We start from the raw sequence: 54,437 nt of genomic DNA on the forward strand, positions 1-54,437 counted from the left end.
GGAACCGGCCCACGTCGGCGTCCAGCGTGTTCCGCCAGAACTGCCAGAACTCGTAGGGGCTCAGCATGTCGGGGTTCAGCCAGACGGCGCCGCCCTGGCTCTTGCCCATCTTGCGGCCGTCGGCGGTGGTCAGCAGCGGCGTCGTCAGGCCGAACACCTCGCCCCCGTCGACGCGCCGGGTCAGGTCGATCCCGCCCACGATGTTCCCCCACTGGTCGGACCCGCCCATCTGGACGCGGCAGCCGTGGCGGCGGTGCAGCTCCAGGAAGTCGTAGGCCTGCAGGATCATGTAGTTGAACTCGAGGAAGCTCAGCGACTGCTCGCGGTCGAGGCGGGACTTCACCGATTCGAAGGACAGCATCCGGTTGACCGAGAAGTGCCGCCCGACATCCCGCAGGAAGCCCAGGTAGTTCAGCCCGTCCAGCCATTCGGCGTTGTTCAGCATCAGCGCGCCCGCGGGCCCGTCCCCGTAGTCGAGGTAGCGGTCGAACACCCGCTGCATCGAGGCGATGTTCGCGTCGATCGCACCCGCGTCCAGCAGGGGCCGCTCGTCCGAGCGGAAGGAGGGGTCGCCCACCTTCGTCGTGCCGCCGCCCATCAGGGTGATGGGGCGGTTCCCCGTCCTCTGCCACCAGCGAAGCAGCATCACGTTCAGCAGGTGCCCCACATGCAGCGAGCGCGCCGTCGCGTCGTAGCCGATGTAGGCGGTGACGGGGCCGGCCAGCAGCGCCTGGTCCAGCGCCTCCATGTCGGTGCAGTCCTGCAGGAAGCCGCGCTGCGACATCACCTGCAGGAATTCGGAGCGGGGCTGGTAGGGGGTCATCGCTTCCGTCCATCCTGGGCGTGTGGAGGCCGCATAGCGGGGGCGCATGGGAAGGAAAAGCGTGGAGGCTGCGGGATGCATGTCCGGCACCTCGCTGGACGGGGTGGACGCGGCCGTCCTGGTCACGGACGGCACGCGGATCGAGGGGTTCGGCCCATCCGCCTACCGGGCCTATTCGGGGGCCGAGCGCGCGATGATACGTGCCGCCCTTGGGCGCTGGCCGGGCGAGGACGGGGTGACCGAGGCCGCCGCGGCGGTCGAGGGTGCCCATGCGGGGGTGCTCGCGGATTTGCCGGGCGATCCCGTGGGCTTCCACGGCCAGACCCTCGCGCACGAGCCGGGCGGGCGCGGCACCCATCAGTGCGGCAGCGGCGCGCGCCTCGCCGCCGCGACGGGCCGGACGGTGGTCTGGGACTTCCGCTCCGGCGACGTGGAGGCCGGCGGGGAGGGGGCACCCCTGGCGCCGGTCTTCCACCACGCCTGCGCCCGGTGGGCGGGCCTCGGGACCTGCGCGTTCCTGAACCTCGGGGGGGTCGGCAACCTGACCTTCGTCGGGCCGGGCCCGCCGGAGGAGGCGCTGCTCGCGTTCGACACGGGGCCCGCCAACGCCCCCCTCGACGACCTGATGGCGGCGCGCGGCCTCGGGGCCTTCGACGAGGGCGGCCGGCTCGCCGCCTCCGGCGCGGTGGCCGAGAGGGTGATCGAGCGCCTCCTCGCCCGGGGCTACTTCGCGCGGATGCCGCCGAAGTCGCTCGACCGGGACGATTTCCCGGGCCTCGCCGGCGAGGTCGCGGCGCTGTCGGACGCAGACGCCGCTGCCACGCTGACCGCCGCCGCCGCCGCCTGCGTCGCGAAGGGGCTTGGGCATCTTCCCAGCCCCCCGGACCGCATCCTCGTGACGGGCGGCGGGCGCCTCAACCCGGCCATGATGGCCATGATCGCCGACCTCTGCGCGATCCCGGCCGTCCCGGTGGAGGAGGTCGGCCTGGACGGCGACATGCTGGAGGCGCAGGCCTTCGCGTTCCTCTCCGTGCGGGTGCTGAACGGCATGCCGATCAGCTTTCCCCGCACCACCGGCGTGCCGGCCGCGATGGCGGGCGGACGGGTCAGCCGACCCAGCCGCTGACCTTCTCCGCCAGGAGGGACCACGGCACCACGGTCGCCAGCCCCCACGCCGCCACCGCGGAGGCCGCGAACGCGCCCAGCATCAGCAGCCCGTCGCGGAAGAGGAAGGCCAGCCCGAACACAAGGATCGCCCCCATCGGGATGGTCGAGGCGAACGGCACCAGCTCGAGCGGGGGCACGGTGAGGCACAGCGCCAGCACCACCGCCGCGGCGGCCTGCCGCGCGGGCTTGCCGGTCAGGGGCGACAGGCGGCCCCGGAACCATCCGTCGAGGCGGTCGGCGAGGGGCCGCAGCTTGTCGGTCGCGCCCTGCAGCCTCCTCCCCTCGACGCCGCGGCGGGCCAGCTTGCCCGGAACGTGCGGCTCCTCCCGGCCGAACGCGATCTGCCCGGCGAAGACCGCGATCACCAGGGCCAGGAATGTGGGCACGCCGGGGATGCCGCCGATGGGGCTGATCTCGATGAGGGGCGGGACGATGAGGAAAGGCGCCGTGCCGCGGTGGCCCATCGCCTCCGCCATCTCGCCCACGGTTACCTTGCCGTCATGCGCCGCGTCCCGAAGGTCGTCCAAGATCTCGTTCACGCTGCTCATGGCGGGCAAACCGCCGGTGCCGCGCCCCGTTCCGGCCCGCCGCGAGGAATGTCGAACCCTTCGGGGGCGAGCTCGAACCCATCGAAGCGGAAGCCCGGGGAGACCGTGCAGGAGACGAGGGTGAACGCCCCCTCGCTGCGCGCCGCCTGCCAGAATCCGGCGGGAACGACGAGCTGCGGCGACTGCCCCCCGAGGACGTCCGGGCCCAGGGCCCGGTCCTCGGCCCGCGCCGCCGTCTCCGCCATCGAGAGCGTGAGCGGCGCGCCCGCGTGGAAGAGCCAGATCTCGTCCGCGTCCACCCTGTGCCAGCGCGAGACCTCGCCCGCGCGCAGGAGGAACAGGATCGCCGTTCCGGACGGCCGGCCGTCCCGATCCGGCCCCGCCCAGGTCTGGCGGTAATGCCCGCCCTCCGGGTGGGGGGCGAGTCGGAGCGATTCGATCAGGCGGTCCGCAAGGGGCATGGAACATTCTCCTGGGGCGGCGGCTTGGACAGACCAATGAAACAACCGGAAGAACGCAACATGCTCCGCACGATTTCCGCCATTGCCCTCGCCGCCGCGACCGCCGCGCCGCTGGCCGCGCAGGCCGACATCCTCGACACCGCGGACCTGATCCGCACCCGCGACATCACGGGCGGGCCGGTCTACTCGGTCGCCGATCGCTACGACGAGGACGCGTGGCTCGACCTCGACGACGACGCCTACTACGGCTACGAGAACTACGGCTACGGCACCGATTTCGACCAGATCGGCGAGATCGAGGACATCGTCCTCGACCGTTCGGGCCAGATGATCGGCATCGTCGCCGAGGTGGGCGGCTTCCTCGACATCGGCGACAAGCACGTGATGGTGCCGGTGGACGACATCCGCCTGACGGCCGTGGACGATGCGAACTACAGCTTCGTCACGCGCCTCTCGGAGGAGCAGCTGGAGGAGCTGCCGTCGGTGGACGAGGGCTTCTTCGACTGATCCCGAAGACAGGCACGACGGATGGAAGGGGGCCGCTCGGCCCCCTTCTTTCGTTGGGCGAACGGGGTAGGGCAGGGCACCGTGCGCCGGATCAACCTTTTCGCAACCCCCATCCCCTAACCTCCTTCCCACGTGGCGGGGGAGGCGTGCGGAATGCGGTGGCGAAGCGGCGACATGCCGGGGGCGGCGGGCCCCCGGAGGTGCGGGAGGGCCGCACGGTCGCCGGAGCGGGTTCCGGCGGACGGACGGGGTGCGCCTGCCGCCCGGTGGACGACGGCGCGAACGGCACGCGCCCGGGGCCGCCGCGGCCCCTCCGGCGGGCGGCCGGGCGGCAGGGTCGCGGGCGTATGGCCCGCCGTCCGGGCGACCCTCGGGGCGATCGTCCGATCAGGAGGGCGCGGGGCGGCCGGCGACCAGCACGATCTCGGGGCTCTGCGGGGTCCAGGGGCTGCCGTGCCAGTCGCCGTGCACCGCCCGAACGGCGAGGCCGGCGCGGCGGGCGGCTTCCTCGACCTCCTCGCGCGGGGGGAAGGCGAGGCGGGCGGTCGCGCGCCGTTCGGCGCCGCGCTCGACGAGGACGGTGTCGTAGCGGACGAGGTCGCCCTCCTCCCGGGTCTCGACCCAGGCCCGCACGCCGGGAAGGGGGCGGTGGCCCGTGTTCGCGGGGGTCCACCCCTCCCACGCCCGGCGAAGGGGGTTGCGCGTGTCGAGGACGAGCCTGCCGCCCCGCGCGAGGTGCCGGGCCGCCCCTTCGAGCATTGCGGCCCGGTCCTTCGGCGCCAGCAGGCACTGGAAGGCGTGGCCGGTCATGCAGATCAGGTCGAAGCGGCGGGGGAGGGCGAGCGCGGCGGCGTCGCCCCGGACCCAGCGCACGCGGTCCCCGCCGGGCCGCGCCCGGGCGACGGCGAGCATGGCCTCCGCCGGGTCGAGGCCCCACACCTCGCGCGCGCCGGCATCGCCGGCCGCCGCGAGGGAGGCGGCCAGCTCGCCCGTGCCGCAGCCGAGGTCGAGGACGGAATCCGCGTCCCCGGCGAAGCGGCGGACGAAGGCGAAATCCGCCCGGTCCCGGACCCCCTCGCCGTTCCGCGCGTCGTAGAGGGAGGCGAAGGCGGGGTCGTGGTAGAGCGGCTCGGGCATCGGCGGGACTTTCAGACGGGTCGCGTGACGGCGGCATCCGGCCGGGCAGAGAGGCGGAGCGGGTTCCGTCCGGTGGTGCGGCGGGGCGGCCCGGCGGACGCCCCGCGTGCCCCTTCAGCGCAGGACCGCCCGGCCCATGTAGCGGGCGACGGGGCCGAGCTGCTCCTCGATGCGGATGAGCTGGTTGTACTTGGCCAGCCGGTCCGACCGGGCGAGCGAGCCGGTCTTGATCTGCCCGCAATTCGTCGCGACGGCGAGGTCGGCGATGGTCGCGTCCTCCGTCTCGCCGGAGCGGTGGGACATGACGCAGGTCATGCGGCTCCGGTGGGCGAGGTCCACGGCCTGGAGCGTCTCGGTCAGGGTGCCGATCTGGTTGACCTTCACGAGGAGCGAGTTGGCCGTGCCGCGCGCGATCCCGTCGGCGAGGCGCGCGGGGTTGGTCACGAAGAGGTCGTCGCCGACGAGCTGGACCTCGTCGCCCAGCGCTTCCGTCAAGGCGGCCCAGCCGTCCCAGTCGTCCTCGGCCATGCCGTCCTCGATCGAGAGGATCGGATAGTCGCGGGCGAGGGCGGCGAGGTAGTCGACGTTCTGATCTGGCGTCAGGGCCTTCCCCTCCCCGCTGAGCACGTACTTCCCGTCCTCGAAGTACTCGGTCGCGGCGCAGTCGAGGGCGAGCATGACGTCGTCGCCGGGCCGGAAGCCGGCCGTCTCGACGGCCTTGAGGACGAAGTCGAGGGCCTCGCGCGTGGAGGGAAGGTCGGGGGCGAACCCGCCCTCGTCCCCGAGGCCCGTCGAGAGGCCGGCCTTCGCGAGGCCCTTCTTCAGGGTGTGGAAGATCTCGGACCCCCAACGGACCGCTTCGGTGAGCGAGGCCGCGCCGACCGGCATGACCATGAACTCCTGGATGTCGATGGGGTTGTCGGCGTGCTCGCCCCCGTTGACGATGTTCATCATGGGCACTGGCAGGACATGGGCGGAGGTGCCGCCCACGTAACGGTAGAGCGGCTGGCCCGCGTAGTCCGCGGCGGCCTTGGCCACGGCGAGCGAGACGCCGAGGATGGCGTTCGCGCCCAGGCGGGACTTGTTGTCGGTGCCGTCCATCTCGATCATGGCGTGGTCGATCGCGGCCTGCTCGAGCGCGTCGAACCCCTCCAGCGCCTCGGCGATCTCGCCGTTGACGGCGGCGACCGCGTTCAGGACGCCCTTGCCGCCGTAGCGGGCCTCGTCGCCGTCGCGCAGCTCGACCGCCTCGTAGGCGCCGGTGGAGGCGCCGGAGGGGACGGCGGCGCGGCCCATCGTGCCGTCCTCGAGGGTGACGTCGACCTCGACGGTGGGGTTGCCGCGGCTGTCGAGTATCTCGCGGGCGTGGATGTCGATGATCTCGGACATGGGGACTCCTTCGGGTTGGGGCGCGGCTTAGCCCGCTTCGACGCCCCGGGGAACCGCCACCCGCCCCTCGCGCAGGAGCGCGTAGAGGCCCGAGGCGATGACGATGCCGGCCCCGATGAGGGTCGCCGCCTCGGGCCGCTCGCCGAAGATCAGCGCGGCGAGGGCGAGGGCGAAGACGAGGCGCGCGTAGCGGAAGGGCGCGACGGCGGACGCCTCGCCGACGCGCATGGCCTGGGTGACGGCGAAGTAGCCCCCCGCGCCGAGCGCGATCAGGAGGGCGATGGGAAGGGCCAGGTCCGCAGTATAGGGCTGCGCGCCGCCCGTCGCGCCGAGGAGGAGCGCGCCGCCGGGAAGGATCGCGAGATAGGCCCAGAACGAGACCTGGAGCGTGCCCAGGTGCGGCGGGATGCGCCGCGTCGCGAGGTCCCGCGCCGTCAGGAGGACCGTCGCCGCGAGCGCGAGGAGGTCGGAGGGGCGGACCCCGTCCTCCCACGGGCGGATGATGAGGAGGACGCCGGAGAGGCCGACCGCGACGGCCGTCCAGCGCCGCCAGCCCACCCGCTCGCCGAGGAAGAGCGCGGCGCCCGCCGTGATGAGGAGGGGGGTCGCCTGGAGGATCGCCACCGCCGCGGAGAGCGAGCCGAGCGTGAGCGCGGAGATGAAGCAGACCGTCGCCACCCCTTCGGCGAGGTTGCGCAGCAGGAGCGCGCCCCGCAGCGGCGCCATGCACCAGAGGCGCTGCCCCGCCGCCGCCGCCGCGACGCCGAAGAGGAGGGTGCCGCCGACCCCCAGGGTCAGCATGACCTGCCCGGCGGGCATCCGCTCGCCCGTCCACTTGATTGCGGCGTCCTCGGCCGCGAAGGCCGCCATGGCGAGGAGCATCCAGAGGATGCCGGCGCGGTTGTCCATGACCCGCCGCTTGCCCGCACGCGGTGGGCCGCGCAAGGCGCCGCGGCGGATCCGGGGCGGCTGCCTTACCGGCGGCGGCGGCCGAAGAGCTCGAGGCGGTGATCGACGAGCTCGTAGCCAAGGCTTTCGGCGATGCGGCGCTGCAGCTCCTCGATCTCGGGGGAGGTGAACTCGATCACCTCGCCGGTGGCGACGTCGATCAGGTGGTCGTGATGATCCTGCGCGGCGTCCTCCCAGCGGGCGCGGCCGTCCCCGAACTCGCGCTTCTCGACGAGGCCGGCCTCCTCGAAGAGGTTGAGGGCGCGGTACACGGTGGCGATCGAGATGCCCGGATCGCGGCGCGCGGCCGCCTCGTGGACGGTCTCGACGTCGGGGTGGCCGCCGCCCTCCAGCACCTCGGCGACGAGGCGGCGGTGGCCGGTCATCCGCAGGCCCGCGGCCTCGGCGCGCTGGAGGAGGGTGGTCATGCCGGCCCGATAACGCGCCGGGACCTCTAGAACCAGCGGCGGACGTAGAAGAACGCGGCGAGCGCGAGGCCGAGGGCGACGCACGCGCCCGAGAGGACCCAGAACGCCCCGCCCCAGTCGAGGCCGGGCATGCCGCCGACGTTCACCCCGAAGAGGCCGGTGAGGAAGCCGAGCGGCAGGAAGATCGCCGCGACGATCGTCAGCATGTTCGCGTGGCGGGCCAGCCGCGCCGCCTCGCGCCCGTCGAGATGGTCGTCGAGCGCGGCCAGCCGGTCGCGGCTCGCCTCCAGCTCCTCGAAGGTGCGGGCGGCGCGGTCGGCGGTCTCCCGCAGGGAGGCGCGGGCGGGGCGGCCGAGGATCGCCCGCTCCTCGGCGAGGAGGGCGAGGGCGGCGGCCTGCGGGGCGGCGTAGCGGCGCAGCCGGATCGCCTGCGCCCGCAGCGCGCCGACGCCCGACCCTTCGGCGCCTTCGGTCAGGATCGCCTCCTCCAGCGCGTCGACCCTGTCGTCCAGCGCGAGCGACACCTCCTCGACCCGGCCGGTGATGGCGCGGGCGAGGAAGGCGACGACGTCGCCCGCCTCGGCCGGTCCCGCGCCGGCCCGCAGCGCCTGGCGCAGCGCCTCGATGGAGGCGAGCGGTCGGTGCCGGGCGCTGACGACGAGGCCCGGCGCCGCGTGGACCCGAAGGGAGATCATGTCCTCGGGGGCGGCGCCCTCGTTCAGGTTGGCGCCGCGCATGTTCACGACGAAGCCCGATTCGTAGGACGCGAAGCGCGGCCGCGTCTCGGGCGCGAGGAGGGCGCGCGCGATGGGGTCGGGCAGCGCGCCGCGGACCCAGGCGGCGAAGGCGGGGTCGGCGAAGTCGCCATGCACCCAGCGGGTCGCGCCCTGGGGGCGGGGGGCGCGGAGGTCGGCCCGGGCCGCGCCGCCGCCCGAGAGGTCGCGGCATTCGAGCGGAAGGAACGCGGCCATCCTCAGCGGACGAGGCGGGCGGCGGCCAGGAGGTCGCCCATCAGCGCCTCGCCCTCGGGCCATTCGCGGTAGCCGTCCGCCGCGCCGAGATGGCCGGCCGCGCCCATGTCCGCCAGCGGCGCGTCCCATGCCCGGGCGAGGGCGGCGGCGCGGGCGTAGTCGCACCACGGGTCGGATTGCGAGGCGGCGACCACGGCCGGGAACGGAAGGGCGCCCCAGGGGCCGCCGCCCTCGGGACCGGTGCCGAAGCGGGCGACCGCAGGCCGGGCCAGCCCCTGCGCCGCGTCGGGCGGCGCGGCCAGGAGCGCGCCGACGACCGGCGCCACCGCGGCCGGCGCGCCCTCCGCCAAGCCGGCGAGGACGAGGCAGCCCAGCCCGTGCGCGATCACGGCCACGGGGCCGCCGGCGTCCGAGATCGCCGTGGAGAGGGCGGCGCGCCATTCGCCCGGGTCGGGGTCGCCGGGGTCGGGCGGCGCCACCATGCGCCAGTCGCCCGGCCCCTCGGACCACGCGGTCAGCCAATGCGCCGGCTCGGGCCCGCCGAGGTCGGGCAGCGCGACGAAGGCCGGGTCAGACATGGAGTGTCCCCGACATCACCCGCACCGCCGGGCCGGCGACGCGAACCTCCGTCACGGCGCCACCCTCGACCACGGCGCGGGTCAGGATTCGCGAGGGGCGGCCCATCTCACCGCCCTGGCGGACGGTCAGGCGGTCGGGCCCGCCCCCTTCCGCGATCAGGGCGGCGAGCGCGGCGGCGGCGCTGCCGGTGGCGGGATCCTCCGGTATCTCGTCGAGGGGGGCGAACATGCGGGCCCGCACCTCGCCCCCGGTCCGCGTCCAGAGGTAGATCGCGAAGTCGAGCGGCGAGGGGAAGTCCTCGGCCGCCTGGCGGAACGCGTCCACGTGCGGCGCGGCCTGCGACAGGACGGTGGCGTCCGGCACCTCGGCGATCACGAAGGGCAGGCCGACGGACGCCCGCTCGCACGGGCCGAGGTCCGCCTCGGCGAGGCCGGTGCAGCCGGCGACGACATGGGCGGGGATCGCCTCGATCCGGCGGAGGGGGCCGGGGACGGTGAAAGCGGCGCCGCCGCTCTCGGCCAGGACGCGGATCGGGCCGACGGCGAGGTCGAGGACCATCCCGGGGCCGTGCCCGTCGGCGGCGAGCGCGCAGGCGGCTCCGATCGCGGGGTGGCCGGCGAAGGGCACCTCCTGGGTGGGGGTGAAGATGCGGGCGCGGGCGCCCCCGGGGGAGGCGTCGGCGAGGAACACCGTCTCGGAGAAGCCGAACTCGGACGCGATGGCCTGCATCTCGGGGGTGTCGAGCCCCTCGTCCCAGACGACGGCGAGAGGGTTCCCGCCGAAGGCCGCTTCGGTGAACACGTCCCAGACCTCGTAGCGCATCCATTTCCCCCGTCTCGCCCGGTGCCTAGCACGGGGGGCGCCGCCCGGCGCAAGTGTTTCGCGCTGGACGCCGCCCGCGGCCGCGCGCAGGAGCGGGGCATGGCGACTCGCACGCGCATCGACGGGATCGGGGCGGCGGCCCTGGCGGGCTTCTCGCTGCTGCTGGCGTTCAACCAGGTCGTCATCAAGCTGGTGAACGAGGGGCTTCAGCCGATCTTCCTCGCGGGGGTGCGGTCGCTCCTCGCCGCGGGGGTGCTGGTCGCGGTCATGGCGCTGCGGGGCGCGCCGGCGCGGTTCCGGCGCGAGATGTGGGGGCCGGGGATCGCGATCGGCCTCGTCTTCGCGTTCGAGTTCGTGTGCCTCTTCCTCGCGCTCGACCTGACCACCGTGACGCGCACGAGCGTGATCTTCTACTCGATGCCGGTGTGGATGGCGCTGGCGGCGCACTTCCTCCTGCCGGGGGAGCGGCTGACCCGGACGCGCGCGGCCGGGCTGGCGCTGGCCTTCGCGGGCGTGGTGGTGGCGATCCTCTGGCGCGGCGGGGGCGGGGAGGCGTCGCTGGTCGGCGACCTCTTGGCGCTGGGGGCGGCCTTCGGCTGGGCGGGGATCGCCCTCATCGCCCGCGGGACCCGGCTGCGCGAGGTCCGGCCTGACATGCAGCTGGTCTGGCAGCTCGCCGTGTCGGCGCCGGTGCTGCTGGCCGCGTCGCCCTTCTTCGGGCCGTTCCTGCGGGAGTGGGAGCCGGTCCTCTGGTGGGGGGTGGGCTTCCAGGTCGCGCTGGCCTCGGGGGGGTTCCTGTTCTGGCTGTGGCTCCTGACGGTCTATCCCGCGTCGGGGGTCGCCGCCTTCGCCTTCCTCGCGCCCTGCTTCGGCGTCCTGCTGGGATGGGGGATGCTGGGCGAGCCGATCGGCTGGCCCATCGCGGGCGCGCTGGCGCTGGTGGCGGGGGGGCTCTTGCTGATGAACCTGCCCGTGCCGCCCCCTCAGGTGCCGCAGAAGGTCGCCTCGACCACCTCCTCGGGGCGGGGCGGGGCGTCGTAGCCTTCGGGGGCGGGCCCGTAGGGGTCCGCCAGCGCGGCGTGAAGGGCGCGGAAGGGGCTGAGATCGCCGCCCGCGGCCGCCTCGATCGCCTGCTCGATCCGGTGGTTGCGGGGGATCACGGAAGGGGAACGGGCGCGCATCAGCGCCGCCGCCTCGTCCGGGCCGAGGGGGTCGCGGCGGCGCCGCTCCTTCCAGTCCCCGGCCCAGGCGTCGAACGGGGCGGGGTCGTCGAAGGCGTCCCGCGCGGCGCCGCCCGCGAGGCCGCGGAAGGCGTTCGTGAAGTCCGCCCGCCCCTCGGCCATCGCCGTCAGGAGGCCCTCGGTCAGGGCGAGGTCGCCCTCCTCCTCCGCGCCGAGGCCCAGCTTGGCGCGGAAGAGGCGCAGCCATTCGGCCTGATAGAGCGGGGCGAACCCGTCCACCGCGGCCTGGTAGGCGGGGATCGCGCCCTCGCGGTCCTCCTCCAGCGGGAGGAGGGCGGTCGCGAGCTGGGCGCAGTTCCACGCGGCGATGCCGGGCTGGTTCGCGTAGGCGTAGCGCCCCCCCCGGTCGATGGAGCTGAAGACCCGCGCGGGGTGGTAGGCGTCCATGAAGGCGCAGGGGCCGTAGTCGATGGTCAGTCCCCCGACATGGGCGTTGTCCGTGTTCATCACCCCGTGGATGAAGCCGAGCGACATCCAGCGCGCGACCAGCCGCGCCTGCGCCGCGACCACCGCCCGGAGGAAGCCCGAGGGGCCGTCAGCGTCCGGGTGGTGCCGCTCGGTCCCCACGCGGAGGAGGAGGCGCAGCGCCTCGGCGTCGCCGCGCACGGCGAAGTACTGGAACGTGCCCACCCGCAGGAAGGAGGGCGCCGCCCGCGCCAGCACCGCGCCGGGCAGGGGGCCGGCCTCGCGCAGGACCTCGGCCCCCGTGGCCGAGGCCGCGAGCGCGCGGGTCGTCGGCACCCGGAGGGCGTGCATCGCCTCGGAGACGAGGTACTCCCGCAGCACCGGCCCGAGCCAGGCCCGCCCGTCGCCCCCGCGCGAGAAGGGCGTCCGGCCCGATCCCTTGAGCTGCACCTCCCAATGGTCGGGGCCCTCGCCCCCCTCCCAGATCAGGTGGGCGCGGCCGTCGCCGAGCTGCGGCACGAACCCCCCGAACTGGTGCCCCGCATAGGCCGCCGCGACGGGAGAGGCGCCGGGAACGGGGGCGGCGCCCGTCAGCACCTCGACGGTCCGAAGGTCGGCCGGGAAGCCCATCGCGTCCGCCAGCCCCCCGTTCAGGACGAGGAGGTCCGGGGCGGGCGCGGGCTCGGGCGGGGTGGGGACGGCCATGCGCGGCGGCAGGGCCATGGTGCGGAGGGTCATGGACCGCACCTAGGTCCGGGGCGGCGGTCCGCAAAGGCCCGTCGCGGCGCCCCCCGCTGCCCCCGGCGGCCCCCGGCGGCCCCCGGCGCGGGAAGCCGGCGCGGGCCGGCCTAGCCGGCCAGCGGGGGCGGCCCGGATGCTCGGCCGCCGACGCCGGGCGGAAGGGCCTGCGGAAGGGCCTCTCGCCGCGGGGTCACGGCAGCCGTCCGATCCGTTCCGCCAGGAGGTCGTAGAAGGCGTCGGCGTCGACGTCCCCCAGGAAGAGGGCGTTGGGGGGGCGGTCCGTGACGCCCCACCAGTCGGCGACGGTCATGCCGCGGGTCAGGTCGCTCTCGGTCTCGATCTCGACGTTGATCTCGCGGCCCGTGAAGAGGTCCGGCCGGAGGAGCCAGGCGATCGTGAGCGGGTCGTGGAGGGGGCCGCCGTCGGTGCCGTACTTGTCGCGGTCGAACCGCTCGAAGAAGTCGAGCCAGCCGGCGACCACCGGCCCGGCGCGGTTGGGCATGGCGCGGAACCGCTCGATCCGGTGGCGCAGGGTCAGCGCCTTGTGGGTGCAGTCGAGTGGCACGACCGTCAGGGGCACGCCTGAGCGGAACACGATGGCGGCCGCCTCCGGGTCGGCCCAGATGTTGAACTCGGCCGCGGGGGTGATGTTGCCCACCTCGAAATAGGCGCCGCCCATCAGGACGATGCGCCCGAGGCGGCCGGCGATGTCTGGGGCGCGCCGCAGGGCGGTGGCGACGTTGGTGAGGGGGCCGAGGGGCACGAGCGTCAGGCCGTCCGCGGCGCGCGCCGTCTCGACGATCACATCGACGCCGTGGCGGGGGTCGAGGGGGATCGTCGGCTCGGGCAGGTCGGCGCCGTCGAGGCCGGTGTCGCCGTGGACGTGCGCGGCATGGGCGGGTGCGCGCCGCATGGGGCGGTCGCAACCCATCGCGACGGGGACGGCCCTGCCGGACAGCTCGACGGCCTGCAGCGCGTTGCGGGCGGTCCGCGCGACCGGCACGTTGCCGGAGACGGCGGTGATGGCGCGGACGTCCAGCTCGGGCGAGGCGAGGGCGAGGAGGATCGCCACCGCGTCGTCCTGGCCGGGATCCGTGTCGATCAGGATCGGGCGCGGGGTCATCCCTTGGCCTCCTGCCATGCCCTTTCCATCCGGGCGCGATGCTCGGGCGCGGGGCGCAGGCCGTCCCTCGCCAGGGCGTCCTCGACGGCGGCGAAGCGTTCGACGACCTTCGCGTTCGTGCGGCGCAGCGCGGCCTCCGGGTCGACCCCGAGGAGGCGGGCGAGGTTGGCGGCCGTGAAGAGGAGGTCGCCCATCTCGGCCTCCGTGGCGTCCCCGTCGCGCGCGGCGCATGCCTCGGCCAGCTCGGCGGCCTCCTCGGCGATCTTGTCCACGGCGCCATCCGCGTCGTCCCAGTCGAAGCCCACGCGGGCGAGGCGCCTGGAGAGCTTCTGCGCCCGCATCAGGGCGGGCAGGCCCAGCGCCACGCCGTCGAGCGTGCCGCCCTCGCCGCGCTCCGCGCGCTCGGCGGCCTTGGCGGCTTCCCAATCGGCGGATTGCTGGTCCGGGCTCTTGTCGCGCGAGGCGTCCCCGAAGACGTGCGGGTGGCGGGCGATCATCTTGGCCGAGATGCCGGAGACGACGTCGCCCAGCGTGAAATGCCCTGCCTCCTCGGCCATTTGCGAGTGGTAGATCACCTGGAGGAGGAGGTCGCCCAGCTCGCCGCGGAGGTCGTCCCAGGCGCGGCGCCGGATGGCGTCGGCGACCTCGTGGGCTTCCTCGATCGTGTAGGGGGCGATGGAGTCGAAGTCCTGCTGGACGTCCCAGGGGCAGCCGGTGCCCGGGTCGCGCAGGCGGCGCATGACCTCGCGCAGGCGCGAGAGGTCGTCGGGCGTCCGGTGGATCGGGTCCGTCACGAGGCGGCGAGGGCCTGCATGATCGGGGCAAAATCCCCTGGCTTCAGCGAGGCGCCGCCCACGAGGGCCCCGTGGACGTGGGGGACGGCGAAGATCTCGGCCGCGTTCGAGCCCTTCACGCTGCCGCCGTAGAGGAGGCGGGTGCCCGCCGGGACGCGGCCGGCCAGGAAGGCGTGAACCTCGGCGATCTGGTCCGGGGTCGGCACGCGGCCGGTGCCGATGGCCCAGACGGGCTCGTAGGCGACGACGAGGCCGGGGGCGCGGTCCGGCACCGATCCGGCGAGCTGCGCGCCGACCACGTCGAGGGCCCGGCCGCCCTCGCGCTGGTCCAGCGTCTCGCCCACGCAGATCACGGGGGCGAGGCCGGCGGCGACGGCGGCCTCGGCCTTGGCGCGGATGGCATCGTCGGTCTCGCCATGGTCGGCGCGACGCTCGGAATGGCCGAGGATCACGGCCGTGGCGCCCGCGTCGGCGAGCATCGCGGCGGCGAGGTCGCCGGTGTGAGCGCCCTTCGCGGCGGCGTGGCAGTCCTGCCCGGCGAGGGCGACCCCGGCGTCCCGCGCCCGGTCGAGGAGCGTGGCGGGCAGGGCGAGAAGGACGTCGATCCCCCCCGGCGCGGCCTCGGCGACGGCGCGGACGGCCGCGAGGTCGGCCGAGGTGCCGTTCATCTTCCAGTTGCCGGCGGCGAGCTTTCGCATGGGATCACTCCAGTTCCGAGAGGGCCTGCCGCGCCCAGTCGCAGGCCGCTTCCGCGTCGTCAACGGCGGCGGGCGGCAGGGTGAGCCAGGGCAGCGCGGGGTCCGGCCAGCGCCGCGCGCCCGCGGCCTCGAGCCGGGCGGCGAGGGGGCCGGGCGCGCGCAGCCAGAGCGTGCCGGTCCGGTCCAGGCGGGCGAAGAGGATGCGGCGGCCAAGAGCCGGGCGGCGGTAGAGGAGGACGGTGCCCTCCAGCGTCGCGGACCCCGCGCGGAGCCGGCCCAGAGGGGCGAGGAGGCGCAGGGCGGCGGCGACGTGATCGGGATGAACCTCGCCCCGCAATACGTTCATCCGAGGCGGGAAAGCGCTTCTCCCGCGAGGGCGGACGCGGCGTCGGGATCGTCCGCGGCGTCCGGCGGCAGGGACCAGTAGCCCATCGTGGCGACCGAGCCGTCCTTGCGGACAATGGAGAACCGCCCGGACCCCCGGGCGGCGAGGCGTTCGGCGAAGGGACCGTCCGCCTTCGGGCGCGTCACGCCGTCCCTGCCGATCATCGCGAAGATCGTGCCGGAGCGGCAGAAGGAGGCCCCGCCCATCATGCGGCGGTGGGTGAGCGGGCCGAGATCGGCGAAGAGGTCGTGGACCGCCTCGATCTGCTCGGCGGAGACGGCCACTAGAGCGTGGGGGGCGCGCCGGGGGCGGCCGTCAGGGCCTCGTCGAACTTGATCGACTCGCCGCAGCCGCAGGCCTCGGTCACGTTGGGGTTGCGGAAGACGAAGCCCGACTCGAGCAGCTTCGTCTCGTGGTCGATCACCGTGCCGAAGAGGAACATCTGCGCCATGGGGGCGATGACGACGCGGGCCTCCGTGCCGTCGGGGGCGCGGGTGGCGACGACCTCGTCGTGCGGCTCGGCCGCATCGACGTAGTCCATCGTGTACTCCATCCCCGCGCAGCCGCCCTTCTTCACGCCGAGCTTGAGGCCGAACTTGCCGTCCCGGCCGGCGAGGCGCGCGATATGGGCCGCGGCGGCGGGCGTGATCTCGACGGGGGACTTTCCGGGGATGCCGAACATGGGTGCGCCTCCTCGCCCGAGAGGTAGTCGCGCGGGCGGCGTGGATCAAGCGGCGCCCCCCCGGGAAAGGGGCGGGAGAGGAGCGCGGGAGGGGCGCGCGGTGCGTTAACGCCCCCGAAAGGCGTGCAGGGCAGGATGGGGGCATGAGGCGGCGAATCCCATCCGCGCGAAAGCGAACCGGCCCCATCGCGGGCGCGGCGTTCCCGGTCCGGCGCCGGATGCCGGGCGGGGTGCGCCCGCCGCACGCGTGGCTGCGGGGGATCCGGCCGCGGAGGATCCGGACGGGGGCGGGCGGCCCCTCCTCAGGTGGCGCCGCCCCGCGCCGAGAGCCATGCGCCGAGCGCGTCGAGGGCGGCGCGGATCGGGGGATCGTGGCGCGCCTCGTGGTGCGAGACGAGCCATTCCTCGGACCGCAGCTCCGGGATCGGATCGCCGAGGCGCAGGAGGGCGGAGGCATCCCCCACGCCCGTCGGCAGCACGACGCGCCCCAGCCCCGCCTCCGCGAGCGACAGGGCGAGGCGGGGGTCGTTTGCTGCCGTCGTCACCGCGTCCCCGTGCCGGGCGGCGACCCAGGCGGCCGATGGCGTGCGCGCGGCGTCGTCGCCGGCGCCGATCCAGCCATGCACCCCGGGGTCCGCGCCGTAGACGGCGAACTCGGTCGTGCCGGTCCGCCGCCCGGCGAGCCAGGGCTGCGCGGGGCGGCGGTTGCGCAGGCCGACGTCCACCTCGCGCCGGGCGACGTCCATGTCGAGGTCGCAATGCACGAACTCGGGGATCCAGGGGGCGTCCGGCGACCACCATTCGCCCACGTGCCGCGCGAGCGAGAGGGCCGACCACGTCCCCGCGGTGACGCGAACCCGGGGCCGCGCCGCCGCGCCGGCCCATGCCGCGACGGAGGCGGCGGCCGCCTCCATCCGCCCGGCCCGCGCGAGGAGGGCGCGGCCGTCCGCGGTGGTGGCGTAGCCCTGCGGCCCGTGGAGGAAGAGGCGCCGGCCCAGCCGCGCCTCGAGCGCCTTCATCCGCCGGGAGAGGGTGGGCACGGATGCGCCCGTCTCCTTCGCGGCGGGGGCGAGGGCGCCGTGCCGGGCGACGGCGGCGAAGAGGGCGATGTCGTTCCAGTCCACGCGGGCCGGCATAGCGCGGCAGGGGCCCGGGCGCGACTTTCACGGACGGAACCGCCGTCTCGGACATGGGGGCTGACGGGCGGCGCGGCGGGCGGTCAGGCCGGGGGCATCCCGAGAGGAGACGCGCCATGGCACGACACGACTGCGGACACGACTGCGGAAACCCGCTGGAGACCCTCTACACCATCCCCGAGCGCGCGCCCCGAACGGAGGCCGAGCGCCGCGCCCGGGCCGAGATCGCCCTGCGGCGGGCCGAGCGCCGGAAGGCCCGGTGGTGGCGCCGCGCCCTCGCCGCCCTGCGGCGCGCCCAGGGGGAGCGGGCGAGCGCCCGGATCGGACAGGGCGCGCCGCATTCGTGCAGGCGAGGGGCCGCGAGGATCGGGGAAGGCGCCGCGCCGCGTGGCGGCGGGCGTGGCGAACGGGTCGGCCCGGATGCCGGCCGGCGGTCCGGGGAGGGGTGCCGGGGCGCGCGAGGGGCTACATGAACCCCAGCTCGAGCCGGGCCTCGTCGGACATCATGTCCATGCCCCAGGGCGGCTCCCAGGTCAGCTCGACGTCGACCTGGCGGACGCCCGGCAGGGGCTCGATCGCCTCGGCGACCCAGCCGGGCATCTCGCCCGCGACGGGGCAGCCGGGCGCGGTCAGGGTCATGATGACCTTCACCGCGTTCTCGTCGTCGATGAGGATCGTGTAGACGAGGCCGAGGTCGAAGATGTTGACCGGGATCTCGGGGTCGTAGACCGAGCGGCACGCCTCGACCACCTGCTCGTGCAGGGGGTGGTCGGTGGAGGAGGGCCGGATCAGCGGCGCGCCCTCCATCGGGGCGCCCTCGGCGGCGTCGGCTTGGTCCTCGGGCATGGTGCACCTCCCGCAAATCCTGATGGGGGACGTAAGGATTGCCGCGCCCGGGGTCCAGCCCCGGCGGCGGGACGCGGGTCACGAGGTGTGGGCCGCGCCCCTGCAGAGGGCGGCGGCGGAGGGGCTGGCGCGAAGGGCGAGGCCGGCGCCCGGCGGGTCGGTCCGGACCGCGCGGAACCCCGCCGCGTCCCTGGAGGGCCGCCAGCACTGGTCGTCGATCGGGCCCTTCAGGGCGACGTAGCAGAAGCCGTCGTCCCCGGGCGCGGGCGCCAGGATCCGCAAGGTGGCGCAGGACCCGTCCGGAAGCTCGACCGTGGAGGTGCGGGCGTCCGCGGCGAAGCGCTGGCGCACCACGAGGGCGCCGCGGTCGTCCCGCCAGTCGAACGTCCGTCCCGCCACGGCGGCGAGGTAGCGGGCCGGGTCCATCGGTTCGGCGGCCGCGGGATGCGCCCCGCCCGCGAGCGCGAGGACCAGCGGCGCGAGCAGCCGCCCGGACGCGGCGCCGGCGGTCACACGGAGGGCGCCGTGCTGCACTGCAGGGGCTGGTCGCCGAGGAGCGCCACGATGCCCACCGTGCCGTCCGCCGCGCCGACGAGCGCGAGGTCGCCGTCGCGGATCACCGTACGCCAGCAGGAGGGGGCGCCCTCGATCGTCTCGTAGGCGAAGCAGAGCTGGCCTTCCTTCACGAAGACTTCGCCCTCGTGGCAGGTGCCGTCGTACCAGATGTAGCGCACCCGGCCCTGGCCGAGGAACCGCTCGAAGTCGACGCGCCCGGGGTTCTCGGGGTCGTCGTAGCGGACGGTCTGGCCCTCGACCGCGGCGAGGAAGTCGGCGGGATCGACGGGCTCGTCGGCCTGCTGGGCGGCGGCGGGCAGGGCGAGGCCCGCCAGGAGGATGGTCGTGCGAAGCATGTCGGGGTCCCCGTGCGTGGCGGCGGTCGGCATGCCTCTAGCATCCCGCCGCCGCGCGCGGAACGGGGCGTCCGGCCGCCGCGGGGGGGCGTGGAACGGCGGCGCCGGGGCCGGGCCCCGTGGGGCCGGCCGTGGGGCGGGCTGGGTGAGGGGTGCACGCGTTCGGGCGAAGCGCGTCCCATGCAGGGTCGTGGGCGCGGGGCCGCGCCGGCGCGGGCATCGCGACCCGTTACGCTGGCATCGCGGCCCGTTCCGAGGTCGATGGGACGTGGCGCGTCCGGCCGAGCCGGAGCGCGTCCCGTGAGCCGGTGGCGGAGCATGGGGCGGGGGCCGCGGCCGGGTCAGGGAGCGGCGGGAAATCGGGCGTCGGCGCGTTCGGCCGAGCCGGAGCGCCTCTCAGGTGGCGGTCGTGGGGCCGGGGCCTTGGCCGGGTCATGGGGGCAGCTGGGCGTGGGGCGGCGGCGCGTTCCGCCGGGCGAAGCGTGCCTCCGGCGCCTGCGGAGTAGGCCCTCGCCAAGCCGTGCCGGGCGGTGCCGGGCGTGGGTCGGCGGTGCGGCCTGGTGCGGCCTGCCGGGGTGACGCCCGTCTCGCGCGGCCGGTCTGCCGCGCCCGGCGGGTGATGCGCCGGTCGCGGCAGACCGGCCGCCGCCGGGCGGGCGGATCACACGGAGGGGCGGCCCTCGCACTGGACGGTGGCATCGACGGGGGTGGCCCGCTGGACGTCGGCCGCGCCGGGGCGGGCGAGGCGGACGTGAAGGTCGCCCTCCGCCTCGAAGGGCCACCAGCACCACCGTTCGTCCCCGTACTCGTCCGGGTAGCGAAAGCAGATGGTCGGCCCCTCGACGGTGACGAAGCCCACGACGCAGGTGCCGTCTGCCTCGGCCCAGACGGTGCGGGTGCGGGATAGGAACTCCTCCGTGCCGACGGGGGCGCCGGAGAAGGTGTCCGTGAAGCGGATGGTCCGCCCCTCGACGCGGTCGAGGAACTCGTCCGGGGTGAGCGACTGCTGCGCCGCGGCGGGCAGGGCGGCGAGAAGGGCGAGGAGGAGGGCGCGCCTCATGCCGTGGGCCGCCCCTCGCAGGCGACGGGAACGTCCGAGGGCGTCACCTCCTGCACATGGGACGGGTCGTCCACGGAACGAACGAAGAGCGCGCCTCCGTCCTCGAACGGCCACCAGCAGTGCCGGGTCTGGCCGGGGGCGAGGTCCGGGTAGTCGAAGCAGAGCTGCGGGCCCTCGACGGAGAGGAAGCCGACCGCGCAGGTCCCGTCGTGATGGGCGTAGATGGACCGCTCGCGGGAGAGGAACTCCTCCGCGCCGATGAAGTCGCCATCGCCGGGATAGGCGAAGATGGCGCTGCCGGGGGCGAGGCGGTCGAGGAACTCGTCCGGGGTGAGCGACTGCTGCGCCGCGGCGGGCAGGGCGGCGAGGAGGACGAGGAGGAGGGCGGGCGCGCGGGTCACGATATCGGCTCGCCCTCGCAGCCGACCATGTCGTCGGAGATGCGGGCGATCCGCTGGACCTCGAGGGTGGAGGTGGAGCGGACCTTCAGCGTGCCGTCCTGGCGGAAGGGCCACCAGCAGTGGAGGCGGCCGGCGTCGTCCTCGTACTCGAAGCAGAGCTCGGGGCCCTGGGCGAAGACGCGGCCGTAGGAGCAGGACCCGTCGGCGCGCGCCCAGACCGTGCGTTCCCGCGAGAGGAAGCGTTCGGTGCCGACGAGGGCGCCGGTGTCGTCGCCCACGAAGGTCATCGTGCGCCCCTCGGCCGCATCGAGGAACTCGGACGGCGAGGCGATCTGCTGGGCGGAGGCGTGCGCCGCGGCGAGAAGGGCGGCGACGAGAAGGAGGGCACGGGTCATGGGGGGATGATCGCGGCGGCGCCCGCCGGGATCAAGGCGGGTTCTCGATGCCCCTCGAGGCGGCCTAATCCAAGGTCCCCGTCGAGGCCTCGTGTTCGTCGGCCGGCCCGATCGCCCACAGGAAGACCTTCGCGATGTGGGCGCCGCGCACGGCGTTGCCCGCGTTCATGACCGAGCAGATGTCGGCGTTATTGGGATGGTCTGCGGCGTACTCGTCCTCCCGGCCGGTGCGGGTGTTCATCAGCATGTGCCCGTATTCGTGGGCGGCGGTGGACTGGTACCCGCATTCGGTGGGGCGCATCGCGTTGGCGTGCTGGGTCAGGATGACGGTGTTGCGGGCCATCGGGCCCGTGCCCAGGCCGAAGCGCCCGCCCTGGTAGACGAAGCCGCGGACCGTCACGCCGGTCGGATCCTCGAACAGGCCGTCCGCGTCCTTGCGGACGATCACCTCCCAGTGGTCGAGCGGGTAGACCCCGCCGATCCGGGACTTGAATCTCGTCCGCATCTCGATCCGCGCGCCCCCGCGCGTCGCGCCGATCGAGCGCCGGTTCCAGACGCGGCCGACGACGCGCTCGAACTCGCTCGCGAAGTTGGATTTCTCGGTCTGCGTCCAGGTGCCGCCGTCGCCGTCCTCGAAGAGGAAGTGGAGGTCCATGAACACGTCGACGCGGTAGTGCGGGTCGCCCAGGTCGATGGCGCGAAGCTCCAGCCGGTAGTTGCCGAAGCGCTGGACCTTGACGATGTCGTCGGGCTGGCGGGCGGCGCGGGCGCGGCGAGCCATCGTGGCTGCGGCCTGGGGGGTCGCGTGGATCACTGCGGCATCCTCGGTCCTGCTGCGATGCCCCAGCGTAAGCCCGCCCGCGCCGATCGGGAAGCGCGGGCGGGGCGGGCCGTCGGCCTGGGCGGCGGATCGGCGGCGATCCGCCCGCGCCGTCAGGCGGCGGCGTCCATCGCGGCGCCCTCGGGCAGCATGGCGATCCCCCGCTCGTCCTCGATGCGGGCGGCGGCGGCGAGCAGCTTCTCGCGCAGCTCGCACTCGACGTCCCAGCCGGTGGAGGGGTCGGGCACGGGGAACTGGAAGCGCGCCGTGAGGCCGAGCGCGTCATGGTCGGTGACCCGAAGCTGGCATTCGTCCTCGTCGGTGATGCGGTCGTCCTCGGCGACGAGCTTCTCGAACTCCTCCCGGAGGGGGTCGAGCTGCGCGCCGTGCGCCAGGGTCAGCCGGATCGTGCGCGTCATCTCGGTGTTCTCGAGCGTGTAGTTGACGAAGCCGGAGGACACGAATTCCTCCACCGGAACGATGAGGCGGTTGTCCGTCCAGATCTTGAGCTGGACGAAGGTGAAGTGGATCCGCTCGACCGTGCACCACTTGTCCTCGTAGAGGATCTGGTCGCCGATCCGGGCCGAGCGGTTCAGCGCGATCTGGATCGAGGCCATGATGTTGCCGAGGACGCGGCGGGCCGCGAAGCCCAGCACGATGGTCAGCGCCGTGGACGAGGCCAGGAGCGACAGGCCGAGGCCCTGGAAGACGTTGGACACGGTGAGCACGATGCCGATGCCCGCGACCGCGAGGATCACGAGGACGATGCGGCGGATCGCGGAGAGGCCCGTCGCCCAGGAGCGGCGCTGATGCTCGCCGGGGTCGGATAGCTCGCCCGTGTCGAAGGTGACGAGCCGGTTCAGGATGGCGTCGAACACCATCATGAAGAGGAGGAGCGCCGCGAGGACGTAGCCGATCGCGACCGCGGGCTCGACCACCGTGTCGACGGCCGCCGAGAAGACGAAGAGCCAGCCGGTCAGCACGTCGAGGAGGAGGGTCGTGACGAGGACGGCGGCGGGCCAGCGCAGGGCCTCGACCACGTCGCCGACGATGGTCTCGCCCATGCGGCGGCCGAGGTCGCGCAGCACCCGCCAGGTGAGGGCGCCCGCGCCGAACGCGACCGCGAGCACGAGGGGGAGCATCGCCAGCTCCCACACGGCGAGGCCGGCGACCACGTCGCGCTTGGCCCATTCGGGCAGCCACCGCTCGAACTCGGACGGGCCGTAGAGGTCGTAGAGGGCCGGGACGTTCTCGACCGTCTGGCGGGAGAAGACCCAGACGGGGTCGGCGTCCTCGCCGGGCTTGAGCCGGTTGAGGCGCGCCTCGACCTCGCGCTCGCCGAGGCCGAGCACCCCGAGGAGGAAGGAGCGGCGGACCTGCCCCGCCGTCGCGCTGTCGGAGGTGGCGCGCGCGTCGAGGCCGTCGGGCCGGTCCACGAGCTGCCCCCAGGAGAGGACGACCTTGCGGTCGAGCACCACCGCCAGCCGCTCGGCCAGGAGGGGGCCCCGGACGGACTGCTCGGCGGGATCGACCTCGGCGAGGTCGAGAAGGTGGGCGGCGGCCTCCCAGCGGCCCTCGTCGGCGTAGCGCAGGAAGGATTCGAGGGCGGCCTGCGGCGTCTCGCGGTCGAGATCCTCGGGCGGGGGGCCGAGCCCCTCGTTGAGGCCGTCCACCTCGAAGAAGGGCTCGGGCTGGGCCTGGGCGGCCCCGGCGAAGAGCGCAGGAAGGATCAGCGCGAGGAGGAGGGCGCGGAGAAGGGGCATCGTCTATTCCCGGTGGTGCGTTCGGTCGCGGCCTCAACCGGGGGAGGGGGGGATCGTTCCCGCTGGCGGCCGGAGGGGGGCGGCGCTAGGCGGGGGCCATGGCGCTGACGTTCGACTTGAAGGCCACCGACGGGGCCGCCCGCCTGGGCGAGGTCGGGACCGCGCGGGGCGTCGTGCGGACCCCCGCCTTCATGCCCGTGGGCACCGCCGGCACGGTGAAGGGGATGCTGCCAGGGCAGGTGCGCGGGACGGGCGCGGACATCGTGCTGGGCAACACCTACCACCTGATGCTGCGCCCGGGCGCGGAGCGGGTCGCGCGCCTTGGCGGGCTGCACCGCTTCTCGGGCTGGGAGGGGCCGATCCTGACGGATTCGGGGGGCTTCCAGGTCATGTCGCTGGCCGGTCTGCGGAAGATCACCGAGGAGGGGGTGCGCTTCGCCTCGCATGTGGACGGCACGCGCCATTTCCTCAGCCCCGAGCGGTCGATGGAGATCCAGGCGCTGCTGGGCTCGGACATCGCGATGTGCTTCGACGAGTGCCCCGCGCTGCCCGCGGGGCGGGACAGGATCGCCGCGTCCATGGAGATGTCGATGCGCTGGGCGGCCCGCTCGCGCGAGGCGTTCGGGCATCCGGGGGACCGCGCGCTCTTCGGCATCCAGCAGGGCGGGCTGGAGGAGGACCTGCGCCGCGAGAGCGCGGAGCGGCTGCGCGAGATCGGGTTCGAGGGCTACGCGGTCGGCGGCCTCGCCGTCGGCGAGGGGCAGGAGGCGATGTTCGGGGTCCTGGACCACGCGCCCGCCCAGCTGCCCGCGAACCGGCCGCGCTATCTGATGGGGGTGGGCAAGCCCGACGACGTGGTGGGCGCCGTGAAGCGCGGCATCGACATGATGGACTGCGTGCTGCCCACGCGGTCGGGACGGACGGGGCAGGGCTGGACGGCGCGGGGCATGGTCAACCTGCGCAACGCCCGCCACCGCGACGACCCCCGCCCGCTGGAGGAGGGGTGCCCCTGCCCGGCCTGCGCGGGGGGCTACAGCCGGGCCTTCCTGCACCACGTCGTCCGCTCGAAGGAGATGATCGGGGGGATGCTGCTGACCTGGCACAACCTGACCTATTACGGCCGCCTCATGGCCGCGATGCGCGGCGCCATCGGCGCGGGCCGGTTCGCGGACTGGGAGAGGGGCTTCCACGCCCGCCGCGCGGAAGGGGACCTCGAGCCGGTCTGAGGGCCCTCCGGGCCCGTGCGCCGCGGTCCCCGCGAAGGTGCGGGACGCCCCTTGCCCCGGCCTGCCGGGCGGCGCATCGTCGGGGGCCGAGGGACCTTGGCGCATGGTTGAACCGGCCACCCGCAGACCCCACTTCCGGGCGGACAGGGAAGGGCGCGGCCGCTGCCGAAGCGGGGCCGGGGACCCTTCGCCGCCAAGCAAGAGGAGCCATCCCACATGGCCGAGACCGAGCAGAAGACCGCCCCGTCCCCCGAATCCCATCCCGTGCTGCCGCTGCGGGACATCGTCGTCTTCCCCCACATGGTCGTCCCGCTCTTCGTGGGGCGCGAGCGGTCGGTGCGCGCCCTTGAGGAGGTGATGCGCGACGATCGGCAGATCCTGCTGTCCGCGCAGAAGGACAGCGGCGTCGACGAGCCCACGGAGGACGGCATCTACGAGACCGGCGTCCTAGCGGGCGTGCTGCAGCTGCTGAAGCTGCCGGACGGCACGCTGAAGGTCCTCGTGGAGGGCAAGCGCCGGGTGCGGATCACCCAGTTCGTCGAGAACGAGAAGTACTTCGAGGCCCACGCCGAGCCGCTGGAGGAGCTGGACGGCGAGGAGGCCGAGCTGCGCGCGCTTCAGAAGTCCGTCCGCGAGGAGTTCGAGCGCTACGCCCGCATCAAGAAGAACATCCCCGAGGAGGCGATGGGCGCCGTCGGCGACGCGGAGAGCGCGTCGAAGCTGGCCGACCTCGTGTCCGGGCACCTGGGCGTCGACGTCCCCCTCAAGCAGGAGCTGCTGGAGGCGCTGCACGTCGGCCAGCGGCTGGAGAAGGCCCTGGGCCACATGCGCGGCGAGGCGTCCGTCCTGCAGGTCGAGCGGAAGATCAAGACGCGCGTGAAGTCGCAGATGGAGAAGACCCAGCGCGAGTATTACCTCAACGAGCAGATGAAGGCGATCCAGAAGGAGCTGGGCGACGGCGGCGAGGGCGCCGGCGAGGTCGCCGAGCTGGAGGAGCGGGTCGCCGCCACCAAGCTGTCCAAGGAGGCGCGCGAGAAGGCGGAAGGCGAGCTGAAGAAGCTGAAGAACATGTCGCCCATGTCCGCCGAGGCGACGGTGGTGCGGAACTACCTCGACTGGATGCTGTCGATCCCGTGGGGCACGAAGTCCCGCGTCAAGAAGGACCTGGGCCGCGCGCGCGGCATCCTCGACGACGACCATTACGGCCTCGACAAGGTCAAGGAGCGGATCGTCGAGTACCTGGCCGTGCAGCAGCGCTCGAAGAAGCTGAAGGGGCCGATCATGTGCCTCGTCGGCCCGCCGGGCGTGGGCAAGACGTCGCTGGGCAAGTCCGTCGCCAAGGCCACGGGGCGCGAGTTCATCCGCATCAGCCTGGGCGGCGTGCGCGACGAGTCCGAGATCCGGGGCCACCGGCGGACCTATATCGGCTCGATGCCCGGCAAGATCATCCAGGCGCTGAAGAAGGCCAAGACCACGAACCCGCTGATCCTGCTCGACGAGATCGACAAGATGGGCCAGGACTTCCGCGGCGACCCGGCGAGCGCGATGCTGGAGGTGCTGGACCCCGAACAGAACGGGACCTTCGTCGACCACTACCTCGAGGTTGAGTACGACCTCTCGAACGTGATGTTCCTGACCACGGCGAACTCCTACAACATGCCGGGCCCGCTCCTGGACCGGATGGAGATCATCCCGCTGGCCGGCTACACGGAGGACGAGAAGCGCGAGATCGCCCGCCGCCACCTGATCGGCAAGCAGGTCAAGGCGAACGGCCTTCGCAAGGGCGAGTTCGAGATCACGGACGAGGCGCTGACCGACGTCATCCGCTACTACACCCGCGAGGCGGGCGTGCGGAACCTCGAGCGCGAGATCGCCAAGCTGGCGCGGAAAGCCGTGACGAGCATCGTCACCAACGAGGCCGAGGAGGTCCGCGTGACGGCGGAGAACCTCAGCGACTTCCTCGGGGTGCGCAAGCACCGCTTCGGCCTCGCCGAGGAGGAGGACCAGGTCGGCGTGGTGACGGGCCTGGCCTACACGAGCGTCGGCGGCGAGCTGCTGAACATCGAGGCGCTGCGCCTGCCGGGCAAGGGCCGGATGAAGACCACCGGCAAGCTGGGCGACGTGATGAAGGAGTCGATCGACGCGGCCGCGTCCTACGTGCGGTCCATCGCGCCCCGGATCGGCGTGAAGCCCCCCCGGATGGAGCGGTGGGACATCCACGTGCACGTGCCGGACGGGGCGACCCCGAAGGACGGGCCGTCCGCGGGCCTCGCCATGACGACGGCGATCGTCTCGACGCTGACGCAGATCCCGGTGCGCAAGGACATCGCCATGACGGGCGAGGTCAGCCTGCGGGGCAACGCGATGCCGATCGGCGGGCTGAAGGAGAAGCTGCTGGCCGCGCTTCGGGGCGGCATCAAGACCGTGCTCATCCCCGAGGAGAACGAGAAGGACCTCGCCGAGATCCCGGACAACGTGAAGGAGGGGCTGAACATCATCCCCGTCAGCCACGTCTCCGAGGTTCTGGAGCACGCCCTAACCCGGAAGCCCGAACCCGTCGAGTGGGACGAGGCGGCCGAGGAAGCGGCCGCCGCCGCGCGGGCGATGCGGCAGGGCGGGGAGGGCGCGGTCGCGCACTGACCCTTCCGTTCCGTGATGCGACGAGAGGGGGCGCGCCCAGCCGGGCGCGCCCCTTCTTCGTGGGAGGGGACGCATCGGCGTCGTGTTCCGCCCGGCGGGCTGGCGGGGCGGCGGCGCCCGCTCTAATGCATGCGCGGACACCGATCCCAGGAGCGCCTTCCATGCCGACCGAAGAACCCGCCGCCCCCGCCGAGGACACGATCGCGGGCGAATCGCGCGGAGCCCCCGGATCCGCCGATTCCACCGAATCCCCCGAGGCGCCCGCCGCGGCGGCGCTGCTCGGGCGCAAGCAGCTGATCGAGCGGGCCGTCGCGCGCTCGGGGCTGAAGCGGAAGGACGTGAGGCCGGCGGTCGAGGCCGCCCTGGCGGTGATGGGCGACGCCCTGGCCGCGGGGGAGGGGTTGAACCTTCCGCCGCTGGGCAAGCTGCGGGTCCAGCGCCGCAAGGCGGTGGGGAACGGCGAGGTGCTGATCGCGCGCATCCGCCGCAAGGACGCGCCCGCCTCCGCCCCGGCCTCCGCCGCCGCCGCGCCCGAGACCCCGGCGGGGTAGGCCTTGCGCGGGGGGCGGCCGCAGGATAGGGCCCGCGCCGGGGGCGATTAGCTCAGCGGTAGAGCACTTCGTTCACACCGAAGGGGTCACTGGTTCGATCCCAGTATCGCCCACCACCTCCCCCCCCGGAGAAGCCCAGGTGCCATTCCCGCACGAGCTGCTGGTCCTACGTCACGGCCAGACCCGGTGGAACGCCGAAGGACGCTGGCAGGGGCGACTGAACTCGCCCCTGACGCCGCTGGGGATAAGGCAGGCGACGCGACAGGGCGAGATCCTGGCGGGGCTGGACCTTTCGGGCCTCGCGGCCTTCTCCAGCCCCTCGGGCCGGGCGATCGAGACGGCGGGGATCGCCGTCGCGCCCCATCTCGACCCCGTCCGCACGGACGACCGCCTGATGGAGATCGACGTGGGCCGCTGGTCCGGCCGACTGCGCGGCGAGCTAATGCCCATGCGCCCTGACGAGGAGTTCGGCGACGAGGCCCTGGACCTCTACTGGGGCGCCCCGGGGGGCGAGGGGCCGGGGCCGCTGCGGGCACGCTGCACGGCGTTCCTCGGGGGGTTGCGCGGCCCGGCGGTGCTGGTCTGCCACGGCATCACCGGCCGGATGCTGCGGGCCGTCGCGCTGGGGCTGGGGGACGACGCGCTGGGCGACCTGCCGGGCGGGCAGGGCGTGGTGCACCGGATCGCGGGCGGCGCGCAGGAGGTCCTGCGCTGACGCTGGACCGGGCCGCGCCGGAGGGGTATCGGCGGGGCCGGGGGCGATTAGCTCAGCTGGCAGAGCGGCTCGTTTACACCGAGTAGGTCGGCGGTTCGATCCCGTCATCGCCCACCACGATCCGGTTCCATTACTTGACGCCACGTCACCCCTTTACCGGCCGGGCGCCGGATCGATGCTGCCCCCGGGACGGAAGGGGCGATCCATGGATGGTCTGAAGATGCTCGGAACGGTGGTCTCGGGGGCGGGCGCGGCGGCGACGCTGGACGGGATGCTGGCGCCCGGCGCGCGGCGCCGCGACGCCATGCGCGCGCTGGCCGCCCGCATACAGGAGCGGGCCTGGGACTGCGCCGCCGAGGGGCAGCTTCGCGAGACGGACGAGATGGTCCGCCTCGCCGCGGGGCTGGAGCGTCGGGCCGACGCGGCCGATCCCGTGATGCTGAAGGCATGCCGGGCGAACCGCGACGCGCCCCCGAAGATGCGCCTGCTGAAAGGCTGATCGCGCGATCCTCCGGCGCCCCGCCCGGTTGCGCCTGCCGCGCGGCCGCCGCTCGCCGGCCCGTCGACGAAAACCGGGCGCGGGCCGCTTGACGCCCCCCAGGGCCGCCGGTAAGCGCACCGGGCGCCCTGCGGGGCGCGCAGCGGGCGGTTGTAGCTCAGTTGGTTAGAGTACCGGCCTGTCACGCCGGGGGTCGCGGGTTCGAGCCCCGTCAACCGCGCCACCGCTGCCGCCGGAAGGCCCCCCTCGCGGGGGCCTTTCGCGTCTCAGTGGCCCCTTTGCCATACGCGGTCCCCTTCTCGCCTTCGCCCGCCTTGTCGGCAACTTGCCGCCGCCGCTAGCCGCGGGCGGAGAGGCGGCCGGTGGGGGGGGCGGGCGATGAAGGTTCGGGACGCGCCAGGGATGCTGCGGCAGTCCCGCCATGGACCCGTCGCAGCCGTGACCATGGTCCGCGACGACGCTTTCTTCCTGCAAAGGTGGGTGGCCCATTACGGCGCGCTCTTCGGGCGCCGGAACCTCTACGTGATCAACCATGGCGGCGGACGGGTGGTCCCAGAGATCGCGATGGGCTGCAACGTGATCTCCGTCCCGCTGAACGACCCCCACAAGCTGGAGATGCATCGCTGGCGCAGCCTGAACGCGATGGCCTCGATGCTGCGCCAGTGGTACCGGCACGTGATCGTCGGCGACGTGGACGAGCTGGTCGTCGTGGATCCGGCGGAGGGGACGGACCTTGCCGGGTTCCTGGAGGGCATCGGGCGCACCGGCGTGCTCACCCCGTTCGGGCTGGAGGTCGTTCACCTTCCGGACGAGGAGCCGGACCCGATCGGGGGGAGAATCCTCGGCCCGCGCCGGCACGTGCGTATGGCGATGCACTACGCCAAGCCCTGCATCCTGTCGAAGCCGGCGAAGCTCGCGCGCGGCGGGCACTATTCGGACTACCCGAAGCTGGACATGCCGGACTGCCTCTACCTGCTGCACCTGAAGTACTGCGACCGGGACGTGTTCGCGCAGGTGGCGGACGCGCGCAACGCCGCGACCGCCGACCTCGGCGGCGCGGAGCGGCGCGGCAGGGGCAGCACCACGGGCGGCCACTGGCTGAAGGCGGCGCGCGACGACGACGGCATCTACGAGGCGTTCGCCAGGATGCCCCGCGTCGACGGGATCGACTTCGACGACGTCCGCGCCGGGATGCGCGAGAGCTGGCGCCGCCGGAAGGGCGCGAACGAGTTCTGGGAGTACGACCGCTTCCCCGCCGAGACGCTGCATCGCGTCCCGGACAGGTTCGCGGGCCTCGTCTAGGCGCCCGCGACCGCGTCGAGGACCCGCGCCCAGGAGCGGGTGCCCCGCACGAAGCTGTCGAGGTCGTACTTCTCGTTGGGCGAGTGGATCGCGTCGTCGTCGCGGCCGAAGCCGATCAGCATCGAATCCATCCCGAGGATCGTCCTGAAGTAGCCTGCGATCGGGATCGAGCCGCCCGAGCCGATGAACGCGGCCTCGTTCGGCCATTCGGCCGAAAGCGCGCGGCGCGCGGCCTCGAAGGCGGGGTGATCGGTGGACATCACGGAGGCGTGGGAGGCCCCGTGCCCGTCGAACGCGACCTCGCAATCCGCGGGGACCATGCCCCGGACCATCGCGCGGAAGCTCTCGCGGATGGCGTGGGGGTCCTGCTCGCCCACGAGTCGGAAGGAGATCTTGGCCGACGCCTTCGACGGCAGGACGGTCTTGAAGCCCGCGCCCGTGTAGCCCGAGATCATGCCGTTCACCTCGCAGGTGGGGCGCGACCAGATCATCTCCAGCCCCGAGCGGCCCGATTCGCCAGCGGGATCGGCGAGGCCGACGGCACCCAGGAACGCCCCTTCGTCGAAGCCGAGCGCGGCCCATTGGGCGCGGATCGCATCCGGCAGCTCGGGCACGCCGTCGTAGAAGCCGGGGACGGCGACGCGGCCCCCCTCGTCGTGGAGGGCGGCGATCACCTTTGCCAGCACCCGCGCGGGGTTCATCGCGATGCCGCCGTACATGCCCGAATGAAGGTCGAGCGAGGGGCCGGTGATCGTCACCTCCTCGCCGAGGAGGCCGCGCAGCATGGTGGTGATCGCGGGCGTCTCGGGATCGAAGAGGCCGGTGTCGCAGATGAGGGCTATGTCGGCCGAAAGCTCCTCCGCGTTCTCCTTCAGGAAGGGGACGAGGGAGGGGGAGCCCGACTCCTCCTCCCCCTCGAAGAGGAAGGTGACGCGGCAGGGCGTGCCCCCTTCCGCCTGCCAGGCGCGGGCGGCCTCGACGAAGGTCATCAGCTGACCCTTGTCGTCCGAGGCGCCGCGGGCGCGGATCACGGGGCCCGAGGGGCCTTCTTGGAGCGCGGGGTTGAACGGGTCGCGGTCCCAGAGGTCGAGGGGATCGACCGGCTGCACGTCGTAGTGGCCATAGAAGAGGACGTGGGGCGCGCCATCGGGGCCCGGCAGGTGGCCGACGACCATGGGCCGGCCGGGCGTGTCCCGGCGCGAGGCATCGACGCCCATGCCCTTCAGGTCCTCGACCAGCCAATCGGCCGCCCGGCCGCATTCCCCCGCGTATTCGGGATCGGTCGAGATCGACGGGATGCGCAGGAGGTCGAAGAGGCGTTCGAGCGCGGCGTCGCGGTCGCCGTCGAGGCGGTCTAGGACGGAATCGAGGCTCATGCAGGGGGGGCTCCGGATCGGGGGGATGTCTGGGGGGGCAGGCTATCGGGCCGCGTTCGGGTGTCCAGTAGGCGGAACCGCGCCGAAAAAGCCGCGTTCAGGCCACAATCAGGTGCAAATCACGGCGCCCGGGCAGAACCGGACCTGGAGCGCAAATCGGGCGTGGCAAGGCGCGAACGGACTGTGGTAGGTTGTCCACAAGGCGCCCGGCCGCGAATCGAGGCGCCATGGGGACAGGACAGGAGCGAGGCATGACCAGAGGCGGCAGCGCGCCCGGGCAGGACGACGTGAGGGGCTTCGACGACTACGAGGTCTCGCTCGGCGACACCATGCGGGGGGAGCGGGCGACCCTGGGCAAGTCGCTGCTCGACGTGCAGCGCGAGCTGAAGATCAAGGCGACCTACATCGCCGCGATCGAGAACGCCGACCATTCCGCCTTCGAGACGCCCGGCTTCATCGCCGGCTACGTCCGGTCCTATGCCCGCTATCTCGGGATGGACCCCGAGGAGTGCTTCGCCCGCTTCTGCCGCGAGAGCGGGTTCGAGGGCCCGCGCTCGCTCGGCGGGAAGCCGGCCCGCCGCTCGGGACGGGCCGCGCCCCTGGCCGCGCCGGTCGAGGCGCCGCTGGGCACCCGCGACATCTTCGACCAGCCCCAGCCGGGCTTCCTCGCCGGCGACGGCCCGCTCGCGCGGATCGAGCCTGCGGCCGTCGCGTCCGTCGCGGTGCTGGTCGCGCTGATCGGCGGCATCGCCTGGGGCGGGTGGACCGTCCTCCAGGAGGTGCAGCGCGTGCAGCTGGCCCCCGTGGACGCCGCGCCCGTGGTGGCGGTGACGGTCGACCCCCTCGCCCCGGAGGAGACGGAGGTCGCCGAGGCGGAGCTGCGCGCGCCCTCCGCCCCCTCGGCGGAGGCGCTGGACCGCCTCTATCGGCCGCGCGCGCTCGAGGTGCCGGTGCTCGTGGCACGGGACGGGCCGATCGCGGCGCTGGACCCGCGGGCGGCCGGCGTCGTCACCGGCGCGGAGGAGCGCCAGTTCCGCCGCGGCGCGCCCACCCCGGCGCAGACCGAAGGCGTGGCCCGGGTGGCCGAGGCCCCGGGGGCCCCGGGGGCCCCGGGCGGCGCCGCGCGCGGGGAGCTGCCCGACGCGATCGGCGCCGCGGTCCTCGCCGCGCTGGCCGAGGGCGAGGCGGCGCCGGAGGGCCCCGTGGTCCGCGAGGACGTGCCGCAGACCGTCGCCCTCGTCGCCGCGCGCGAGTCTTGGGTGCGGGTGCGCGACGCCGAGGGCGCGACCCTCTACGAGGGGGTGATGCAACCCGGCGACCGGGTCGACCTGCCCGCGACGGAAGGCGCGCCCGACCTTCGCACGGGCAATGCCGGCGCCGTCTACTTCGAGATCGCCGGCCAGACCTACGGGCCCGCCGGCGGCGACGGCGAGGTGGCGAACGTCGCGGCGCTGACGCCGGACGCGCTGACCGCCGCGTTCACGGTCGCCGACCTGGAAGCCGACGCCGACATCGCGCGGGTTCTCGCTGAGGCGACGGTGGACTAGCGCCTGTCCCGGCGGCGGCCTATGTCCGGGGCACACCCGGAGGTGCCCCGATGAGCCACAACCCCGTCCGCCCCTGGCGCAACATCGACCGGCGCGACTCGCGCCGGATCATGGTCGGCGACGTGCCCGTGGGCGGCGGCGCGCCGATCAGCGTCCAGACGATGACGAACACGATCACCTCGGATGCGAAGGCGACGATAGAACAGATCCTGCGCTGCGCCGAGGCGGGGGCGGACATCGTGCGCGTGTCGGTGCCGGACGAGGGATCCTCCGCCGCTCTGCGCGAGATCGTCCGCGAGAGCCCTGTGCCCATCGTGGCCGACATCCACTTCCACTACCGCCGCGCGCTGGAGTCCGCCGAGGCGGGGGCCGCCTGCCTGCGGATCAACCCCGGCAACATCGGCAGCGCCGACCGCGTCGCCGAGGTGGTGCGCGCCGCCCGCGACCACGGATGCTCCATCCGCATCGGGGTGAACGCGGGCAGCTTGGAGCGGCACCTCCTGGAGAAGTACGGCGAGCCCTGCCCCGAGGCCATGATCGAGAGCGGGCTCGACCATATCCGCATCCTGCAGGACCACGACTTCCACGAGTTCAAGATCAGCGTGAAGGCGTCGGACGTGTTCCTCGCCGCCGCCGCCTATCAGGGCCTGGCGGAGGCGACGGACGCGCCGATCCACCTCGGCATCACGGAGGCCGGGGGGCTGACGTCGGGCACGATCAAGTCGGCGATCGGTCTGGGCAACCTCCTCTGGATGGGGATCGGGGACACCTTGCGCGTCTCGCTGAGCGCCGATCCGGTCGAGGAGGTGAAGGTCGGCTTCGAGATCCTGAAGGCGCTGGGGCTGCGGCACCGCGGCGTGAACATCATCTCGTGCCCCTCCTGCGCGCGGCAGGGCTTCGACGTCATCAAGACGGTGGAGGCGCTGGAGAAGCGGCTGGAGCACGTGAAGACGCCGATGTCGCTGTCGATCATCGGCTGCGTCGTGAACGGGCCGGGCGAGGCGCTGATGACCGACGTGGGCTTCACCGGCGGCGGCGCCGGGCGGGGGATGGTCTATCTCGCCGGGGCGAAGTCCCACTCCCTCTCCAACGAGGAGATGATCGACCACATCGTCGAGCAGGTGGAGAAGAAGGCCGCCGAGATCGAGGCGGGACGCGTCGGCGACGCCGTGGCGGCGGAATAGCGGGCCCCCGTCGCCCCGTCCGGCCGGGCCCGCCCCGTCAGTGGTCGCGCAGGGCGGCGATCAGCTCGTCCTTCGTCATGTGCGAGCGGCCCTCGATCCCGATCTCGCGGGCGCGGTCCATCAACTCGTCCTTCGTGCGGTCCTCGTAGGGCTCCGCCTCGCCGCCCTTCCTCGAGGGGCGGTCGCCTGCGGCGCGGGCATTGGCGATGCGGGCGGCCTTCTCCTTCGAGGCGCCGTCCCGGCGAAGCGCCTCGTAGGTCTCGTCGTCCTTGATCTGCGGTCCGTGGTCGCGGGTCATCGAAGCCTCCCGTCGTGGTGGTGCAGGGCCCAACGCGCCGCGGGGCGAAGACGATCCCGCCCGCTTGACCGCCGGCGGCGGCCGGCCGAAACGGTGGCGGCATGACCCCTTCAGCCCGATCCGAAGTCGATCCGTTCATCGTGATGGACGTCGCCCGCCGCGCCGCCGAGCTGGAGCGGGACGGCCACCGCGTCGTCCACATGGAGATCGGCCAGCCCGGCACCCCCGCGCCCGAAGGCGCGCGCCGGGCCCTCGTCCGGGCGATGGAGGAGGGGCCGCTCGGCTACACCGAGGGGCTGGGCCTGCCCGCCCTCCGCGCCCGCATCGCGCGGCACTACGGCGCATGGCACGGGGTCGACCTCGACCCGGCGCGGGTGGTCGTGACGGGCGGCTCGTCCGCGGGGTTCGTGCTGGCGTTCACCGCGCTCTTCGACGCGGGCGCGCGGGTGGGGCTGGGGCTGCCGGGCTATCCGTCCTACCGGGCGATCCTCTCGGCGCTGTCGCTGCGGCCCGTGGGCATCCCCCTGGCCGCGCCCGCCTTCCGGCCCGCGCCCGGCGACCTCGCGGGGCTGGACGGGATGATCCTCGCCAGCCCGAACAACCCTACGGGCACCATGATCGGGCGCGCGGACCTCGCCGCGCTGATGGAGGCAGGCCGCGAGAGGGGCTGCCGGATCGTCTCGGACGAGATCTACCACGGCCTCGCCTGGGGCGGGCGGGGGGTCAGTGCGCTGGAGGTCGGCGACGACGCCGTGGTGGTGAACAGCTTCTCGAAATACTTCTCGATGACCGGCTGGCGGGTCGGCTGGCTCGTCGTGCCGCCGGGCATGGTCCGCACCTTCGAGCGGCTGGCGCAGAACCTCTTCATCTGCGCGTCGCATGCGGGGCAGGTCGCGGCCCTCGCCGCGATGGATTGCGGCGAGGAGCTGGAGGCCAACGTCGCGCGCTACCGCGCGAGCCGGGCGCTGATGCTGGACCGGCTGCCGCGGATGGGGCTGGGGCGCCTCGCACCGGCGGACGGGGCGTTCTACGCCTGGGCGGACGTCTCGCACCTGGGTGACAGCCGCGCGCTGGCCGGCATGATCCTGGAGGAGGCGCACGTAGCCGTCACGCCTGGCGTCGACTTCGACCCGGCGCGGGGCGGCGACTGGCTGCGTCTGTCCTATGCCGGCCGCCCCGAGGACGTCGCCGAGGGGCTGGACCGGCTGGAGCGGTTCCTGAAGCGGCGGGCCGCGGCTTGAAGGCGCTGCTGGCGGCTGCGCTGCCCCTGCTGCTGGCGACGGCGCCGGCCGCCGCGGAGGAGGGGCCGGCCCGCGCGGCCATCGTCCCGGAGGTGACGGTGGCCGCCGACGCGGGCCGCGCGGCGCGGGTGGAGCTGGGGCTGAGCGACGCCGTCCCGTGGCGGCTGCGCCTCCTGGACGGGCCGCCGCGGCTCGCGCTGGACCTGCGGGACGCCGACCTCTCGGCCTTGGCGCCCTCCTCGCTGACCCGCGCGCGCGCCATCGAGGCGGTCCGCGCCGTCCGCGCGCCCGGCGGCTGGGCGCGGCTGGAGATGCGGCTGGCCCGCCCGATGCGCATCGCCCGCGCCGGCATGACGGTCGGGGACGAGGACGAGGACGTGGGGGCGGTCCTCGTCCTGCGCCTCGAGGAGGTGGACGCCGGGCGGTTCGCCGGCCTCGCGCACGAGGAGGAGGGGGCGGAGGCGTCCGCACCGGCCCCGCGGACGCCCCGGATCCGCCCCGTCATCGTGATCGACGCCGGCCATGGCGGCATCGATCCCGGCGCCGTCGCGGGCGGGCGGCGCGAGGCGGACATCGTCCTGGCCTATGCGCGCGCCCTGAAGGAGCAGCTTCTCCGCTCAGGGCGGTTCGAGGTCGTGATGACCCGCGAGACGGACGATTTCGTGCCGCTGCGCGACCGGGTGGCGGTCGCGGTGGCGGCGGACGCGGACGCCTTCCTGTCGCTGCACGCCGACAGCCTGGGCGAAGGGGCGGCGCGGGGCGGGCGCGTCTTCACCTTCGATGCCGGACGCCAGAGCGAGGCGACCGCCCGACTGGTCGAGCGGCACCAGAGGGATTCGCTGGTCGGAGACCTGGACCTGACGGAGACGGACGACGCGGTGACGACCGTCCTCGTGGACCTCGCGTCCGCCCGCGCGCGGCCCCGGTCCGAGCGGCTGGGCGACGCCCTCCTGATCGGGATGGAGGAGGCGGGCGTCGGCCTCTACCGGGCCGCGCCGCGGGCCAGGGGGGACTTCGCCGTGCTGCGGGCCGCCGGCGTGCCGGCCGCGCTGGTCGAGGTCGGCTTCCTGACCGGGGACGGGCCCGAGGCGCTGGCCGACCCGGACACGGTGCGCCGCATGGCGCGGGGCCTTCTGGAAGGGCTGATCCTCTGGTCGGCCGACGACGCAGCCCGCGCGGGCCGCGAGATGCGCTAGGGCAGGCGGCGGCCCGCCGCCGCCGGCCTTTCGCCCGCGCCTCCGAACGGGCATACCGGCGGGGCGCAGTCCGGGACAGGCCACGCCATGATACGCTTCCTCTTCGCCATCGCCGGGTCGGTCTTCTCGTGGGTCACGACGGCCCTCGTGGCGGCGGGCGTGTGCGCGATGGTGGTCCTGGGCCTCTATGGCAGCGACCTTCCCAGCGCCGACGCGGTCCGCAACTACGAGCCGCCGGTGATCAGCCGCATCTATTCGGGCGAGGGGCGCATCCTGGGCGAGGTGCAGGACCCCGACGGCGACCGGCGCCTCTTCGTGCCGATCGAGGACATCCCGCCCTTGGTGCAGAACGCCTTCATCGCGGCCGAGGACGGCAACTTCCGCGAGCATGGCGGCTTCGACCCGCGGGCCATCGCCTCGGCGGTGCGCGACCTCGTCGTCTCGCGCGGCGAGGTGGTGCGCGGCGGATCGGGCATCACCCAGCAGGTGGTGAAGAACTTCATCGTCGGCGGCGGGCGCAACGTCGAGCGCAAGCTCGAGGAGCTGCTGCTGTCCGTCCAGGTCGAGACGATCCTGACCAAGGACGAGATCCTCGAGCTCTACCTCAACGAGATCTACCTGGGGCAGCAGTCGGCGGGCGTGGCCGCGGCGGCGGAGGCCTATTTCGACAAGAACCTGGACGAGCTTTCCGTCGCCGAGGCCGCCTATCTCGCCGTCCTGCCGCGCCGCCCCTCGGGGCTGCACCCCGTGAACAACCGCGACAGGGTCATCCGCGCCCGCGACAACGTCCTGCGCGAGATGCACGAGAACGGGTTCATCGACCGCGCCGCCTACGAGGAGGCGCTGGAGGACCCGCTGCGGACCGTGCAGGGCGGCGACTACCCCTCGTTCCGCGCGGGCATCCCCGACGACGACTACTTCACCGCCGAGGTGCGCCGCCAGATCGTGCAGGACTACGGCCGCGAGGCGCTGGAGACGGACGGCCTGACCATCCGCGCCACGGTCGATCCCGACATGCAGCGGATCGCCGAGGAGGCGCTGCAGCGCGCGCTGGAGGATTACGACCGCTCGCTCGGGCGCTGGCGCGGCACGGGCGAGCGGATCGAGGAGGCGGCGCTGGAGGACTGGCAGGCCGCGCTGCGCCGCGCCCCCGTGCCCCGCGACGTCGAACTGGAAGGCCCTTGGCTGCCCGCCGTCGTGCTGGAGGTGGCCGACCAGTCCCTGCGCCTCGGGATCGAGGGCCGGGAGGAGGGCGACCCCGCGCCCGTCGTCCCGCGCGAGGACATCGCCTGGATGCAGGGCAGCTTCTTCGACAACTTCGAGCGGGGCGACGTCGTCCTGGTCCGCCGGATGACGGCCGACGCGGATGGCGGCTTCATCCGCTGGACGCTGCGCCAGGTGCCCGAGGTGCAGGGCGCGTTCATGGCGATGGACGTGAACACGGGCCGGGTGATTGCCATGCAGGGCGGCTTCTCGGTGCAGGACAGCGTGTTCAACCGCGCCACGCAGGCGCAGCGGCAGCCGGGATCGTCCTTCAAGCCCTTCGTCTACGCCGCGGCGCTGGATTCGGGCTACACGCCCGCGACCATCGTGGTCGACGCCCCCATCGAGGTGGACACGGGCAACGGCGTCTGGCGCCCGCAGAACGCCAGCAACCAGTTCTACGGCCCCACCCCCCTTCGCACGGGGATCGAGCAGTCGCGCAACCTGATGACCATCCGCCTCGCGCAGGAGGTGGGGATGGACGTCGTCGCCGGCTACGCCGAGCGGTTCGGGGTCTATGACGACATGAACCCGTTCCTCGCCAACTCGCTCGGGTCGGAGGAGACGACGCTCTTCCGGATGGTGGCGGCCTATTCGATGTTCGCCAACGGCGGCGAGCGGGTCGAGCCGACGCTGGTGGACCGCGTGCAGGACCGCATGGGGCGCACGATCTACCGCCACGACCAGCGCATCTGCCTGGACTGCAACGAGACGGCGCTGCCGGCCGGGGCCGCGCCGCAGGTGGTTTCCGACAGGGCGCGGGTGATGGATCCGGTCACGGCCTACCAGCTGACCTCGATGATGCAGGGCGTGACCCAGCGCGGCACCGCGCGGGGCGTGGGCGCGGCCCTGGACGTGCCCGTCGCGGGCAAGACCGGCACGACGAACGACGCCAAGGACGTCTGGTTCGTGGGGTTCACCAACACGATCGCCGCGGGCTGCTACATCGGCTACGACACGCCGCGCAGCCTCGGGCGGGGGGCGTCGGGGGGCGGCATGTGCGGGCCGGTCTTCACCCGCTTCATGAGCGAGGCGGTCGAGCGCTACGGCGCCGGCCCGTTCGAGATCCCCGAAGGGGGCACCTTCATCAACATCGACCGCGTCACCGGCGCCCGCCTGCCGGACGGCTCGTCCGGGGAGAACGTGATCGCCGAGTACTTCCGCCTCGGGGAGGAGCCGATCTTCGGCCTCGCGCTCGACGGGGGCTGGGCGATGGGTTCGGACCTCCAGCTCTTCTCGGACGGGGGCGGCGGCACGGAGCGGCAGGTCACCACCTCGACCGGCGAGACGGTGACCGTGGCGCCGCGCGCCTCCTTCGGCTCGCTCTCCTCGGGGGGGCTCTACTAGGGCGGGGCGTCCGCGGGGGAAGTATTTGGGCCCACGGGGGAGGGGGCGGGTTGTCCGGCGGCGGGGCGGGACGTATCTGCCTGGCCTCGAAGGGAGCCTGCCATGCGTGCCGAGACGAAAGACGCCGCCGAGGCGATCCGGGGATCGCTCGACCTCTACGGCAAGCGGCTGGGGATCGACACGGCCGACCACCGGCTGGAGGAGCTGAACGCCCGGATCGAGGACCCGAACCTCTGGGACGACACGGCCCGCGCGCAGAAGATCATGCGCGACCGGCAGGCGCTGTCCGACAAGATCGAGACCTATCGCGGCCTCTCGGGGGAGCTGGACGACCAGCTCGGCATGATCGAGCTGGGCGAGGCCGAGGGCGACGCCGAGGTGGTCGCCGAGGCCGAGGCCGCCGTGCTCGCCCTGAAGGAGCGGGCCGGCGCGATCGAGATCGAGGCGCTGCTGGACGGCGAGGCGGACGGCAACGACACCTTCCTCGAGATCAACTCGGGCGCGGGCGGAACCGAGTCCTGCGACTGGGCCGCCATGCTGGCGCGCATGTATGTCCGCTGGGCCGAGAAGCAGGGCTACGACGTCGAGCTACAGTCCGAGAGCCCGGGCGAGGAGGCCGGGATCAAGTCCGCCTCCTACAAGATCAGCGGGCCGAACGCCTATGGATGGCTGAAGTCGGAATCGGGCGTGCACCGGCTGGTGCGGATCAGCCCCTACGACAGCAGCGCCCGGCGGCACACCTCGTTCAGCAGCGTCTGGGTCTATCCGGTCGTCGACGACGACATCGAGGTCGAGGTGAACCCCGCTGACATCCGCATCGATACCTACCGCTCCTCCGGGGCGGGGGGGCAGCACGTGAACACGACCGATTCGGCGGTGCGGATCACGCACGAGCCGACGGGGATCGTGGTGACGTCCTCCGAGAAGTCGCAGCACCAGAACCGGGACATCGCGATGAAGGCGCTGAAATCGCGCCTCTACCAGATGGAGCTGGACCGCCGGAACGCCGCCACCCTCGAGGCGCACGAGGCCAAGGGCGAGGCGGGCTGGGGGAACCAGATCCGGTCCTACGTCCTGCAGCCCTACCAGATGGTGAAGGACCTGCGCTCGGGACACGAGACGTCTGACACGCAGGGCGTGCTGGACGGCGACCTGACGCCGTTCATGGCGGCCACCCTGGCCGCGGACGTCGCGGGCAAGTCGCGCGCCGAGGCCGAGGAGGCGGCGTCGAGCTGAAGCCCGGCCTACGCAAGGCCCAGGCGCTGGTGTAGGGCGGGCTTCAGCCCGCCATGCCTGGAGCCGACATGCTCGAATACGCGAAGACCCAGATCGACCACGCGATCACCCGGGACGACCTCAAAGGGCACTCCTTCGAGAACGCGTTCGGCGGGGCGACCAGCTTCCTGCGCCGGAAGTACACGAAGGACCTCTCGGGCGTGGAGCTGGCCGTGACGGGCGTGCCCTTCGATCAGGCGGTGACGAACCGCCCCGGCGCGCGCTTCGGTCCCCGCGCGATCCGCGAGGCCTCGACGCTGCAGACATTCGACCCGCCCTATCGCTGGCCCGTCGATCCGATGACCGACGTGGCGATGTGCGATTACGGTGATCTCGCCTTCGACTATGCCGACGTCGCGGCCTTCCCCGTCCGGCTCGAGGCGCATGTCGCAGGCATCCTCGGGGCGGGCGCGGCCTGCTTGGCGCTGGGGGGGGACCACTCCGTCACCTACCCGATTCTCAAGGCCCATGCGGCGGTGCACGGGCCGCTTGCCGTGGTGCAGTTCGACGCCCATTCAGACACCTGGCCGGACGGCGATCCGAAGCGGATCGACCACGGCACGATGATGACGAAGGCGATCCGCGACGGGATCGTGGACGTCGAGCGGTCGGTCCAGGTCGGCATCCGCACCACGAACGCCGAGAACCCGGTGCCGGAGATCGACGCCCTGACCGTGCACGAGATCGGCCCCGTCGAGACGGCCCGCCGGATCCGCGAGGCGGTGGGGGACGCGAGGTGCTACGTCACCTTCGACATCGACTGCCTCGATCCCGCCTTCGCGCCCGGGACCGGAACGCCCGTCTGGGGCGGGCTGTCGAGCGCGCAGGCGCAGCGGATCCTCCTCGGGCTGGCGGGGATGAACGTCGTCGGCATGGACGTGGTCGAGGTCTCGCCCCCCTACGATCCCACGGGCTGCACCGCCGTCGCCGGGGCCCATGTGGCGACCGACCTCGCCTGTCTCTGGGCGGCTGGGGCCCGGGGGCGTTGATCCCGCGCGCGCCCGCTCCATCTGGGTCTTCATGACGCGCAGGGGATGGATCATCGGATCGGCGGTCGCGATCGCCGGGATCGCGGCGGGGGGCGCCGCCTTCGTCAGGCTGGCGCCGACCCGCCCGGCCGAATGGGACGTCGATCCCGCGCGGGAGGGGCGCACCGGCCCCGGGCGCCATCTGATCGCCGAAGAGGGCGACGCGCCGCCGCTGCAACTCGCCGCGCCGCCTGGCATGGTGCTGGACGCGCTGTCCGAGATCGCCGCCGAGGAGGGCGGGACCCGCATCGTCTGGCGCCCGGACGACGGCCGCGCAACCTGGGAGGTCCGCAGCCGCGTCATGGGCTTTCCCGACTACGTATCGGTCCGCGCGGTGCCCGCAGGCGGGGGCACGGTGCTGACCGCCTATTCGCGGCTCCGCTACGGGGCGGACGACATGGGCGTGAACGAGGACCGGCTGAACCGGTGGACCGCCGCCCTGAAGGCGCGGCTGCCCGGTTGACCGGGCGTCCTCGGGGCCGCACATCGGGCCGATGCTGCCCGAGGACGCCCTGAACCGGATCACCGAACGCCTCGCCTATCTCGAGGCGGCGATGGCGGACGCGTCGGGCGACGTCGCCGCCTTGGGGCGCGAGTACGCCGAGGTGAAGCCTGTCGCCGATCAGGTGACCGAATGGCGCCGCCTGCGGGGCGAGGTCGCCGAGGCCGAGGGCATGCTGGACGATCCCGAGATGCGCGCCCTCGCCGAGGAGGAGCTGCCCCGCCTGCGCGCCCGCCTGCCGGAGGTCGAGGGGGCGCTGCGGGTGGCGCTGCTGCCTAAGGACGCCGCCGATGCCAGGCCCGCCATGGTCGAGATCAGGCCGGGCACCGGCGGCGAGGAGGCCGCGCTGTTCGCGCGGGACCTCTTGCGGATGTATCAGAGGCACGCCGAGTCAAAGGGTTGGGGGGCGGAGCTCGTCTCGCTAGCCGAGACGGAGCTGGGCGGCGTGAAGGAGGCGGTGCTTCACGTCGCGGGCGAGGGGGTGTTCGCGCGCCTCAAGTTCGAGAGCGGCGTGCACCGCGTCCAGCGGGTGCCTGAGACCGAATCGGGGGGGCGGATCCACACCTCGGCCGCGACGGTGGCGGTGCTGCCGGAGGCGGAGGAGGTGGACGTCGACATCCCCGCGCAGGACGTGCGGGTCGACACGATGCGGGCCTCGGGCGCGGGGGGGCAGCACGTCAACACCACCGATTCGGCGGTGCGGATCACCCATCTGCCGACGGGGATCGTGGTCACGTCGTCCGAGAAGTCCCAGCATCGCAACCGCGAGATCGCGATGGGCGTGCTGCGGTCGCGCCTCTTCGACCTGCAGCGGCAGGAGGCCGACGCGGAACGGGCGGCGGCGCGCAAGGGGCAGGTGGGGTCGGGCGATCGGTCGGAACGGATCCGGACCTACAACTTCCCCCAGGGGCGGGTGACGGATCACCGGATCGGGCTGACCCTGCACCGGCTGCCTCAGGTGCTGGCGGGCGATCTCGACGAGATCGCGGATGCCCTGATCGCCGCCGATCAGGCGGAGCGGCTGGCGGCGGAGGGGCTGTGATCCACGCCCCCCACGGGTTCGGGGAACGGGGCCGAGAGGCAGGAAGAGTCGCATGTAGGCAGGGTCTTGTGGCATGTTCTTCATCTCGTCGTGCGGCAGCGTACGTTCGCTTAACGTTCCTTTCATGCTTGCGCTGTAGCTTCCTCTCACGAGCGGGAGGACCGGCATGGGCCGACGAAGCATCTCCATCGCTGCCGGACGCGTGCCGGCAGCCGCGCAGGGGCGCGGGACCGCATCGGGGGCCTCTCCGGTGGACGGCATTCCTTCGTGGGGCGCGTCGGCGGGACGGGCCGGAACGCGGCGGGTGCGCGATCGGCGGGTGCGGGTTCGGCCGCGCGCCGACGGCCGCGTGAGCGGGGAAGGACGCCCCGTCCCGGAGAGGGACGTCCGGAAAGCCGGTCGAGGGGCGGCCGCCGACTGGCCGGACGTCGAGGGGGCAGCATTCGACGCGGCCCGCCGTGCGGTGGCGGCGCGGCTTCGCGGCGCGGTGCCGGACCCCATGGCCGATGCCCGGCACCTCGTCGCGGCGGCGGCGGGCGTTCCGCGCGACCGGCTGATCCTCCTGGGCCCGGAGGCGCTGCCCGCCGGCGCGGCGGCACGGCTTGGCGCGCTGGTCGAGGGGCGGCTGGGCGGGGCGTCCGTGGCCGTCCTGACGGGGCGCAAGGCGTTCTGGGGGCGCGACTTCCTGGTGACGAAGGACGTGCTGGCCCCGCGCCCCGAGACGGAAGGGATCGTGGCCGAGGCGCTGCGGGAGCCGTTCGAGGCGGCCCTCGACCTCGGCACGGGGTCGGGCTGCCTCGCGGTGACGCTGCTGGCGGAGCGTCCGGCGGCGCGGGGCGTCGCCACGGATCTGTCGGCGGCCGCCCTCGCCGTGGCGCGCCGCAACGCCGGGACGCACGGCGTGGCGCCCCGCCTGCGGCTGGCGCAGGGCGACTGGTGGGGGCGGTCGAAGGGCGGTTCGACCTCGTGGTGTCGAACCCGCCCTATCTGGCCGAGGGCGAGATCGCCGCCCTCTCTGCCGAGGTCGCCGCCGAACCCCGGCTGGCGCTGACGCCGGGCGGGGACGGGCTGGGCGCCTATCGCGCGATCGCGGCGGGGCTGCGGGACCATCTGGCGCCGGGTGGGCGGGTCCTGCTGGAGATCGGGCCGACCCAGGGCGCCGCGGTGGCCGCGATGCTGGGGGAATTGTCCGAGGTCCGGGTGCTGAGCGACATGGACGGCCGCGACCGGATCGTCGCGGGGCGGATGCCCGCTTGACGGGGCCTTTCCGCTTGCCGTGGCCCCCCCTACATGATTTGACGCAGGGGCGCTTGGCAGGGGCGCGGGCCGTCCGGCCCGAGGGGACCCGCCGCGCGACCGACCTGAACGCATCGCATGGGCGCGCTTTTCCGACCGCGCGGCGAGCCGAACCGGCCAGTAGGACGAAAGCATGAGATCATCCAAGAACCGCTCGCGGTCCAAGAGCAACCGCGGTCGCCCGTCGGGCAACGTCGTGAACCGCGTGTTCGACTCCTCGGGGCCCGAGGGCAAGGTGCGCGGCACGCCGCAGCAGATCATCGACAAGTACGCCGCCCTGGCGCGCGACGCGCAGCTGGCCGGCGACCGCGTGGCGACGGAGAACTTCCAGCAGCACGCGGAGCATTACACCCGCATGCTGGCCGAGGCGACGGCCGAGCAGGAGCAGAAGCGCCAGCAGCAGGAGCGCGAACAGCAGGCCCGCCAGCAGCGCGAGGCCGAGAAGCGCGAGCGCCGCGAGCAGCAGCAGAACCAGGGCGGAGGCCAGGGGAACGATCAGGGGAACGGGCCCGGGAGCGACCAGGGCGGCGGCCAGGAGGATGGGCAGGGGCAGGACCGGTCCGACGGCGGCCCGGTCGACGTGCCCGAGGGGCAGCAGGGCGGCGGCGACCAGCCGAAGAAGCGCAGCCGTTCGCGCAAGCGCGGCGGCGGAGGCGGCGACCAGTCGGAGCAGCAGCAGCCCGCCGAGAATGCGGACGGCTGACCCCGCTAGGGGGCGAAGGCGCGGGCGAGGGCGCAGAAGCCCTCCACCGACACGGTTTCGGCCCGCTGGGTGGGCGCGATCCCGGCGGCGCGGATCCTGTCCTCGGCGTCCGGGGCGAGGGGTTTCAGGGACTGGCGGAGCATCTTTCGGCGCTGGCCGAAGGCGGCGGCGGTGACGCGCTGGAGGACGCCGGGATCGGCGGGGAAGCGCGGCGCGTCGAGGGCCACGACGTGCACCACCGCCGAGCGGACCTTGGGCGGCGGGGTGAACGCCTCGGGCGGCAGGGTCAGGGCGATGCGCGCCTCGCTGCGCCACTGGGCGAGGATCGCGAGGCGGCCATAGGACTTCGATCCGGGCGCGGCGGTGATGCGGTCGGCGACCTCGCGCTGGAACATCAGCGTCATGTCCCGCCAGGCCGGGGGCCAGGCGGGGGGCGTCAGCCAGCGGACGAGAAGCTCGGTCCCGATGTTGTAGGGCAGGTTGGCGGCGATGCGGATCGGCGGGTCGAGCCGGCCGAGATGGCCACCGTCCAGGGCGTCGCCCTCGACGACCTCGAGGCGGCCGGGATAGGCGGCCGCGATCTCGGCGAGGGCGGGGATCGCGCGGGCGTCCTTCTCGACCGCGAGGACGCGGCGGGCGCCCTCGGCCAGCAGGGCGCGCGTCAGGCCGCCCGGGCCGGGCCCGACCTCGAGGAGGTCCATCCCCGCCGGCCCGCCGCCGATGCGGGCGATCTTCGCCGTGAGGTTCAGGTCGAGCAGGAAGTTCTGCCCGAGCGACCTGCGCGGGGCCAGGCCGTGGGCCGCGATGACCTGCCGCAGCGGGGGCAGGGGATCGGGCGTCATCGGCGGCCCCTGCGCGGCGGGCCGGGCAGGGCGTTCATGCCTTGCCGCGGGCACGGGCCATGCCGTCGGCGAGGAGGAGGGCGTTCACGAAGCTGGTCGGGTCGGCCTCGCCCGTTCCGGCGATGTCGAGGGCGGTTCCGTGGTCGGGCGACGTGCGGACGATCCGAAGGCCGAGCGTGACGTTCACGCCGCCGGCGAAGTCGACCGTCTTCACAGGGATCAGCGCCTGGTCGTGGTACATGCAGACCGCCACGTCGTAGCGGGCGCGGGCGGCGGGGTGGAACATGGTATCGCCCGGCAGGGGGCCGGCGACGTCCAGCCCCTCGGCGCGGCACGTCTCGAGCGCGGGGACGATCAGCTCGATCTCCTCGCGGCCGATCTTGCCGCCCTCGCCGGCATGGGGGTTCAGGCCGGCCACGGCGATGCGCGGTCGCTCGATCCCGAAATCCCGCACCATGGACCGGGCCGCGATGCGGATCGTGCGCGCGAGGTCGGTGCGGGCCAGCGCCTGCGGCACGTCGGCGAGGGGGACGTGGATCGTCGCGGGGACGACGCGCAGCCCCTCGCCGACGAGCATCATGACCTCGTGGTCGGCGCCAGTGAGATGGGCGAGGAACTCGGTATGGCCGGGGAAGCGGAAATCCGCGCCCTCGATCAGGGCCTCCTTCTGGATGGGCAGCGTGCAGAGGGCGGCGGCGCGCGCCTCGCGCACCTCGAGCACCGCGCGCTCGATGGCGGCGACGGTGGCGGGCGCGTTGCGCGGGTCGAGCCGGCCGGGCATGCGGCGGGCGGGAAAGCCCAGCGGCAGGACGGGAAGCCCGCGGGCCGCCGCCGCGGGCGCGTCGCGCATGTCGGAGAGGATCTGCGGGTTCGCCCCCTCGGGCAGGTGCCGGGGATCGCCGATCCATGCGAAGGGCAGCGCCGCCCGGAGCTGGCGGTGCGCCATCACGGCCAGCTCGGGGCCGATGCCGGCGGGATCGCCGCAGGAGACGGCGACGGGAAGCGCGCTCATCCCCGGGACCGGGGAGGGAGGGGGGCGAGGCCCCGCAGCGCCTTCGGGCGGCGGGGGCGCGGCGCGCGGGTCCGCACGCTCAAGGCAGGATCTCGATGCGGGTCTCGGCGCGCAGCGTCTGGAGGAGGGCGTCGGCGCGGGCGTCGAGCGCGCGGTTCTGCAGCGCGGCGCGAATCGCCTCGCGGTCGGCCTCGCCGGGGAGGGGATACTCGCGGTCGCAGAGCATGAGGAAGATCAGGGTCTGCCCGCCCGCGCGCGTCAGCACGGTCGATGCCTCGCCCGCGTCGAGCAGCGCCAACTCCTGCGCGATGTCGGCGGGAATTTGCGAGGGCGGCAGCGTGCCGCGGTCGAGGCGGTCCTGCCCGACCTCGCGCGCGATGGGGTAGAGGTCGTCGCAGGTGTCCACGCGCGCCCGGATGGCCGCCGCCTCGGCCAGGGCCTGGGGCGTGCGCCCGCCGGGGATGTAGAAGGCGGCGTAGTCGATGGCGGTGGGGGCCGGGGCGGGGCGCGGGGCCTCGCGCACCTCGCGCAGTTGGAAGATCGCGACTGCGCGCCCCTCGGCGAGCGGGACGGGGGCCGAGACCTCGCCCGGGGCGAGGCCCGAGAGGAGCTGCCGCAGGGGTCCGGGCAGGTCGGCGGCGTCCATCGCGTCGATCAGGCCGCCGGCAGGGCCTTCGGGCGCGACGGAGAACTGCCGGGCCTCGGCGGCGAAGGCGGCGAGCGAGGGCGAGGAGCCCAGGGCGTCGATCCGCGAGCGAGCCTGCGCGGCGAACTGGGGCGTGTCGACCCGGTAGACCACGCGCGAGAAGGCGTAGCGCAGGCCGGGATCGCCGGCGAGGCGCCGAATCTCGCGGTCGACGTCGCGCTCGTCCACCTCGACCTCGCGCAGGAGGCGCTGGCGCACGATTTCGCGGAAGCCGAGGCCGGCGGCGACGAAGTCGCGGAAGGTCGCGGCGTCGACGCCGTTCTGGGCGAGGCCGGCGACGAACTCGTCCGTGGAGAGGCCGGCGCGGCCGGCGAACTCGGCCATGCCTTCCATCACTTGCTCGTCGGTGAGGTCGATGCCGGCCTCCTCGGCCGCCTCCTGGCGGACGCGGTCGTCGATCAGCCCCTCGAGCGCGAGCTCGGCCGGATCGCCGGGCTGGCCGATCACCTCGACGAAGCGGGTGCGCTGCTGAAGCTCGTAGGCCGTGACGACGCGGTCGCCGACGCGGGCGACGGGCTCGAAGAGGCCCTGCGCGAAGGTGGCCGTTCCCAGCAGGGCGCCGAGCGCGACCCCGCGAATGAGGCCGATGACGGCCCCTGTCCTGATGCGTCGCACGCCCGTCCCCCGTGTTCCGTCCCGTCGCCTCATCCGGCCGGCCCGCAGGCGCGCGTCCGGCGGGCCGGCCTGTCGCCGAAGCCCGTCAGCGCGAAGGATACACCCACGCGGGTCTCGGGCGAAAGGGCGCTGGCGGCGGTGAACTCACGTTCGGCGGTAAGCTCCATCTCGGCGCAGTCGCCGCGCCAGCGCGCGCCGACCCGCGCCTCCTGCGCGCGGTTGGCGAAGAAGTCCCAGCGCATGCCGAAGGAGGCGTCCCAGGTCCGGGTCAGGTCGAGCGTGCCGTCGAGCGTCATCTCGGACACACGGGGCCGCCGCGAGCCGTCGAGCGCCCGGTGCCCGCGCGCGTAGACGAAGCCGCCCGTCAGGGCCGCGGTGGGGCCGGAATAGGTCAGCCGCGTCTCGTTCCGGGTGACTTCGAGCGTGTCGTCGAAGAGCACCCGGCCCGTCGCCGCGAGGCGGCCCGTGGCGAGCGACGTCTCGAGCAGCCAGTCCGACGATCGGCCGGCGAGGCCCGACCCGTCGGGGAAGAGGCCGGGGTCGTCCGGGCGCAGCACCCGCCCCAGGGTCAGGCTGGTCGTCGCCTCCGGGCCGCTGCGGGTGAGCGTGACGCCGATGTTGGCGCGGGCGCCGGTCTCGACCGCGTCGCCGCCGGGAAAGCGCGAGAGGGCGAAGAGGTTGCCTGCGTCGAGCTCGACCCGGACGGAATCCTCGTTGGGGTAGTCGCCCGCGCCGCCCGTCCAGAGGAGCTGGGCGCGCGGCTCGACCAGCCAGGAGGCGCCCGCGGTGGCGCGGCTGCCGATCCAGCGCAGGTCCACCCCGGCCGTGGGCGCGAGGCGCGTCCCGTCGTAGCGGGCGGCGTCGTCCTCGACCCCGAAGGCGGTCGCCTCGAGGCGGCCGATGGGGGTCACGCGGAGCCCGCCGCGCGAGAAGGTCCGCGCCCAGTCGAGCCGGGCGGTGACGCGCGCGCCGTCGCGCCCGTCGGCGATGACGTCCGCGTCGCCGCCGGGCAGGTCGACGGGGGTGTCCAGATCGCGGCGGTAGCGCAGGGCGTCGATGCGCATGTCCAGGTCGCCGCCGTGGAACGCGAAGCGCCTGTCGTAGAGCAGGGTCGCGGCGGCGTCGGGCACGGTGTCCCCTTCGGACGCCCGCAGCGAGCGGTAGCCGACGAGGCGTGCCTCGGCGTAGTCGTCGGCGCGGGTCCGGGTGATCGTGAACCCCGACTCCAGCCGGTCGGCGTCCGAGAGGCCGTAGTCGGCGAGGTAAGCGTCGTCGGAGGCGGTGCGTGCGGCCGCCGAGAGCCTAAAGCCGCGGGGCAGGTCGAAGCTCCCTTCCGCCAGGAGGTACCCGCGCGGGCCGTCGCGCACGTCGTCCCGCGAGGCGCCGAGGCTGATCCGGTAGGTGCCGAAGCGCAGCGCCTGCCGCCAGCGCAGGTCCACCGTCCGGGTGCCCGAGGCGAGGTAGGGGGTGATCGTGAGGTCCCGGCTCGGCCCCAGGGGAAGGAAGTAGGGCAGGCGCACCCCCGTGCCGAGACGGGAGGTGCTGCGGAACTCGGGCGTGAGGAAGCCGGCGGCGCGGTCGTTGCCCGGGCCCGGCACGCGCAGGGCGGGCAGGAAGGCGATCGGCACCCCCAGGAGGCGGAACTGCGCGTCGCGGAAGTAGATCAGCCGCGCCTCGCGATCCTGGATCACGCGGTCGGCGCGTATCTCCCAGAGGGGGGTCGGGTTCGCGGCGCAGACCGTGCAGGCCGACGCCGTCACGCGCGACAGCGCCGTGTAGCGCGGCCCCGCCTGCACGAGCGCCGCCGCGGCGAGCTGGAGCTGGCGGTCGATCACGAGGCGCGCGCCCGTGACGATCCCCTCGCGCAGGTCCGGCGAGAGGTCGGCGGCGTCCGCGAGGATCACGTCGCCCCCGCCCTCCGAGATGCGGATCGGCCCCTCGATCGTCAGGCGGTCGGCGTCCGGGTCGTAGCGGACGGAGGAGGCGGTGAGGCGCGTGCCGTCCCGGAGCACCTCGACCCGGCCCGTGGCGGTGAGCGTGCGGTCCGGCGCGACGAAGACCTCGTCCGCGACGAGCTGGGCGGGCGCCTGCGCGAGGGCGGGGGCGGCCAGCACGAGGAGGAGGGCGAGGAGCGCGCGCATCAGCCGTCCTCCCGGTCGAGGACGAGGCCGAGCCCGGCGAGGATCGCGGCCACCGGCGGGGCGAGCGCGGCGAAGGGGATCGGGATCTCGCCCCCCGCGCCGAGCACCGCGGCGAAGTTCCGGACGAAGTAGAGCGCGAAGCCCGACACGAGGGCCGCGCCGACGAAGATGCCGGTCCGCCCGCCGCGCTGCTGGCGCATGGTGAAGGCCGCGCCGATCAGCGCCATCGCCACGAGGAAGAGCGGGAGCGTCAGCTCGGACCAGAGGTGCATCCGGTGCTGCAGGGCGGAGAAGCCCGCGCGCTCGAGGTCGGCGATGAAGCCCGGCAGCTGCCAGATCGGCACGGAGGCGGGCGCGCCGAAGCTGTCGCGTATCTGCTGCGCCGTCAGGTCAGTCGGAATCCTCCCCTCGGGCATGCTGCTGGCGGCGGCCTCGGGGTTGGGGACGCGAAGGTCCCAGCGCCTGACGTCCTCGAGCGACCAGTGCCCCTCGGCGAGCGAGGCGCGCGCGGCGTCGATCCGCAGGACCGGCCCCTCGCCCGGGCGGAAGGTGACGAAGCTGGCCCCTGCGAGCTGCGTGCCGTCGAGCGAGGCGCGCGCCGCGCGGATCACGGTCTGCCCGTCCGCCGTGCCCTGCCGAAGCCAGATCCCGTCGCCCGAGAGGGTCAGCACGGAGCGGCCCTCGGCGTTCCAGTCGGCGACGACGGCCTCGGCCCGGACCATGGTGGCGGAGACGACAGGATTCAGGATCGCGACGGCCAGCGCGCCCAGCGCCAGCGCGACGAGGGCCGGCGCCAAGAGGGCGCGGACGAGCGACCGCCCCGCCGCGCGGATCACCACCCATTCGGAGCTGCGCGCCAGCCCGAGCGACAGCGAGAGCGTGCCGAGCAGGGCCACGAGGGGCAGCACCTCGTGGAGGAGGGCGGGCAGGTTCAGCAGCGCCAGCCGCGCCGTCTCGCCGAAGGCGCGGTCGTCGAAGCGGCGCACCTGCTCGACCAGGTCGACGAGGCCGAGGAGCGCGGCGAAGATCCCCAGCGTGGCAAGGAGCGCGGTCGCCTCCCGCCGGGCGAGATAGAGCGAGAGCGTCATGCCGGCACCATCCATCGGCGCCGGGGCCGCCGCGCCCGGTCGGCGTTCCAGAGAAGGAAGGCGGCCAGGGCGGCGCCCGCGAGGGGCGAGACGAAGTGCAGCGGCCACCCCGTGCCGTCCCGCCCGATGGCCGAGGTCGCCGCCCCTTCGAGGAGCTTCATCGCGATCACGAGGAACACGCCGAGGACCACCTGGCGCCAGGTCCCGCCGCGGTTGAAGGCGCCCTGCATCATCGCCGAGAAGCCGAGGAGCGCGCCCGCCACCGCCGTCAGCGACTCGGCCGTGCGGCGCGCGACCTCGTCCCACCGGCGCGCCCCGAGGTCGTCGCGCCGGACGAGCGCGGCGGTGGTCAGGTCGCGGGGGCCCGGGGGCGCGGCCTCGCCCCCCGAGGAGAAGAGGGCGAGGTCGTAGAGGAAGTCCTCGAACCGGGTGGTGTAGAGGCGCCCGCCCCGCAGGACCTGGGAGAGCCCGTCGAACATCAGGAGCTGGGCGCCGCGCCCCTCCTCGGCCGGAAGCAGGAGCGCGCGGCGCGCGGTGAAGAGGGCGCGGCGTTCGGGATCGCGGGCGTCCGAGAGCAGGACGTCGAGAAGCTCGGACGCGGGGGTGATCTCGCGCACGTAGAAGGTCACGCCGTCCGCGGGCTCGACGAAGGCGCCGGGGGTCAGGAGGCGGGCGGTCGCCCCTTCGGCGACCTGGGCCGTGCGGACGTCCAGCCGCTCGCGCGCGAGGGGCAGCAGGAGGTGGACCACGAGCGCGAGGAGCAGCCCCGCCACGAGGCCGAGGAGGAGGACGGGCCGCGCCAGCCGCAGCGACGAGGCGCCGGCGGCGTGGGCGGCGACCACCTCGCTGTCGGCGCGCTGGCGGTTGGCGACGTAGAGCGCCGCGGCCACGGCGGCGAGCGGCACCGCGATGCGGACGACGCCGGGCAGCGAGAGGGCCGAGAACTCAAGGAAGGTACCGACGTTCTGGCCGTCGCGCAGCAACGTGTCGACGAGCGCGACCGCTCCGTTGATCCACCAGACCATGGCGAGGATCAGCGCGAAGACCCCGAAGGCCTGCACCTGGGCGCCGAGCGCGTATCTGTCATAGCGTGTCAGCGTCGCGGCCCCTTCGTCCCGGGGCGGGTCTAGCGCGGGCGGCGGGGGCCGGGAAAGCGTTAACCGGCTGGCCGGGCCTCCCATGGGCGGATCGGGCGGCGCCTTGCCGGCGGGCGCGGATGTGGACGATCCGCGGGGCCGGGCGTAGGCGGGCCGCGAGCCGCCCATAGGAGGAAACGCCATGACACTGCCCGCCACCCCGCTCGCCGAGCTGACGTTGACGCAGACCGACCTCGACGGGATCGAGGGCCGCGAGGGGGTCGTCGCCGTGCTGGTCGGGCCGGAGGGCAAGCTGGACCCCGGCGCCCGGCGGGTGGACGCGCGCGCGAAGAAGGCCGTCTCGCGCATGGTCGCCTCGGAGGAGGGCGGGAAGATGAAGCCCGGCGCGGTCGCCGCGCTGGACTTCCCAGCCGGGATGGCCGCGGAGGCGGTGCTGGCGCTGCGGCTGGATCCCAAGGCCACCCAGGAGGAGGCGAGGAAGGGCGGCGCGGCGTTGGCCAAGGCGGCCAAGGGCAGGGCGATGACGGTGCTGGCCAGCTCGCTGCGCGAGCTGGAGGCGCTGGCCGAGGGGCTGTGGCTGGGCGGCTACAAGTTCACCGCCTCGCGCGGGGAGGCCAAGAAAGGGCCGGAGCCGGTCGCGCTGATGGCCAAGGACGCGGGCCGCGACCTTTCGGCCGCGCGGGCGGTGGCCGAGGGCGTGTTCCTGACGCGCGACCTCGTGAACCTGCCGGCCAACGTCCTGACCACCACGAGCTTCGCCGAGCGGCTGGAGGGGCTGCGCGACCTCGGGGTCGAGGTCGAGGTCCTGGAGGAGGACCGCCTGGCCGAGCTGGGGATGCGGTGCCTCCTGGCCGTGGGGCAGGGGTCGGAGAGCCCGTCGAAGGTGGTGACGATGCGCTGGAACGGGGGCGGGGACGAGGCGCCCCTGGCCCTGGTGGGCAAGGGCGTCGTCTTCGACACGGGCGGGATCAGCCTTAAGCCCGGCGCGGGGATGGAGGACATGACCATGGACATGGGCGGCGCGGGCACCGTGGCCGGGGTCGTGCACGCCGTCGCCGCGCGGAAGGCGAAGGCCAACGTGGTGGGGCTGGTCGGCCTCGTGGAGAACATGCCCGACGGGCGGGCGACGCGGCCCGGCGACGTGGTCCGCAGCATGAAGGGCGACACGGTCGAGATCATCAACACGGACGCGGAGGGGCGCCTCGTCCTGTGCGACGTGATGTGGCACGCCCAGGAGGCTTACCGGCCGCGCGGGATGATCGACCTGGCGACGCTGACGGGCGCGGTGATCGTCGCGCTGGGCCACGAGAACGCGGGCGTCTTCTCGAACGACGACGCGTTCGCGGGGGAGTTCCTGCGCGCCGCCGAGGCCGAGGGCGAAGGCGCGTGGCGGCTGCCGATGGGCCCGGGCTACGACGAGCAGCTGAAGTCCCGTTTCGCCGACATGAAGAACGTGGGCGGGCGTCCAGCCGGCTCGATCACGGCGGCGCAGTTCCTCCGCCGCTTCGTGCAGGAGGGGGTGCC

General features: G+C 74.0%; 55 protein-coding genes, 3 tRNA genes and 1 pseudogene (2 of these 59 cut by a window edge). 25 read left to right on the forward strand and 34 right to left on the reverse strand.

The window, feature by feature from the left end:
- Positions 1–823 carry the 5' portion of a tyrosine--tRNA ligase gene (gene tyrS, locus BCF33_RS02500; RefSeq protein ID WP_106159352.1) on the reverse strand. Its footprint begins 431 nt before the window's first position, so 823 of the gene's 1,254 nt are visible here — the first part of the coding sequence; it begins with the start codon at positions 821–823; its stop codon lies beyond the left edge, outside the window.
- Positions 824–869: 46 nt separating this feature from the next.
- On the opposite strand from tyrS, the gene BCF33_RS02505 reads away from it, so the two are divergent.
- Positions 870–1,949 carry an anhydro-N-acetylmuramic acid kinase gene (locus tag BCF33_RS02505; protein ID WP_106159353.1) on the forward strand — a complete coding sequence of 360 codons (1,080 nt, stop codon included), beginning with the start codon at positions 870–872 and terminating at the stop codon, positions 1,947–1,949.
- On the opposite strand, the gene BCF33_RS02510 is transcribed toward BCF33_RS02505, so the two are convergent.
- Positions 1,930–2,538: an exopolysaccharide biosynthesis protein gene (locus BCF33_RS02510; RefSeq protein WP_106159354.1), complete on the reverse strand. Its 609-nt coding sequence runs from the start codon at positions 2,536–2,538 to the stop codon at positions 1,930–1,932. The genes BCF33_RS02505 and BCF33_RS02510 overlap by 20 nt on opposite strands.
- Positions 2,535–2,999 carry a cupin domain-containing protein gene (locus BCF33_RS02515; RefSeq protein WP_106159355.1) on the reverse strand — a complete coding sequence of 155 codons (465 nt, stop codon included), beginning with the start codon at positions 2,997–2,999 and terminating at the stop codon, positions 2,535–2,537. The genes BCF33_RS02510 and BCF33_RS02515 overlap by 4 nt, the downstream gene beginning before the upstream one ends.
- A gap of 60 nt (positions 3,000–3,059) precedes the next feature.
- On the opposite strand from BCF33_RS02515, the gene BCF33_RS02520 reads away from it, so the two are divergent.
- Complete coding sequence (locus BCF33_RS02520; protein ID WP_170073271.1) at positions 3,060–3,506, forward strand: PRC-barrel domain-containing protein; 447 nt, start codon at positions 3,060–3,062, stop codon at positions 3,504–3,506.
- Positions 3,507–3,893: 387 nt separating this feature from the next.
- Here BCF33_RS02520 and BCF33_RS02525 read toward each other — a convergent pair whose 3' ends face one another.
- From BCF33_RS02525 to BCF33_RS02555, 7 genes are all read right to left on the reverse strand, one after another.
- Positions 3,894–4,643, reverse strand: coding sequence for a class I SAM-dependent methyltransferase (locus tag BCF33_RS02525; protein ID WP_106159357.1), 750 nt, complete (start codon positions 4,641–4,643; stop codon positions 3,894–3,896).
- A gap of 114 nt (positions 4,644–4,757) precedes the next feature.
- The gene (gene eno / locus BCF33_RS02530) at positions 4,758–6,032 is read right to left on the reverse strand and encodes a phosphopyruvate hydratase (RefSeq protein ID WP_106159358.1); all 1,275 of its coding nucleotides are present in this window, start codon (positions 6,030–6,032) and stop codon (positions 4,758–4,760) included.
- Positions 6,033–6,059: 27 nt separating this feature from the next.
- Positions 6,060–6,941: a DMT family transporter gene (locus BCF33_RS02535; RefSeq protein WP_106159359.1), complete on the reverse strand. Its 882-nt coding sequence runs from the start codon at positions 6,939–6,941 to the stop codon at positions 6,060–6,062.
- 65 nt (positions 6,942–7,006) lie between these two features.
- Positions 7,007–7,408, reverse strand: coding sequence for a Fur family transcriptional regulator (locus tag BCF33_RS02540; RefSeq protein WP_106159360.1), 402 nt, complete (start codon positions 7,406–7,408; stop codon positions 7,007–7,009).
- A 26-nt stretch (positions 7,409–7,434) separates the two neighbouring features.
- Positions 7,435–8,379, reverse strand: coding sequence for a CorA family divalent cation transporter (locus tag BCF33_RS02545; protein ID WP_158259337.1), 945 nt, complete (start codon positions 8,377–8,379; stop codon positions 7,435–7,437).
- A 2-nt stretch (positions 8,380–8,381) separates the two neighbouring features.
- Positions 8,382–8,957: an RBBP9/YdeN family alpha/beta hydrolase gene (locus BCF33_RS02550; RefSeq protein ID WP_106159362.1), complete on the reverse strand. Its 576-nt coding sequence runs from the start codon at positions 8,955–8,957 to the stop codon at positions 8,382–8,384.
- Entirely contained in the window at positions 8,950–9,780 is an 831-nt protein-coding gene (locus BCF33_RS02555; RefSeq protein ID WP_106159363.1) for a PhzF family phenazine biosynthesis protein, read from the reverse strand. Before BCF33_RS02555 ends, BCF33_RS02550 begins: the two co-directional genes overlap by 8 nt.
- A gap of 99 nt (positions 9,781–9,879) precedes the next feature.
- On the opposite strand from BCF33_RS02555, the gene BCF33_RS02560 reads away from it, so the two are divergent.
- Positions 9,880–10,821 carry a DMT family transporter gene (locus BCF33_RS02560; RefSeq protein ID WP_106159364.1) on the forward strand — a complete coding sequence of 314 codons (942 nt, stop codon included), beginning with the start codon at positions 9,880–9,882 and terminating at the stop codon, positions 10,819–10,821.
- Here BCF33_RS02560 and BCF33_RS02565 read toward each other — a convergent pair.
- The 8 genes from BCF33_RS02565 to BCF33_RS02600 form a co-directional block, all read right to left on the reverse strand.
- Positions 10,764–12,164 (reverse strand): protein adenylyltransferase SelO, encoded by a 1,401-nt coding sequence (locus BCF33_RS02565; RefSeq protein ID WP_106159365.1) that lies wholly within the window; start codon positions 12,162–12,164, stop codon positions 10,764–10,766. The genes BCF33_RS02560 and BCF33_RS02565 overlap by 58 nt on opposite strands.
- Before the next feature lie 193 nt (positions 12,165–12,357).
- Complete coding sequence (locus BCF33_RS02570) at positions 12,358–13,290, reverse strand: nucleoside hydrolase (protein ID WP_106159366.1); 933 nt, start codon at positions 13,288–13,290, stop codon at positions 12,358–12,360.
- A complete protein-coding gene (gene mazG, locus BCF33_RS02575; RefSeq protein ID WP_106160166.1) occupies positions 13,287–14,030 on the reverse strand; it encodes a nucleoside triphosphate pyrophosphohydrolase in 744 nt (247 codons plus the stop codon). Before mazG ends, BCF33_RS02570 begins: the two co-directional genes overlap by 4 nt.
- A 50-nt stretch (positions 14,031–14,080) precedes the next feature.
- Entirely contained in the window at positions 14,081–14,782 is a 702-nt protein-coding gene (gene tpiA / locus BCF33_RS02580) for a triose-phosphate isomerase (RefSeq protein WP_106159367.1), read from the reverse strand.
- 4 nt (positions 14,783–14,786) lie between these two features.
- On the reverse strand, positions 14,787–15,128 hold the full coding sequence (locus tag BCF33_RS02585) for a TfoX/Sxy family protein (RefSeq protein WP_106159368.1): 342 nt from the start codon (positions 15,126–15,128) through the stop codon (positions 14,787–14,789).
- Positions 15,125–15,451, reverse strand: coding sequence for a TfoX/Sxy family protein (locus tag BCF33_RS02590; RefSeq protein ID WP_106159369.1), 327 nt, complete (start codon positions 15,449–15,451; stop codon positions 15,125–15,127). The genes BCF33_RS02585 and BCF33_RS02590 overlap by 4 nt, the downstream gene beginning before the upstream one ends.
- Positions 15,451–15,849, reverse strand: coding sequence for a HesB/IscA family protein (locus BCF33_RS02595; protein WP_106159370.1), 399 nt, complete (start codon positions 15,847–15,849; stop codon positions 15,451–15,453). Before BCF33_RS02595 ends, BCF33_RS02590 begins: the two co-directional genes overlap by 1 nt.
- A 302-nt stretch (positions 15,850–16,151) precedes the next feature.
- The gene (locus BCF33_RS02600) at positions 16,152–16,973 is read right to left on the reverse strand and encodes a LysR family transcriptional regulator (RefSeq protein ID WP_158259338.1); all 822 of its coding nucleotides are present in this window, start codon (positions 16,971–16,973) and stop codon (positions 16,152–16,154) included.
- Positions 16,974–17,101: 128 nt separating this feature from the next.
- Between BCF33_RS02600 and BCF33_RS13870 the strand changes: the two genes are divergently transcribed.
- Complete coding sequence (locus BCF33_RS13870; protein ID WP_146132775.1) at positions 17,102–17,458, forward strand: hypothetical protein; 357 nt, start codon at positions 17,102–17,104, stop codon at positions 17,456–17,458.
- Here BCF33_RS13870 and BCF33_RS02605 read toward each other — a convergent pair.
- From BCF33_RS02605 to BCF33_RS02640, 8 genes are all read right to left on the reverse strand, one after another.
- Complete coding sequence (locus tag BCF33_RS02605) at positions 17,451–17,831, reverse strand: SUF system Fe-S cluster assembly protein (RefSeq protein WP_106159372.1); 381 nt, start codon at positions 17,829–17,831, stop codon at positions 17,451–17,453. The genes BCF33_RS13870 and BCF33_RS02605 overlap by 8 nt on opposite strands.
- Positions 17,832–17,909: 78 nt before the next feature.
- On the reverse strand, positions 17,910–18,344 hold the full coding sequence (locus tag BCF33_RS02610; RefSeq protein WP_106159373.1) for a hypothetical protein: 435 nt from the start codon (positions 18,342–18,344) through the stop codon (positions 17,910–17,912).
- A complete protein-coding gene (locus BCF33_RS02615) occupies positions 18,341–18,775 on the reverse strand; it encodes a hypothetical protein (RefSeq protein ID WP_106159374.1) in 435 nt (144 codons plus the stop codon). The genes BCF33_RS02610 and BCF33_RS02615 overlap by 4 nt, the downstream gene beginning before the upstream one ends.
- Positions 18,776–19,403: 628 nt before the next feature.
- The gene (locus BCF33_RS02620; protein ID WP_106159375.1) at positions 19,404–19,802 is read right to left on the reverse strand and encodes a hypothetical protein; all 399 of its coding nucleotides are present in this window, start codon (positions 19,800–19,802) and stop codon (positions 19,404–19,406) included.
- Complete coding sequence (locus BCF33_RS02625) at positions 19,799–20,203, reverse strand: hypothetical protein (RefSeq protein WP_106159376.1); 405 nt, start codon at positions 20,201–20,203, stop codon at positions 19,799–19,801. The genes BCF33_RS02620 and BCF33_RS02625 overlap by 4 nt, the downstream gene beginning before the upstream one ends.
- A complete protein-coding gene (locus tag BCF33_RS02630) occupies positions 20,200–20,598 on the reverse strand; it encodes a hypothetical protein (protein WP_106159377.1) in 399 nt (132 codons plus the stop codon). Before BCF33_RS02630 ends, BCF33_RS02625 begins: the two co-directional genes overlap by 4 nt.
- A 64-nt stretch (positions 20,599–20,662) precedes the next feature.
- Positions 20,663–21,412 carry a hypothetical protein gene (locus BCF33_RS02635; RefSeq protein ID WP_106159378.1) on the reverse strand — a complete coding sequence of 250 codons (750 nt, stop codon included), beginning with the start codon at positions 21,410–21,412 and terminating at the stop codon, positions 20,663–20,665.
- A gap of 119 nt (positions 21,413–21,531) precedes the next feature.
- The gene (locus tag BCF33_RS02640) at positions 21,532–23,181 is read right to left on the reverse strand and encodes a mechanosensitive ion channel family protein (RefSeq protein ID WP_106159379.1); all 1,650 of its coding nucleotides are present in this window, start codon (positions 23,179–23,181) and stop codon (positions 21,532–21,534) included.
- Positions 23,182–23,279: 98 nt separating this feature from the next.
- Between BCF33_RS02640 and tgt the strand changes: the two genes are divergently transcribed.
- From tgt to BCF33_RS02685, 9 genes are all read left to right on the forward strand, one after another.
- Positions 23,280–24,407: a tRNA guanosine(34) transglycosylase Tgt gene (gene tgt, locus BCF33_RS02645; RefSeq protein ID WP_106159380.1), complete on the forward strand. Its 1,128-nt coding sequence runs from the start codon at positions 23,280–23,282 to the stop codon at positions 24,405–24,407.
- Between the two features lie 216 nt (positions 24,408–24,623).
- The gene (gene lon, locus BCF33_RS02650) at positions 24,624–27,047 is read left to right on the forward strand and encodes an endopeptidase La (protein WP_106159381.1); all 2,424 of its coding nucleotides are present in this window, start codon (positions 24,624–24,626) and stop codon (positions 27,045–27,047) included.
- Positions 27,048–27,208: 161 nt separating this feature from the next.
- Positions 27,209–27,598: an HU family DNA-binding protein gene (locus BCF33_RS02655; protein ID WP_106159382.1), complete on the forward strand. Its 390-nt coding sequence runs from the start codon at positions 27,209–27,211 to the stop codon at positions 27,596–27,598.
- Positions 27,599–27,639: 41 nt separating this feature from the next.
- Positions 27,640–27,714: transfer RNA gene (locus tag BCF33_RS02660), tRNA-Val, on the forward strand.
- 23 nt (positions 27,715–27,737) lie between these two features.
- A complete protein-coding gene (locus BCF33_RS02665; protein ID WP_158259339.1) occupies positions 27,738–28,313 on the forward strand; it encodes a histidine phosphatase family protein in 576 nt (191 codons plus the stop codon).
- Positions 28,314–28,354: 41 nt separating this feature from the next.
- A tRNA-Val gene (locus tag BCF33_RS02670) sits at positions 28,355–28,430 on the forward strand.
- Positions 28,431–28,518: 88 nt separating this feature from the next.
- The gene (locus BCF33_RS02675) at positions 28,519–28,812 is read left to right on the forward strand and encodes a hypothetical protein (RefSeq protein WP_106159384.1); all 294 of its coding nucleotides are present in this window, start codon (positions 28,519–28,521) and stop codon (positions 28,810–28,812) included.
- 146 nt (positions 28,813–28,958) lie between these two features.
- Positions 28,959–29,035, forward strand: a tRNA-Asp gene (locus BCF33_RS02680).
- A 155-nt stretch (positions 29,036–29,190) separates the two neighbouring features.
- Entirely contained in the window at positions 29,191–30,114 is a 924-nt protein-coding gene (locus BCF33_RS02685; RefSeq protein WP_245883694.1) for a glycosyltransferase family 2 protein, read from the forward strand.
- On the opposite strand, the gene BCF33_RS02690 is transcribed toward BCF33_RS02685, so the two are convergent.
- Positions 30,111–31,490: a M20/M25/M40 family metallo-hydrolase gene (locus tag BCF33_RS02690; protein ID WP_106159385.1), complete on the reverse strand. Its 1,380-nt coding sequence runs from the start codon at positions 31,488–31,490 to the stop codon at positions 30,111–30,113. The genes BCF33_RS02685 and BCF33_RS02690 overlap by 4 nt on opposite strands.
- A 251-nt stretch (positions 31,491–31,741) precedes the next feature.
- Between BCF33_RS02690 and BCF33_RS02695 the strand changes: the two genes are divergently transcribed.
- Positions 31,742–33,037, forward strand: coding sequence for a helix-turn-helix domain-containing protein (locus tag BCF33_RS02695; RefSeq protein WP_106159386.1), 1,296 nt, complete (start codon positions 31,742–31,744; stop codon positions 33,035–33,037).
- A gap of 50 nt (positions 33,038–33,087) precedes the next feature.
- The gene (ispG, locus tag BCF33_RS02700; RefSeq protein WP_106159387.1) at positions 33,088–34,221 is read left to right on the forward strand and encodes a flavodoxin-dependent (E)-4-hydroxy-3-methylbut-2-enyl-diphosphate synthase; all 1,134 of its coding nucleotides are present in this window, start codon (positions 33,088–33,090) and stop codon (positions 34,219–34,221) included.
- Positions 34,222–34,258: 37 nt separating this feature from the next.
- On the opposite strand, the gene BCF33_RS02705 is transcribed toward ispG, so the two are convergent.
- Positions 34,259–34,519 carry a DUF7218 family protein gene (locus BCF33_RS02705; RefSeq protein WP_106159388.1) on the reverse strand — a complete coding sequence of 87 codons (261 nt, stop codon included), beginning with the start codon at positions 34,517–34,519 and terminating at the stop codon, positions 34,259–34,261.
- Positions 34,520–34,620: 101 nt separating this feature from the next.
- Between BCF33_RS02705 and BCF33_RS02710 the strand changes: the two genes are divergently transcribed.
- The 9 genes and pseudogenes from BCF33_RS02710 (at position 34,621) to BCF33_RS02750 (ending at position 45,412) form a co-directional block, all read left to right on the forward strand.
- Positions 34,621–35,760 carry a pyridoxal phosphate-dependent aminotransferase gene (locus tag BCF33_RS02710; RefSeq protein ID WP_106159389.1) on the forward strand — a complete coding sequence of 380 codons (1,140 nt, stop codon included), beginning with the start codon at positions 34,621–34,623 and terminating at the stop codon, positions 35,758–35,760.
- A complete protein-coding gene (locus BCF33_RS02715) occupies positions 35,757–36,956 on the forward strand; it encodes an N-acetylmuramoyl-L-alanine amidase family protein (RefSeq protein ID WP_106159390.1) in 1,200 nt (399 codons plus the stop codon). Before BCF33_RS02710 ends, BCF33_RS02715 begins: the two co-directional genes overlap by 4 nt.
- Positions 36,957–37,043: 87 nt before the next feature.
- Entirely contained in the window at positions 37,044–39,566 is a 2,523-nt protein-coding gene (locus BCF33_RS02720) for a penicillin-binding protein 1A (RefSeq protein ID WP_106159391.1), read from the forward strand.
- A gap of 102 nt (positions 39,567–39,668) precedes the next feature.
- Entirely contained in the window at positions 39,669–40,802 is a 1,134-nt protein-coding gene (prfB, locus tag BCF33_RS02725) for a peptide chain release factor 2 (RefSeq protein WP_106159392.1), read from the forward strand.
- A 68-nt stretch (positions 40,803–40,870) separates the two neighbouring features.
- Complete coding sequence (gene speB, locus BCF33_RS02730; RefSeq protein WP_106159393.1) at positions 40,871–41,830, forward strand: agmatinase; 960 nt, start codon at positions 40,871–40,873, stop codon at positions 41,828–41,830.
- Between the two features lie 31 nt (positions 41,831–41,861).
- Positions 41,862–42,332, forward strand: coding sequence for a DUF1499 domain-containing protein (locus BCF33_RS02735; protein ID WP_158259340.1), 471 nt, complete (start codon positions 41,862–41,864; stop codon positions 42,330–42,332).
- Positions 42,333–42,363: 31 nt separating this feature from the next.
- Positions 42,364–43,413 carry a peptide chain release factor 1 gene (prfA, locus tag BCF33_RS02740; protein ID WP_106159395.1) on the forward strand — a complete coding sequence of 350 codons (1,050 nt, stop codon included), beginning with the start codon at positions 42,364–42,366 and terminating at the stop codon, positions 43,411–43,413.
- A 499-nt stretch (positions 43,414–43,912) separates the two neighbouring features.
- A pseudogene (gene prmC, locus BCF33_RS02745) lies at positions 43,913–44,670 on the forward strand (peptide chain release factor N(5)-glutamine methyltransferase).
- A 172-nt stretch (positions 44,671–44,842) separates the two neighbouring features.
- Positions 44,843–45,412, forward strand: coding sequence for a DUF4167 domain-containing protein (locus BCF33_RS02750; protein ID WP_106159396.1), 570 nt, complete (start codon positions 44,843–44,845; stop codon positions 45,410–45,412).
- A gap of 5 nt (positions 45,413–45,417) precedes the next feature.
- On the opposite strand, the gene rsmA is transcribed toward BCF33_RS02750, so the two are convergent.
- The 6 genes from rsmA to BCF33_RS02780 form a co-directional block, all read right to left on the reverse strand.
- Positions 45,418–46,254: a 16S rRNA (adenine(1518)-N(6)/adenine(1519)-N(6))-dimethyltransferase RsmA gene (rsmA, locus tag BCF33_RS02755; protein WP_106159397.1), complete on the reverse strand. Its 837-nt coding sequence runs from the start codon at positions 46,252–46,254 to the stop codon at positions 45,418–45,420.
- 34 nt (positions 46,255–46,288) lie between these two features.
- Positions 46,289–47,266, reverse strand: a complete 978-nt coding sequence (gene pdxA / locus BCF33_RS02760) for a 4-hydroxythreonine-4-phosphate dehydrogenase PdxA (protein ID WP_106159398.1) — start codon at positions 47,264–47,266, stop codon at positions 46,289–46,291.
- A gap of 79 nt (positions 47,267–47,345) precedes the next feature.
- The gene (locus tag BCF33_RS02765; protein WP_106159399.1) at positions 47,346–48,587 is read right to left on the reverse strand and encodes a peptidylprolyl isomerase; all 1,242 of its coding nucleotides are present in this window, start codon (positions 48,585–48,587) and stop codon (positions 47,346–47,348) included.
- A 29-nt stretch (positions 48,588–48,616) separates the two neighbouring features.
- On the reverse strand, positions 48,617–50,728 hold the full coding sequence (locus BCF33_RS02770; RefSeq protein WP_106159400.1) for an LPS-assembly protein LptD: 2,112 nt from the start codon (positions 50,726–50,728) through the stop codon (positions 48,617–48,619).
- Entirely contained in the window at positions 50,728–51,816 is a 1,089-nt protein-coding gene (gene lptG / locus BCF33_RS02775) for an LPS export ABC transporter permease LptG (RefSeq protein WP_106159401.1), read from the reverse strand. Before lptG ends, BCF33_RS02770 begins: the two co-directional genes overlap by 1 nt.
- Entirely contained in the window at positions 51,813–53,096 is a 1,284-nt protein-coding gene (locus BCF33_RS02780) for an LptF/LptG family permease (RefSeq protein WP_106159402.1), read from the reverse strand. Before BCF33_RS02780 ends, lptG begins: the two co-directional genes overlap by 4 nt.
- Here BCF33_RS02780 and BCF33_RS02785 point away from each other — a divergent pair.
- A protein-coding gene (locus BCF33_RS02785; RefSeq protein WP_106159403.1) for a leucyl aminopeptidase crosses the window boundary here: on the forward strand, positions 53,095–54,437 show its 5' portion. Its footprint extends 115 nt past the window's final position; 1,343 of the gene's 1,458 nt are visible here — the first part of the coding sequence; it begins with the start codon at positions 53,095–53,097; its stop codon lies off the right edge, out of view. The two genes, BCF33_RS02780 and BCF33_RS02785, sit on opposite strands and share 2 nt — an antisense overlap.

It is taken from the genome of Hasllibacter halocynthiae (assembly GCF_003003095.1).
GTDB lineage: Bacteria > Pseudomonadota > Alphaproteobacteria > Rhodobacterales > Rhodobacteraceae > Hasllibacter > Hasllibacter halocynthiae.

Bases quoted from the DNA above. Each gene is read 5' to 3' on its own strand.
- BCF33_RS02505 (WP_106159353.1), top strand. From the start codon at position 870: ATGGGAAGGAAAAGCGTGGAGGCTGCGGGATGCATGTCCGGCACCTCG.
- BCF33_RS02510 (WP_106159354.1), bottom strand. From the start codon at position 2,538: ATGAGCAGCGTGAACGAGATCTTGGACGACCTTCGGGACGCGGCGCAT.
- BCF33_RS02515 (WP_106159355.1), bottom strand. From the start codon at position 2,999: ATGCCCCTTGCGGACCGCCTGATCGAATCGCTCCGACTCGCCCCCCAC.
- BCF33_RS02520 (WP_170073271.1), top strand. From the start codon at position 3,060: ATGCTCCGCACGATTTCCGCCATTGCCCTCGCCGCCGCGACCGCCGCG.
- BCF33_RS02525 (WP_106159357.1), bottom strand. From the start codon at position 4,643: ATGCCCGAGCCGCTCTACCACGACCCCGCCTTCGCCTCCCTCTACGAC.
- eno (WP_106159358.1), bottom strand. From the start codon at position 6,032: ATGTCCGAGATCATCGACATCCACGCCCGCGAGATACTCGACAGCCGC.
- BCF33_RS02535 (WP_106159359.1), bottom strand. From the start codon at position 6,941: ATGGACAACCGCGCCGGCATCCTCTGGATGCTCCTCGCCATGGCGGCC.
- BCF33_RS02540 (WP_106159360.1), bottom strand. From the start codon at position 7,408: ATGACCACCCTCCTCCAGCGCGCCGAGGCCGCGGGCCTGCGGATGACC.
- BCF33_RS02545 (WP_158259337.1), bottom strand. From the start codon at position 8,379: ATGGCCGCGTTCCTTCCGCTCGAATGCCGCGACCTCTCGGGCGGCGGC.
- BCF33_RS02550 (WP_106159362.1), bottom strand. From the start codon at position 8,957: ATGTCTGACCCGGCCTTCGTCGCGCTGCCCGACCTCGGCGGGCCCGAG.
- BCF33_RS02555 (WP_106159363.1), bottom strand. From the start codon at position 9,780: ATGCGCTACGAGGTCTGGGACGTGTTCACCGAAGCGGCCTTCGGCGGG.
- BCF33_RS02560 (WP_106159364.1), top strand. From the start codon at position 9,880: ATGGCGACTCGCACGCGCATCGACGGGATCGGGGCGGCGGCCCTGGCG.
- BCF33_RS02565 (WP_106159365.1), bottom strand. From the start codon at position 12,164: ATGACCCTCCGCACCATGGCCCTGCCGCCGCGCATGGCCGTCCCCACC.
- BCF33_RS02570 (WP_106159366.1), bottom strand. From the start codon at position 13,290: ATGACCCCGCGCCCGATCCTGATCGACACGGATCCCGGCCAGGACGAC.
- mazG (WP_106160166.1), bottom strand. From the start codon at position 14,030: ATGCGCCGCCTGCGCGACCCGGGCACCGGCTGCCCCTGGGACGTCCAG.
- tpiA (WP_106159367.1), bottom strand. From the start codon at position 14,782: ATGCGAAAGCTCGCCGCCGGCAACTGGAAGATGAACGGCACCTCGGCC.
- BCF33_RS02585 (WP_106159368.1), bottom strand. From the start codon at position 15,128: ATGAACGTATTGCGGGGCGAGGTTCATCCCGATCACGTCGCCGCCGCC.
- BCF33_RS02595 (WP_106159370.1), bottom strand. From the start codon at position 15,849: ATGTTCGGCATCCCCGGAAAGTCCCCCGTCGAGATCACGCCCGCCGCC.
- BCF33_RS13870 (WP_146132775.1), top strand. From the start codon at position 17,102: ATGGCACGACACGACTGCGGACACGACTGCGGAAACCCGCTGGAGACC.
- BCF33_RS02605 (WP_106159372.1), bottom strand. From the start codon at position 17,831: ATGCCCGAGGACCAAGCCGACGCCGCCGAGGGCGCCCCGATGGAGGGC.
- BCF33_RS02615 (WP_106159374.1), bottom strand. From the start codon at position 18,775: ATGCCGACCGCCGCCACGCACGGGGACCCCGACATGCTTCGCACGACC.
- BCF33_RS02620 (WP_106159375.1), bottom strand. From the start codon at position 19,802: ATGAGGCGCGCCCTCCTCCTCGCCCTTCTCGCCGCCCTGCCCGCCGCG.
- BCF33_RS02630 (WP_106159377.1), bottom strand. From the start codon at position 20,598: ATGACCCGTGCCCTCCTTCTCGTCGCCGCCCTTCTCGCCGCGGCGCAC.
- BCF33_RS02640 (WP_106159379.1), bottom strand. From the start codon at position 23,181: ATGCCCCTTCTCCGCGCCCTCCTCCTCGCGCTGATCCTTCCTGCGCTC.
- tgt (WP_106159380.1), top strand. From the start codon at position 23,280: ATGGCGCTGACGTTCGACTTGAAGGCCACCGACGGGGCCGCCCGCCTG.
- lon (WP_106159381.1), top strand. From the start codon at position 24,624: ATGGCCGAGACCGAGCAGAAGACCGCCCCGTCCCCCGAATCCCATCCC.
- BCF33_RS02655 (WP_106159382.1), top strand. From the start codon at position 27,209: ATGCCGACCGAAGAACCCGCCGCCCCCGCCGAGGACACGATCGCGGGC.
- BCF33_RS02675 (WP_106159384.1), top strand. From the start codon at position 28,519: ATGGATGGTCTGAAGATGCTCGGAACGGTGGTCTCGGGGGCGGGCGCG.
- BCF33_RS02685 (WP_245883694.1), top strand. From the start codon at position 29,191: ATGAAGGTTCGGGACGCGCCAGGGATGCTGCGGCAGTCCCGCCATGGA.
- BCF33_RS02690 (WP_106159385.1), bottom strand. From the start codon at position 31,490: ATGAGCCTCGATTCCGTCCTAGACCGCCTCGACGGCGACCGCGACGCC.
- BCF33_RS02695 (WP_106159386.1), top strand. From the start codon at position 31,742: ATGACCAGAGGCGGCAGCGCGCCCGGGCAGGACGACGTGAGGGGCTTC.
- ispG (WP_106159387.1), top strand. From the start codon at position 33,088: ATGAGCCACAACCCCGTCCGCCCCTGGCGCAACATCGACCGGCGCGAC.
- BCF33_RS02705 (WP_106159388.1), bottom strand. From the start codon at position 34,519: ATGACCCGCGACCACGGACCGCAGATCAAGGACGACGAGACCTACGAG.
- BCF33_RS02710 (WP_106159389.1), top strand. From the start codon at position 34,621: ATGACCCCTTCAGCCCGATCCGAAGTCGATCCGTTCATCGTGATGGAC.
- BCF33_RS02720 (WP_106159391.1), top strand. From the start codon at position 37,044: ATGATACGCTTCCTCTTCGCCATCGCCGGGTCGGTCTTCTCGTGGGTC.
- prfB (WP_106159392.1), top strand. From the start codon at position 39,669: ATGCGTGCCGAGACGAAAGACGCCGCCGAGGCGATCCGGGGATCGCTC.
- speB (WP_106159393.1), top strand. From the start codon at position 40,871: ATGCTCGAATACGCGAAGACCCAGATCGACCACGCGATCACCCGGGAC.
- BCF33_RS02735 (WP_158259340.1), top strand. From the start codon at position 41,862: ATGACGCGCAGGGGATGGATCATCGGATCGGCGGTCGCGATCGCCGGG.
- prfA (WP_106159395.1), top strand. From the start codon at position 42,364: ATGCTGCCCGAGGACGCCCTGAACCGGATCACCGAACGCCTCGCCTAT.
- BCF33_RS02750 (WP_106159396.1), top strand. From the start codon at position 44,843: ATGAGATCATCCAAGAACCGCTCGCGGTCCAAGAGCAACCGCGGTCGC.
- rsmA (WP_106159397.1), bottom strand. From the start codon at position 46,254: ATGACGCCCGATCCCCTGCCCCCGCTGCGGCAGGTCATCGCGGCCCAC.
- pdxA (WP_106159398.1), bottom strand. From the start codon at position 47,266: ATGAGCGCGCTTCCCGTCGCCGTCTCCTGCGGCGATCCCGCCGGCATC.
- BCF33_RS02770 (WP_106159400.1), bottom strand. From the start codon at position 50,728: ATGCGCGCGCTCCTCGCCCTCCTCCTCGTGCTGGCCGCCCCCGCCCTC.
- lptG (WP_106159401.1), bottom strand. From the start codon at position 51,816: ATGACGCTCTCGCTCTATCTCGCCCGGCGGGAGGCGACCGCGCTCCTT.
- BCF33_RS02780 (WP_106159402.1), bottom strand. From the start codon at position 53,096: ATGGCGTTTCCTCCTATGGGCGGCTCGCGGCCCGCCTACGCCCGGCCC.